This window comes from Kribbella sp. VKM Ac-2568 (assembly GCF_004345365.1).
GTDB classification, from domain to species: domain Bacteria; phylum Actinomycetota; class Actinomycetes; order Propionibacteriales; family Kribbellaceae; genus Kribbella; species Kribbella orskensis.
In genome coordinates this window covers 1-57,671 of sequence record NZ_SLVF01000012.1, presented here as the reverse complement: position 1 = coordinate 57,671, position 57,671 = coordinate 1, and the positions used below count along the sequence as shown (strand labels likewise).

At 69.0% G+C, this 57,671-nt stretch carries 51 protein-coding genes and 2 pseudogenes (1 of these 53 running past the window's edge); 23 read left to right on the top strand and 30 right to left on the bottom strand.

The window, feature by feature from the left end; genetic code table 11:
• Positions 1-24, top strand: the final stretch of a protein-coding gene (locus EV648_RS30880) for an ACT domain-containing protein (RefSeq protein WP_132298660.1). The gene continues 621 nt to the left of window position 1, outside the view; only the last 24 of its 645 coding nucleotides appear in the window; its start codon lies off the left edge, out of view; its stop codon occupies positions 22-24.
• Positions 25-157: 133 nt separating this feature from the next.
• Here the strand turns inward: EV648_RS30880 and EV648_RS30875 are convergent, their stop codons facing one another.
• A complete protein-coding gene (locus EV648_RS30875; protein WP_132298659.1) occupies positions 158-376 on the bottom strand; it encodes a hypothetical protein in 219 nt (72 codons plus the stop codon).
• 38 nt (positions 377-414) lie between these two features.
• Complete coding sequence (locus tag EV648_RS30870) at positions 415-1,440, bottom strand: PT domain-containing protein (protein ID WP_241995748.1); 1,026 nt, start codon at positions 1,438-1,440, stop codon at positions 415-417.
• Positions 1,441-1,512: 72 nt separating this feature from the next.
• On the opposite strand from EV648_RS30870, the gene EV648_RS44380 reads away from it, so the two are divergent.
• Complete coding sequence (locus tag EV648_RS44380) at positions 1,513-1,911, top strand: hypothetical protein (RefSeq protein WP_241995745.1); 399 nt, start codon at positions 1,513-1,515, stop codon at positions 1,909-1,911.
• 56 nt (positions 1,912-1,967) lie between these two features.
• Here the strand turns inward: EV648_RS44380 and ligA are convergent, their stop codons facing one another.
• The 5 genes from ligA to EV648_RS30845 form a co-directional block, all read right to left on the bottom strand.
• Positions 1,968-4,097, bottom strand: coding sequence for an NAD-dependent DNA ligase LigA (gene ligA, locus EV648_RS30865; RefSeq protein WP_132298657.1), 2,130 nt, complete (start codon positions 4,095-4,097; stop codon positions 1,968-1,970).
• Positions 4,098-4,302: 205 nt separating this feature from the next.
• Positions 4,303-5,310, bottom strand: coding sequence for a methionine synthase vitamin-B12 independent (locus tag EV648_RS30860; protein WP_132298656.1), 1,008 nt, complete (start codon positions 5,308-5,310; stop codon positions 4,303-4,305).
• Positions 5,311-5,411: 101 nt separating this feature from the next.
• Complete coding sequence (gene mnmA, locus EV648_RS30855; RefSeq protein ID WP_132298655.1) at positions 5,412-6,500, bottom strand: tRNA 2-thiouridine(34) synthase MnmA; 1,089 nt, start codon at positions 6,498-6,500, stop codon at positions 5,412-5,414.
• Complete coding sequence (locus EV648_RS30850; protein ID WP_132298654.1) at positions 6,500-7,702, bottom strand: cysteine desulfurase family protein; 1,203 nt, start codon at positions 7,700-7,702, stop codon at positions 6,500-6,502. The genes mnmA and EV648_RS30850 overlap by 1 nt, the downstream gene beginning before the upstream one ends.
• A gap of 148 nt (positions 7,703-7,850) precedes the next feature.
• The gene (locus EV648_RS30845; protein ID WP_132298653.1) at positions 7,851-8,507 is read right to left on the bottom strand and encodes a hypothetical protein; all 657 of its coding nucleotides are present in this window, start codon (positions 8,505-8,507) and stop codon (positions 7,851-7,853) included.
• Positions 8,508-8,654: 147 nt separating this feature from the next.
• Between EV648_RS30845 and EV648_RS30840 the strand changes: the two genes are divergently transcribed.
• The 12 genes and pseudogenes from EV648_RS30840 to EV648_RS44375 form a co-directional block, all read left to right on the top strand.
• Positions 8,655-10,046: a serine hydrolase gene (locus EV648_RS30840; protein WP_132298652.1), complete on the top strand. Its 1,392-nt coding sequence runs from the start codon at positions 8,655-8,657 to the stop codon at positions 10,044-10,046.
• 29 nt (positions 10,047-10,075) lie between these two features.
• Positions 10,076-11,680, top strand: a complete 1,605-nt coding sequence (locus tag EV648_RS30835; protein WP_132298651.1) for an ABC transporter substrate-binding protein — start codon at positions 10,076-10,078, stop codon at positions 11,678-11,680.
• A 41-nt stretch (positions 11,681-11,721) separates the two neighbouring features.
• Positions 11,722-12,723, top strand: a complete 1,002-nt coding sequence (locus tag EV648_RS30830; protein WP_199234911.1) for an ABC transporter permease — start codon at positions 11,722-11,724, stop codon at positions 12,721-12,723.
• 4 nt (positions 12,724-12,727) lie between these two features.
• Positions 12,728-14,653 carry a dipeptide/oligopeptide/nickel ABC transporter permease/ATP-binding protein gene (locus tag EV648_RS30825; protein ID WP_132298650.1) on the top strand — a complete coding sequence of 642 codons (1,926 nt, stop codon included), beginning with the start codon at positions 12,728-12,730 and terminating at the stop codon, positions 14,651-14,653.
• On the top strand, positions 14,650-15,636 hold the full coding sequence (locus EV648_RS30820) for an ABC transporter ATP-binding protein (protein ID WP_132298649.1): 987 nt from the start codon (positions 14,650-14,652) through the stop codon (positions 15,634-15,636). The genes EV648_RS30825 and EV648_RS30820 overlap by 4 nt, the downstream gene beginning before the upstream one ends.
• A gap of 28 nt (positions 15,637-15,664) precedes the next feature.
• Positions 15,665-19,012, top strand: a complete 3,348-nt coding sequence (locus EV648_RS30815) for a serine hydrolase (RefSeq protein ID WP_132298648.1) — start codon at positions 15,665-15,667, stop codon at positions 19,010-19,012.
• A 1-nt stretch (position 19,013) separates the two neighbouring features.
• On the top strand, positions 19,014-20,213 hold the full coding sequence (locus EV648_RS30810) for a M20 family metallopeptidase (protein WP_132298647.1): 1,200 nt from the start codon (positions 19,014-19,016) through the stop codon (positions 20,211-20,213).
• Positions 20,210-21,241, top strand: a complete 1,032-nt coding sequence (locus EV648_RS30805; protein WP_132298646.1) for a GNAT family N-acetyltransferase — start codon at positions 20,210-20,212, stop codon at positions 21,239-21,241. Before EV648_RS30810 ends, EV648_RS30805 begins: the two co-directional genes overlap by 4 nt.
• Positions 21,238-22,344: an o-succinylbenzoate synthase gene (gene menC / locus EV648_RS30800; protein WP_132298645.1), complete on the top strand. Its 1,107-nt coding sequence runs from the start codon at positions 21,238-21,240 to the stop codon at positions 22,342-22,344. Before EV648_RS30805 ends, menC begins: the two co-directional genes overlap by 4 nt.
• 96 nt (positions 22,345-22,440) lie before the next feature.
• Positions 22,441-24,099 (top strand): CdaR family transcriptional regulator, encoded by a 1,659-nt coding sequence (locus EV648_RS30795; protein WP_132298644.1) that lies wholly within the window; start codon positions 22,441-22,443, stop codon positions 24,097-24,099.
• A gap of 183 nt (positions 24,100-24,282) precedes the next feature.
• Positions 24,283-24,705 (top strand): VOC family protein, encoded by a 423-nt coding sequence (locus EV648_RS30790; protein WP_241995743.1) that lies wholly within the window; start codon positions 24,283-24,285, stop codon positions 24,703-24,705.
• Positions 24,706-24,763: 58 nt separating this feature from the next.
• Positions 24,764-24,883: pseudogene (locus EV648_RS44375) on the top strand (IS5/IS1182 family transposase); the annotation flags it as partial.
• 472 nt (positions 24,884-25,355) lie between these two features.
• Here EV648_RS44375 and EV648_RS30785 read toward each other — a convergent pair.
• Together EV648_RS30785 and EV648_RS30780 are read right to left on the bottom strand one after the other, a co-directional pair.
• Positions 25,356-26,303, bottom strand: coding sequence for an electron transfer flavoprotein subunit alpha/FixB family protein (locus EV648_RS30785; RefSeq protein WP_132298643.1), 948 nt, complete (start codon positions 26,301-26,303; stop codon positions 25,356-25,358).
• Positions 26,304-26,317: 14 nt separating this feature from the next.
• Entirely contained in the window at positions 26,318-27,100 is a 783-nt protein-coding gene (locus EV648_RS30780) for an electron transfer flavoprotein subunit beta/FixA family protein (protein WP_132298642.1), read from the bottom strand.
• 144 nt (positions 27,101-27,244) lie between these two features.
• Here EV648_RS30780 and EV648_RS30775 point away from each other — a divergent pair, with 144 nt between their 5' ends.
• Complete coding sequence (locus EV648_RS30775; protein ID WP_132298641.1) at positions 27,245-27,979, top strand: bifunctional 2-polyprenyl-6-hydroxyphenol methylase/3-demethylubiquinol 3-O-methyltransferase UbiG; 735 nt, start codon at positions 27,245-27,247, stop codon at positions 27,977-27,979.
• A gap of 46 nt (positions 27,980-28,025) precedes the next feature.
• On the opposite strand, the gene EV648_RS44370 is transcribed toward EV648_RS30775, so the two are convergent.
• The 10 genes and pseudogenes from EV648_RS44370 to EV648_RS44965 form a co-directional block, all read right to left on the bottom strand.
• Complete coding sequence (locus EV648_RS44370) at positions 28,026-28,739, bottom strand: hypothetical protein (protein WP_241995741.1); 714 nt, start codon at positions 28,737-28,739, stop codon at positions 28,026-28,028.
• Positions 28,740-28,769: 30 nt separating this feature from the next.
• Positions 28,770-29,150, bottom strand: coding sequence for a hypothetical protein (locus EV648_RS44365; protein WP_241995739.1), 381 nt, complete (start codon positions 29,148-29,150; stop codon positions 28,770-28,772).
• A complete protein-coding gene (locus EV648_RS30765) occupies positions 29,143-30,108 on the bottom strand; it encodes an acyltransferase (protein ID WP_241995738.1) in 966 nt (321 codons plus the stop codon). Before EV648_RS30765 ends, EV648_RS44365 begins: the two co-directional genes overlap by 8 nt.
• A gap of 184 nt (positions 30,109-30,292) precedes the next feature.
• Positions 30,293-31,240 (bottom strand): class I SAM-dependent methyltransferase, encoded by a 948-nt coding sequence (locus EV648_RS30760; protein ID WP_132298640.1) that lies wholly within the window; start codon positions 31,238-31,240, stop codon positions 30,293-30,295.
• A gap of 9 nt (positions 31,241-31,249) precedes the next feature.
• Complete coding sequence (locus EV648_RS30755; protein ID WP_132298639.1) at positions 31,250-32,029, bottom strand: enoyl-CoA hydratase/isomerase family protein; 780 nt, start codon at positions 32,027-32,029, stop codon at positions 31,250-31,252.
• Between the two features lie 106 nt (positions 32,030-32,135).
• Positions 32,136-32,810, bottom strand: coding sequence for a 4-carboxy-4-hydroxy-2-oxoadipate aldolase/oxaloacetate decarboxylase (locus tag EV648_RS30750; protein WP_132298638.1), 675 nt, complete (start codon positions 32,808-32,810; stop codon positions 32,136-32,138).
• Positions 32,807-33,310, bottom strand: coding sequence for an amidohydrolase family protein (locus tag EV648_RS30745; protein ID WP_132298637.1), 504 nt, complete (start codon positions 33,308-33,310; stop codon positions 32,807-32,809). The genes EV648_RS30750 and EV648_RS30745 overlap by 4 nt, the downstream gene beginning before the upstream one ends.
• A 37-nt stretch (positions 33,311-33,347) precedes the next feature.
• Positions 33,348-34,391 carry a Gfo/Idh/MocA family protein gene (locus EV648_RS30740; protein ID WP_132298636.1) on the bottom strand — a complete coding sequence of 348 codons (1,044 nt, stop codon included), beginning with the start codon at positions 34,389-34,391 and terminating at the stop codon, positions 33,348-33,350.
• Complete coding sequence (locus EV648_RS30735) at positions 34,388-35,413, bottom strand: Gfo/Idh/MocA family protein (protein WP_132298635.1); 1,026 nt, start codon at positions 35,411-35,413, stop codon at positions 34,388-34,390. Before EV648_RS30735 ends, EV648_RS30740 begins: the two co-directional genes overlap by 4 nt.
• A 52-nt stretch (positions 35,414-35,465) precedes the next feature.
• Positions 35,466-35,627, bottom strand: a pseudogene (locus tag EV648_RS44965) (carbohydrate ABC transporter permease); the annotation flags it as partial.
• A gap of 401 nt (positions 35,628-36,028) precedes the next feature.
• Here EV648_RS44965 and glgX point away from each other — a divergent pair.
• The 3 genes from glgX (at position 36,029) to EV648_RS30715 (ending at position 39,647) form a co-directional block, all read left to right on the top strand.
• Positions 36,029-38,071, top strand: a complete 2,043-nt coding sequence (glgX, locus tag EV648_RS30725; protein WP_370452755.1) for a glycogen debranching protein GlgX — start codon at positions 36,029-36,031, stop codon at positions 38,069-38,071.
• A 204-nt stretch (positions 38,072-38,275) separates the two neighbouring features.
• Positions 38,276-38,677, top strand: coding sequence for a PPOX class F420-dependent oxidoreductase (locus tag EV648_RS30720; protein WP_132298633.1), 402 nt, complete (start codon positions 38,276-38,278; stop codon positions 38,675-38,677).
• 178 nt (positions 38,678-38,855) lie between these two features.
• Positions 38,856-39,647, top strand: coding sequence for an SGNH/GDSL hydrolase family protein (locus EV648_RS30715; RefSeq protein ID WP_132298632.1), 792 nt, complete (start codon positions 38,856-38,858; stop codon positions 39,645-39,647).
• A gap of 35 nt (positions 39,648-39,682) precedes the next feature.
• On the opposite strand, the gene EV648_RS30710 is transcribed toward EV648_RS30715, so the two are convergent.
• From EV648_RS30710 to EV648_RS30695, 4 genes are all read right to left on the bottom strand, one after another.
• Positions 39,683-40,141 (bottom strand): hypothetical protein, encoded by a 459-nt coding sequence (locus tag EV648_RS30710; protein ID WP_199234909.1) that lies wholly within the window; start codon positions 40,139-40,141, stop codon positions 39,683-39,685.
• Positions 40,138-40,635, bottom strand: a complete 498-nt coding sequence (locus EV648_RS30705; protein ID WP_241995732.1) for an RNA polymerase sigma factor — start codon at positions 40,633-40,635, stop codon at positions 40,138-40,140. The genes EV648_RS30710 and EV648_RS30705 overlap by 4 nt, the downstream gene beginning before the upstream one ends.
• Positions 40,632-41,054 carry a DUF3995 domain-containing protein gene (locus EV648_RS30700; RefSeq protein WP_132298630.1) on the bottom strand — a complete coding sequence of 141 codons (423 nt, stop codon included), beginning with the start codon at positions 41,052-41,054 and terminating at the stop codon, positions 40,632-40,634. The genes EV648_RS30705 and EV648_RS30700 overlap by 4 nt, the downstream gene beginning before the upstream one ends.
• A gap of 97 nt (positions 41,055-41,151) precedes the next feature.
• Positions 41,152-41,634 carry a PadR family transcriptional regulator gene (locus EV648_RS30695; RefSeq protein ID WP_199234908.1) on the bottom strand — a complete coding sequence of 161 codons (483 nt, stop codon included), beginning with the start codon at positions 41,632-41,634 and terminating at the stop codon, positions 41,152-41,154.
• A gap of 205 nt (positions 41,635-41,839) precedes the next feature.
• On the opposite strand from EV648_RS30695, the gene EV648_RS30690 reads away from it, so the two are divergent.
• A complete protein-coding gene (locus EV648_RS30690; protein WP_132298628.1) occupies positions 41,840-42,679 on the top strand; it encodes a MerR family transcriptional regulator in 840 nt (279 codons plus the stop codon).
• Entirely contained in the window at positions 42,676-43,578 is a 903-nt protein-coding gene (locus tag EV648_RS30685) for a transglutaminase-like domain-containing protein (RefSeq protein ID WP_132298627.1), read from the top strand. Before EV648_RS30690 ends, EV648_RS30685 begins: the two co-directional genes overlap by 4 nt.
• 164 nt (positions 43,579-43,742) lie before the next feature.
• Here the strand turns inward: EV648_RS30685 and EV648_RS30680 are convergent, their stop codons facing one another.
• The 3 genes from EV648_RS30680 to glgP form a co-directional block, all read right to left on the bottom strand.
• Positions 43,743-44,030: a hypothetical protein gene (locus EV648_RS30680; protein WP_132298626.1), complete on the bottom strand. Its 288-nt coding sequence runs from the start codon at positions 44,028-44,030 to the stop codon at positions 43,743-43,745.
• Positions 44,023-44,559, bottom strand: coding sequence for an RNA polymerase sigma factor (locus tag EV648_RS30675; protein WP_132298625.1), 537 nt, complete (start codon positions 44,557-44,559; stop codon positions 44,023-44,025). Before EV648_RS30675 ends, EV648_RS30680 begins: the two co-directional genes overlap by 8 nt.
• 216 nt (positions 44,560-44,775) lie before the next feature.
• Positions 44,776-47,373 (bottom strand): alpha-glucan family phosphorylase, encoded by a 2,598-nt coding sequence (glgP, locus tag EV648_RS30670; protein ID WP_132298624.1) that lies wholly within the window; start codon positions 47,371-47,373, stop codon positions 44,776-44,778.
• Positions 47,374-47,629: 256 nt separating this feature from the next.
• Here glgP and EV648_RS30665 point away from each other — a divergent pair, with 256 nt between their 5' ends.
• Both EV648_RS30665 and EV648_RS30660 read left to right on the top strand, forming a co-directional pair.
• Positions 47,630-49,618, top strand: coding sequence for an alpha-1,4-glucan--maltose-1-phosphate maltosyltransferase (locus EV648_RS30665; RefSeq protein WP_132298623.1), 1,989 nt, complete (start codon positions 47,630-47,632; stop codon positions 49,616-49,618).
• A gap of 84 nt (positions 49,619-49,702) precedes the next feature.
• Positions 49,703-50,041: a hypothetical protein gene (locus EV648_RS30660; RefSeq protein WP_132298622.1), complete on the top strand. Its 339-nt coding sequence runs from the start codon at positions 49,703-49,705 to the stop codon at positions 50,039-50,041.
• On the opposite strand, the gene EV648_RS30655 is transcribed toward EV648_RS30660, so the two are convergent.
• The 3 genes from EV648_RS30655 to EV648_RS30645 form a co-directional block, all read right to left on the bottom strand.
• Positions 50,038-51,198 carry a threonine synthase gene (locus EV648_RS30655; protein WP_199234907.1) on the bottom strand — a complete coding sequence of 387 codons (1,161 nt, stop codon included), beginning with the start codon at positions 51,196-51,198 and terminating at the stop codon, positions 50,038-50,040. The genes EV648_RS30660 and EV648_RS30655 overlap by 4 nt on opposite strands.
• A 64-nt stretch (positions 51,199-51,262) precedes the next feature.
• Entirely contained in the window at positions 51,263-51,691 is a 429-nt protein-coding gene (locus tag EV648_RS30650; protein ID WP_241995731.1) for a MarR family winged helix-turn-helix transcriptional regulator, read from the bottom strand.
• Positions 51,692-51,717: 26 nt separating this feature from the next.
• A complete protein-coding gene (locus EV648_RS30645) occupies positions 51,718-52,374 on the bottom strand; it encodes a winged helix-turn-helix domain-containing protein (RefSeq protein WP_132298620.1) in 657 nt (218 codons plus the stop codon).
• A 331-nt stretch (positions 52,375-52,705) separates the two neighbouring features.
• On the opposite strand from EV648_RS30645, the gene EV648_RS30640 reads away from it, so the two are divergent.
• A complete protein-coding gene (locus tag EV648_RS30640) occupies positions 52,706-57,079 on the top strand; it encodes a S8 family serine peptidase (RefSeq protein WP_241995730.1) in 4,374 nt (1,457 codons plus the stop codon).
• A gap of 146 nt (positions 57,080-57,225) precedes the next feature.
• On the opposite strand, the gene EV648_RS30635 is transcribed toward EV648_RS30640, so the two are convergent.
• Entirely contained in the window at positions 57,226-57,438 is a 213-nt protein-coding gene (locus tag EV648_RS30635) for a hypothetical protein (RefSeq protein WP_132298618.1), read from the bottom strand.
• Between the last annotated feature and the right edge of the window lie 233 nt (positions 57,439-57,671).

Sequence of the window (57,671 nt, the reverse complement as noted above, 5' to 3'; positions counted from 1 at the left end):
GTCACCATCCGCGCCACCGCGTAGAGCTAGCGCACCCAGACAGCAAAAGTGGGGCCTCCTGCACCAGGAGGCCCCACTTTCACGTATCACGTCGCTAGGGCGTGTCTCCCAATTCCCTGCAGTGCCGCACAGCACGCAGGGAATTGGGAGACACGCCCTAGTTCAGCTGGAAGTAGGCGAGGGTCCAGAGCCCGGCGATGATCAGCAGGATGACGAAACCGACCAGGGCGACCATCACGACCGCCTGGACGTTGCTGCCGTCGCGTTCCGGCAGGTCGAACTGGGTCGGCCCCCAAGGGCCGCCCCCGTCCACCCGCTGGAGCGACTCGGGCGGCGGTTTGACCACCGCCCGGCGCTCCCGCCGATCGCGCTTCATCTCACCTCAGGCTTCGTCGCGATCCTTCAGACCGCGGCTCACACGTAGAACGACTCGTAACGGATGGAGATCGTCTGCGACCGGTAGCTGTCGTCGTTGTTGCCGGTGATCTCCACCCGCCACCCGGACACATAAGAAGCGTACGACTTGCCGTCGTTGTGTGCCTCGACGTACGCCTTCAGCGCCGCCACGTCCGGTCCCTGGACCGCCGCGAACCCGTCGGCGATGACCGCCGGGATGGCCGCCTGCACATCGGCCGGCTCACCCGAGGCGCGCATCTCGAAGGACCGGATGCCGCCGCTGGTGCCGCCGTACCCGTAGATGCTCTGCGAGCCGTACTTGCCGACCGTCTTGCGGCAGGACGAGGTGCAGGTGTACTGCTTCGGCTTCAGCGCCGCGTACATCTGGGCCTCGGTGGTGGTGAACTGCTTGCGGGGCAGGTCGTACGAGTCGGAGCCGGACTTGCCGCCGGAAAGCTGCAGGTCGTCACCGTTGTTGCGGAGCTGGAACTCGCCCCAGGTGCTGCCGATCTTGCCGGTCTTCTGGCCGGTCTTCACGGCGTCCTGGATCTTGACCACCTCGCTGCCGCCGAAGGTGTCGTTGCCGATCGCCTGCAGCGCCGCGTCGAAGGTGACCTTGGCGTTGTTGATGTTGTCCGAGTCCTCGGACCGCAGCAGCACGCCGATGATGGCGCCGTCCGGCTGGAACTGGAAGATCGCCTCGGCCGACGTCGCGTCCTTGTACTTGAAGCAGCCGCGGTGCGCACCCTGCGCGCCGTTGAACAGGTCGCTGCACTGGTACCCGTCGGCCTGCAACTTGTCGGTCGCGGACTTCGCCTGACCGGTCGCGTTGCCGAGCTCGCCACCGGCCGGAGTGGACGGTTCACCGCTCGGCTCACCTGATGGCTCGCCGGACGGCTCCGTGGAGGGGTCGCCCGTCGGCTGCGTCGTGGTGGTCGGGTTGGAGATGGGCTCGTCGTCTCCGCCGAGCGCCTTGACGCCCAGGAAGATCAGCAGACCGACCAGAACCAGCGCGATCAGACCACCGCCGACGAACAGCGGCATCTTGTCCTTGGGCAGACCACCCTTGTTCGGTCCACCGGGCTGCCAGGGCTGCTGAGGGCCGCCCTGCTGCTGGTGCTGCCAGCCCTGCTGCTGTCCCTGTCCCCAGGGCTGCTGCTGGTACCCACCAGGCTGCTGACCACCTTGCTGGCCACCGGGGCGCTGGCCCCAACCGCCTTGGCCGGGCTGCTGCCCCTGCCCTGGCTGCTGGCCCTGGCCCGGGTGCTGAGGCTGCTGGCCCCAGCCACCACCTTGCTGCGGAGGTTGGCCCTGGCCCGGCTGGACAGGTGGTTGACCGGGCTGCTGGTCACCGGGGCGCTGGCCCCAGCCACCGCCACCCTGGCCCGGCTGCTGTCCCCAGCCACCTTGACCTGGCTGTCCCCCTTGCCCGCCCGGCTGGCCCCCCGGCTGCCCAGGACCCCACGGCCCTTGTGGCGGCGTCGTCATATGCGCTCCTTAGAAACCCACGTGTAGAAGGTGCAAACTAACAGTCCGACGGCTCAGTACCCGCGCCGGATCCCACCTGTCAGCTATGCATCTTCAGGCGCGGGGTTCGTCGCCAGCGCGGCGGCCGCGTCGGGCCCTTCTTCCAACAGGGCTTGGAATCCGGTCGAGTCCAGAATCGGTACGCCGAGCTGGACGGCCTTGTCGTACTTGGAGCCCGGCGAGTCGCCGACCACCACGAACGACGTCTTCTTCGACACCGAGCCGGCCACCTTGCCACCGCGCGACACGATCGCCTCGGTCGCCTCGTCGCGGCTGAATCCCTCGACCGTGCCGGTGACCACGATCGACAGCCCGGTCAGCGTCTGCTCGACGCTCGGGCCGATCCGCTCCTGGCGCAACTGCACGCCGGCGGCCTTCCACTTGTCCACGATCGCCTGGTGCCAGTCGATCTCGAACCACTCGATCACCGCGTGCGCGATGGTCGGGCCGACCCCCTCGATCTGGGACAGCTCCTCCTCCGAGGCGGACCGGATCGCGTCGATGTCGTCGTACGCCGCGGCGAGTGCGGCCGCCGCGGTCGGCCCGACGTGCCGAATCGACAGCGCGACGAGCCCGCGGGACAGCGGCTGGGTCTTCGCCTGCTCGAGGTTCGCGACCAGCTTCTGCGAGTTGGCCGACAGCGTCCCGGCCTTGGTGGTGAAGAAGGAACTGCTGGCCAGGTCTTCGTCGGTCAGCGCGAACAGGTCGCCCTCGTCGGCGATCAGCCCGCTGCTGATCAACGCGTCCGCGGCCTTGAAGCCGAGCACCTCGATGTCGAACGCGGACCGGCCGGCCAGGTGGAAGAGCCGCTCGCGCAACTGCGCCGGGCAGGACCGAGAGTTGGGGCAGCGGATGTCGATGTCCCCCTCCTTCATCGGCCGCAGCACGGTCCCGCAGGAGGGACACTCGGTCGGCATCACCCAGGGCGCCGCGTCGTCCGGGCGCAGCTCGATCACCGGGCCGAGGATCTCCGGGATCACGTCGCCCGCCTTGCGCAGCACGACGGTGTCGCCCGGGTAGACGCCCTTGCGCTCGACCTCCTTGGCGTTGTGGAGGGTGGCGAACTCCACCGTCGAGCCGGCCACCCGGACCGGTTCCATCACGCCGTACGGGGTGACGCGGCCGGTGCGGCCGACGTTGACCTCGATGGCGAGGAGCTTGGTGGTGACCTCCTCCGGCGGGTATTTGTACGCGATCGCCCAGCGCGGTGCGCTCGAGGTGGAGCCGAGCGCGCGCTGCAGGTCGACCTCGTCCACCTTGACCACGACGCCGTCGATCTCGTGGTCCACCGAGTGCCGGTTCTCGCCGTAGTACGCGATGAACTCGTTCACCTCGTCGAGCGTGCCGACCCGGCGGGCGCGGTCGCTGACCGGCAGCCCCCATGCCTTCAGCTGCTCGTACGCCGAGGACAACCGGCTGACGTGATATCCCTCCACCCGACCGAGACCGTGGACCACGAAGCGGAGCGGGCGGGTCGCGGAGACCCGGGGGTCCTTCTGCCGCAGGGATCCGGCGGCGCCGTTGCGCGGGTTGGAGAAGGGGTCCTTGCCGGCCTCGACGAGTTGCGCGTTCAGGTCGGCGAAGTCCTCGACCCGGAAGAACACCTCGCCGCGGACCTCGAGGAAGGTCGGCAGGTCGTCGCCTTCCAGCTGGTTCGGGATGCTCTTGATGGTCCGGACGTTCAGCGTGACGTCCTCACCGGTCCGGCCGTCGCCGCGGGTGGCGCCGGTGACCAGCCGGCCGTTCTCGTAGACCAGGTCGAGCGCGAGCCCGTCGACCTTGAGCTCGCAGAGGAAGCCGCTGTCGTGGATCTGCTTGACCGTGACTTCGCGCTCCAACCTCTTCGCCCAGGCATCCATCTGCTCGGCGGAGAACGCGTTCGCCAGGCTCTCCATCCGGGTCGGGTGGTCGACCGCGGTGAACAGCGTCGAGATCGGGATGCCGACCTTCTGCGTCGGGGAGTCCGGGGTTCGGAGCTCGGGGTACTCCTCCTCGATCCGTTGCAGCTCGTGCATCAGCTCGTCGAAGTCGGCGTCGGAGATGGTCGAGGCCGCCATGTAGTAGCGGAACCGGTGCTCCTCGATCTCCCGGCTCAGCTCGGCATGCCGCTCGCGCACCTTCGGCGGCGGGGCGGGCTGGTCAGCGGCGGTGGTGTCGGGGATCTCCGTACTCATGAGCAAAACCTACCGCCGCCCACCGACGATCTTCGGTACCTCGCTTGCGTCCGAAGAACCGACGGTCCTGACCCTCAGTTGTTCGGACGCGAGGATTCAGCGCTGGAAGAACTCGGTGAGCACCGGAGCGAGCGCAGTGGGTGACACGTTGTGGGACTTTGCGATCATGCCTAGGCGTCGAACAGCCGGCGCGTTCTTTCGACAGTCAGGCCTGGGCGGTTTCGGCGATGAACTCGGCGGTGCGGCGGAGCACTTCCAGACGGGACCGGGCGTCGGCGGGTGACGGGGCTCCGGCGAGGCCGCAGGCTGGGGTGATCACCACATCGGCCAGGCTCGATTGCGACAGACCGATCTCGTGCCAGCGGCGGGTCAGTGGCTCGGCTGCCTTCTCCGGGTGCGGGATCGGCCCGGTGGTCGGCACCACGCCTGCGTAGAGAGTGACACCGTCCTCTACCGCCAGGGCGATCTGCTCCCAGGCCTGCTCTGTGAGGAGCCCCAGGTCTACAGCCACTCCCTGAGCTCCGGCCTTCCGGAACACCTCTATAGGAGGCCTGGCCGCGCAGCAGTGCACCAGAGTGATCGCCGGCGCTACAGACTCGACTGCTCGGCTGAGGAGGTCCACAGCACCCGGTCCGTCGACGGAGCGGTGCTTGCCCCACCCGCTGGCCGTCGGGACAGCCCCAGCCAGGACTGCGGGCAACCCCGGCTCATCCAGTTGTACGACGAGCTCAGCCCCGGGGATACGTCGCCGTACTTCTGCGGCGTGTTCCTGGAGCGCATGGGCCAAGGCCTCCGCCAAGTCGCGCCGGGCTCCGTAGTCAGCGAGCACCTTGTCGCCGCGAGGTAGTTCGACTGTGGCAGCGAGTGTCCAGGGCCCGGTGACCTGCAGCTTCAGCGGGCCGGTGTATCCGTCGGCAAGCTCTTCCAGGACGTCCAGGTCCTGCAGGAGACGCGACCGCGCCCGGCGCTGGTCCAGGCTCGCCCGCGGGTCGCTGCCGCCGGTCAACCGCCAACCTGCGGGCTGCAGGTCCATCGCCAGCTGTGTCACCAGACCCGCTGCCCGGCTCACCATGTCGCCGTATGGGCGGGCCGGTAGCTCTGGGAGGAACGGAATGCTGACGGTGTCCAGAACCGCCCGCACCCACTCGTGCATGTCCTCGCCGGGCAGCGATCCCATTCCGGTGGTCGCCGCTGGGCCGAAAGGACTGCTCACGGGTGGTTCCTGTTCCGCTGGAGGTACCGGGTCACCCGGCCGGGCGTCCTGGTGGCGATCGCGGTGCAGCGCTCGCAGGTGTGCTTTGGGCGGAGCACGGGTCAGACCTTCTGGGTTGCGCGCTCGACCGTGTCGATGGTGGCTGAGCCGATCACGCGCGTGCCGTCGTACAGGACGACCGCCTGGCCGGGGGCGACCGCGTCCGCCGGCTCGTCGAACTCGACGAAGACCTTGCCTTCCTCGAGCCGCGCAGTGACCGCGATCTCCTCGCCGTGCGCGCGGAGCTGGGCCTTGGCCTGGATGGTCTCGGTCGGGGCCGCGCCGCACCAGCGTGGGTTGGACGCCGTCAGCCGCTCGACCGCGAGCTCCGCGCGGGACCCGACCGTGACGGTCCGCTCCACCGGGGAGATGTCGAGGACGAAGCGGGGCTTGCCGTCGGCGGCCGGAGTACCGATCTTCAGGCCCTTGCGCTGGCCGACGGTGAAGCCGTGGGTGCCCATGTGCTCGCCGAGCTTGTTGCCCTGGGCGTCGACGATGTCCCCCGGCGCCTCGCCCAGCTGCTTGCCGAGGAAGCCCGCGGTGTTGCCGTCGGCAATGAAGCAGATGTCGTGGCTGTCCGGCTTGGCCGCCACCGCCAGGCCGCGACGCTCGGCCTCGGCCCGGATCTCGGTCTTGGGGGTGTCGCCGAGCGGGAAGAACGCGTGCTTCAGCTGCGCTTGCGTGAGCACGCCGAGCACGTACGACTGGTCCTTGGCCGGGTCCACCGCGCGGTGCAGCTCGCGACCGGACGGGGTCTCCACGATCTGCGCGTAGTGCCCGGTCGCGACCGCGTCGAAGTCCAGTGCCAGAGCGCGCTCGAGCACCGCGCTGAACTTGACCTTCTCGTTGCACCGCAGGCACGGGTTCGGCGTACGGCCGGCCGCATACTCCGCGACGAAGTCCTCGACCACGTCCGCGTGGAAGCGCTCGGCCAGGTCCCAGATGTAGAAGGGGATGCCGATCACGTCGGCGGCGCGGCGCGCGTCCCGGGAGTCCTCGATCGTGCAGCAGCCGCGGGCGCCACTGCGGTACGACTGCGGGTTCCGGCTCAGGGCGAGGTGGACGCCGACCACGTCGTGTCCGGCCTCGGCCATCCGCGCCGCCGCGACGGCGGAGTCGACCCCGCCGGACATGGCTGCGAGTACCCGCATCAGTTGTTCCTTCCCACGTTCTGCAATCCCGCGGACATCGCCCGCTCGACGACCGGCCCGATCGCGTCCAGTACGGCGTCCACGTCGGCCCGGGTGGACGTGTGCCCCAGGGTGAACCGGAGCGACCCGCGCGCCCGCTGGTCGTCGTACCCCATCGCCAGCAGCACGTGGCTCGGCTCGGCCACGCCGGCGTTGCACGCGGACCCGGTGGAGACCTCGATGCCGCGCGCGTCCAGCAGGAGCAGCAGCGAGTCGCCCTCGCAGTCCTTGAACGACAAGTGTGCGTTGGCGGGCAAACGGCCGACCGGGTCGCCGGACAGCTTCGCGCCCGGCACGGTGGTGGTGATCCCGTCGATCAAGTGGTCGCGCAGCTCGATCAGCCGCCGCGCCTCGTCGGCCTGGTGCTTGACCGCGTGCTCGATCGCGACGGCGAACCCGGCGGTCGCCGGGGTGTCGAGGGTGCCGGACCGTACGTCGCGCTCCTGTCCGCCGCCGTGCACGATCGGCACCAGCTTGGTCTCCTTGCGGACCACCAGCGCGCCGATCCCGTACGGACCGCCGACCTTGTGGGCGGAGATCGTCATCGCGTCGACGCCGAGGTCGGCGAAGTCCACCGGCACCTGCCCGACCGCCTGAACGGCGTCGGTGTGCACGGGGATCTCGTACGCCTTGGCGACCGCGGCGATCTCCTTGATCGGCTGGAGGGTGCCGACCTCGTTGTTGGCCATCATCAGCGTGACGAACGACACAGAGTCCGGGTCCTGCTCGATCGCCCGCCGGACGTCCTCGGGGTGCACCCGGCCGAGGTCGTCGACCGGCAACCACTCGATCTCGGCGCCCTCGTGCTGCGCGAGCCAGACGGCGGGATCCAGTACGGCGTGGTGCTCGATGCCGCTCAGCAGGATCCGGCGGCGGCGCGGGTCCTCCTTCAGCCGGGCCCACCACAGGCCCTTCAGCGCCAGGTTGTCCGCCTCGGTGCCGCCGGAGGTGAACACCACCTCGCTGGGCTGGGCGTTCAGCGCCTCGGCGATGGTCTCCCGCGACTCCTCGACCGTACGCCGCGCCGCCCGGCCGGAACCGTGCAGGGAAGAGGCGTTGCCGGTGCGCCCGAGGTGGGAGGCCATCGCCTCGATGGCCGCGGGCAGCATCGGAGTCGTCGCGGCGTGGTCGAGGTAGACCGTGCGACGAGCGGGAGGAGTCATAACACCCTCAAGGGTAAGTCCGCCCCCCATGTTCCCGCCCCGCCGCCCCGGTCCGCGGACCTCCAGCCCATCAATGGCAGCCACCTCCGCACTCGCCGAGCGCGCCCCCAACCGCGGACCAGGCCGTTTGATGGCCTGGGGGTTCGGTCTAGCGGATCTGGTCGAGCCAGGGATGGTCCGGGTGCAGGTGGTGGACCATGTCGGCCAGCCAGGTGCGCCGGGCCGCCGAGAGCAGCGGCAGGGTGTTGGCGAGGTCCTGGCGGTCCTTGGGCCGGTCTGCCTTGGCCTTGTAGCAGATGGCCATCTCCGGGTTGAGGTACCGGATGCCGTCGTCGGCGATCCAGGTGACCTCGTCCAGGTCGAAGTCGAGGCTCGGGTCGCGCCGGAACACCCAGCGCCCGTCGCGATCGGGGTTCAGTACGACGTCGTACCGCCAGGGCGCGAGGGCGTGCTCCCGGATCCAGACCTGGTCGGCGGTGTCCGGGACGTCCGGCTTCTCCACCGACAGCGGGTGGATCCCGGCGCTTCCGGCCGACCAGACGTGGTACCGGCCCTTCGAGTGCTCCACCAGTCGCGGCACGTTCTTCCGCCAGAAGGACACGTCCAGGTCGTCGTGCGGCCGGGATACCCCGGTGAACGCCTCGATCGACCAGCCGCCGGCGATCCACCAGGGCAGGCCGAGTCCGCCGAAGAACTCCTTCGCCTCCGCCCGGGTGGCCGGCAGGACCGGACCGTAGAGCCGCTGGAACTCCAACTCCTCCGGTTCCAGCCCGTCCTCGTACCAGTACCGCCGCTCGCTGCCCATCCTCGGATCCTCACATCGCCGGCCGAGGGTGGCCAGCCGATTAGCCGCCGGGCGGGGCGATCGGCTTCGTCCGACCGGACGGATTCACGCCCAGTCCTCGTCCGCGGGGACGAATACTGTCTCCCGCGCCGGTCCTACGGTTCGGGAATGGCGACCCTGAGCGAGATCCAGAAGTGGCTGGACGACCGGCTGGCGACGTTGCTGGCGGAGTACGAGGTGCCCGGCGCCGCGGTCGCGGTGTCATGGCGCGGTGAGGTGATCGACGCGGCGGCCGGCGTGCTCAGCAAGGCGACCGGTGTCGAGGCCACGGCCGACTCCCTGTTCCAGGTCGGCTCGATCACGAAGGTGTGGACGACCACGCTGGTGATGCAGCTGGTCGACGAGGGCCTGGTCGACCTGGACGCACCGGTCCGCGACTACGTGCCGGGCTTCGTGATTGACGACGAGGCTGCCGCCGCGGCGATCACCGTGCGGCAGCTGCTGTGCCACACATCCGGTTTCGAGGGCGACATCTTCACCGACACGGGCAACGGCGACGACTGCGTCGAGAAGTACGTCGCGCAGCTCGCGGGGGTGACCCAGCTCTACCCGCCGGGCGAGATGTTCTCCTACAACAACGCCGCCTTCTCCGTGCTGGGACGGCTGGTCGAGCTGGTGCGGGGCAAGCCGTACGCCACCTGCCTGCGGGAGTTCGTCTTCACCCCGCTCGGCCTGACCCATGTGGCCAACGACGCGAACGAGGCGATCCTGCACCGCGCCGCCGTCGGTCACATCCGCCCGGAGCCGGACGCAGACCCGGTCCCGGCGCCGGTGTGGTCGCTGATGCGGTCGATGGCTCCGGCCGGCGCGATGCTCGCGATGCGTCCCCGGGACCTGCTCGCGTTCGCCCAGCTGCACCTCGACGGCGGCAAGGCCCCGGACGGTACTGCGGTGGTCGGATCCGACAGCGTCAAGGCGATGCAGGACCGCCAGGTCGAGCTGCCGCCGCTGGGGATGATGGGCAACGCCTGGGGGCTCGGCTGGGAGATCTTCGACTGGCAGGGCAGCACAGTGATCGGCCATGACGGCGGCACCATCGGCCAGGGCGCCTTCCTCCGGGTGGTGCCCGAGTACGGGCTCGCGGTCACCCTGCTGACCAACGGCGGCACCATGATCGGCCTCTACCAGCAGGTCGTCGGACATGTGCTGCGCGAGCTGATCGGGCTGGAACTGCCGCCGCTGCCCACCCCGCCGGCCGACCGCGCGCCGCTGGACGACGTCACCCGGTACGTCGGAACGTACAGCTGCGACGTAGCCGACATCACCGTCAGCCAGGACGACGACGGCCGGGTCTGGCTCGACCACACTCCCAAGGGCGAGATCGCCGAGCTCGGCGGCAAGCCGGATCCGGTCGAGCTGGTCCGGCTCGACGGCGACACGCTGATCACGCTCGAGCCGCAGCAGGGATTCCACCAGCCGCAGGCCTTCATCGGCGACGACGGCAGCGGCCGGGCCCTCTACCTCCACAGCGGCCGCGCGATGCGCCGCGCGCAGTCCTGACGGCACCGAATCCCCTCGGAGGCACCACCATGCGATCTCCACAGACCCTTGTCCTGGCCGGGGCCCTCGCGCTCGGACTCGTCCTGACCGCGTGCGACTCGGGCTCGGGCTCGAGCGCCGCGGTCGGCGACTCCGGCAAGTTCGCCGAGGGCCAGACCTTCACGATGGCGATCAGCGCCGACCCCGGCAATCTCGATCCGCACTTCACCTCGTTGTCGGTCACCCAGCAGGTCGATGCGTTCATGTACGACTCCCTGATCAGCCTCGACCCGGCCGGGAAGATGGTGCCCGGCCTGGCGGAGAAGTGGGAGAGCACGACCACCAAGGCGACGTACACGCTGCGCAAAGGGGTGACGTGCGCCGACGGTACGCCGCTGACCGCGACCACCGTCGCGGCGAACATCAGCTTCGTCGGCGACCCGGCGAACAAGTCGAGCCGGATCGGCGTCTTCGTCCCGCCCGGCGCCAAGGCGACTGCCGACGACGCGGCCGGCACGGTGACTGTGACGGTGCCCGCGCCGGACGCCTTCCTGGACCGCAACGTCGGCGGTCTGCACATCGTCTGCGACAAGGGCATGAAGGACCGCAACCTGCTCAAGCAGGCGGGTGACGGGACGGGCATGTTCACCATGACCGAGGCCGTCCCCGGCGACCACTACACGATGGAGCGCCGCAAGGACTACGCCTGGGGTCCGGGCGACTGGAAGACCGACCAGCAAGGACTGCCGGACAAGGTGGTGCTCAAGGTGGTCAGCAACGAGACGACCGCGGCGAACCTGCTGCTGTCCGGGCAGATCAACCTGACCGCGATCGCCGGGCCCGACAAGCAGCGCCTGGCGGCCCAGAAACTCTTCCAGCGTGAGGCTTCCACTCCCCTGGGCGAACTCTGGTTCAACCAGAAGGCCGGCCTGCCGACCGCGGACCCCGCGCTGCGAAAGGCACTCACGCAGGCACTGGACCTGACCCAGCTCGGCAAGGTGATCACCGGTGGAACGGGCAAGCCCGCGACCGGACTGGTCGCCCCCGGGATGGGGCCCTGTACGGAGGACACGGTGACCGGCAATCTGCCTCCGCACGACCTCGCGGCGGCCAAGTCGGCCCTGGACGCGGCGGGCTGGAAGGCCGGTACCGGTGGCGTCCGGGCCAAGGACGGCGCGAAGCTGTCGCTGATCTTCTACTACCCGACCAGCCTCGGTCCGACCCTGCAGAGCGGAGCGGAACTGGTGCAGAAGGCCTGGAGCGACCTGGGCGTCGAGGTGAGTTTGAAGGCGGTCTCCACCGCTGAGATCGGCACCGTGATCCTGGCCGGCCAGGGCACCTGGCACGCCGTGCTGATCCCGCTGACCGTAACCCTGCCGAGCCAACTGGTGCCCTTCCTGTCCGGAGCGACGCCGCCGAACGGCAACAACTTCGCAGCGATCAAGAACCCGGCGTACACCGCGGCCGTCCAGAAGGCCTCGTCCGTCGTCGGTACGGACGGGTGCCCGGACTGGGCCGCGGCGGAGAAGGCGGTGGTGACCGCGCAGGACATCGTGCCCTTCGTCGACTCGACCGTCCCCGCCTTCGCCAAGGGGGCGACCTTCGAGCTCAGCTCGGGCAGCGTCGCTCCGGGGTCCCTGCGGATGCTCGGCTAGGCGCCCGTGCTACCAGCGACGAAGGACGGAGGAGTCGGCCGGTGACGATCTCGAGCTCGCAACTGAGGACGACCGGCGGCATGGCGACCTGGAGCACCCACCCGTGGGTCCGGTTCGGCAGCCGCCGGCTGGCGCGGCTGGTGATCTCGCTGCTGGCCCTGGTGACGGCGTCGTTCCTGATGATCCACCTGATCCCGGGCGACCCGGTCAGGAGCGCCCTGGGGCCGGCCGCCAGCCAGAGCCTCGTCGAGGCGCGACGCGAGTCGCTCGGGCTTAACGATCCGCTGTGGGTGCAGTACTGGCACTTCCTCCGCAGCCTGGTCACCGGCGACCTCGGTACGTCGATCACGACGGGGCTCCCGGTCTCCGACGTGATCGGCGACCGGCTCCCAGCGACCGTGCAGCTCGCGGTGGCCGCCTTCGTCCTCGCCGTGCTGGTGTCGGTCCCGACCGGCCTGGTGATGGGCGTCCTGACTCGCGGCGGTCGCCGGCCTCGGGCGGAGCTGAGCTTCACCTCGGTCAGCGTGGTGCTGGCCGCGATCCCGGAGTTCCTGCTCGCCGTCGGGCTGGTGTACCTGTTCGCGGTGAAGCTCGCCTGGCTTCCGGTCGCGGGCCGCAGTACGCCGGCGTCGTACGTCCTGCCGGTTCTCGCCCTGGCCATCGGCCCGGCCGCCGTGCTGGCCAGGATCTGCCGGGTCGAGCTGCTGTCCGTGCTGCAGACCGACTACCTGCGCACGGCCCGGGCCAAACGGTTGCCAGCGGCCACCATCTATCTGCGGCACGCGCTTCCGAACGCGGTGACCGCGACGATCACCCTGGGCGGTCTGCTGCTGGGTGGGATGGTCGCCGGCACGGTCCTGGTGGAGAACGTCTTCGGCTGGCCGGGGCTGGGCAGCACGATCGTCTCCTCGATCCTTTCCAAGGACTACCCGCTCGTCCAAGGTGTCGTGCTCGTCTACGGGATCGGGGTGCTGTTGGTGAACCTGGTCGTCGACGTCGCGCTGGCGCTGCTCGATCCGCGCTCGACGATCCGGGAGAGCTGATCGAATGGCGACCAGAACAAAGAGTGGCCGGCATGGCTGGGCCGCCGTGATCCGAACACCGCTCGGCCTCAGTGCGGGACTGCTGTTGCTCCTGGTCCTCCTGCTGGCGGTCTTCGCGCCGGTGCTGTGGTCCCACCAGGCGAGCGCTATCGACACCGACCACCTGCTGGAGGGACCCTCGGCGAGCCACTGGCTGGGCACCGACAACCTCGGCCGCGACATCTTCTACCGCGTCCTGGTGGCCACCCGCCAGTCGATCGCGCTGGCCTTGCTGGCGACCGCGATCGCCGTCGTGACCGGCCTGCTCCTCGGTACTGCGCCCGCCGTGCTCGGGCGACGTGCGGGACGGCTGGTGACGGCGGTCGTCAATGTGGCGGTGGCCTTCCCCGGTCTCCTGCTGGCGCTGTTCTTCGCCGTGATCTTCGGCGTCGGCGCGAAGGGCGCCGTACTGGCGATCGGCTTCGCCGGTGCGCCGGCCTTCGCGCGGCTCACCCAGACCCTGGTCGCCGGAGTGGCGGCCCGCGACTTCGTGGCCGCGGCACGGATCGCCGGCGCCGGCCGGATCCGGCTGCTGGTCCGGCACATCCTGCCGAACATCTCCGAGCCGCTGGTGGTGAACGCGACCATCGGCGCGGGTGGTGCCCTGCTGGCCTTCGCGGGCTTGTCCTTCCTGGGGCTCGGTGTCCAGCCTCCGGCGTACGACTGGGGCCGGCTGATGGGTGAGAGCCTCAACAGCATCTACGTGCACCCGGCGGCCGCACTCGCACCAGGAGTCGCCGTGGTGATCTCCGGGTTGGCGTTCAACCTCTTCGGTGAGGCCGTGGCGAAGGGGCTGGGGGTGGAGTCCATCGGCGTGACCCGCTACCGCCGCTGCTCGGAGGACTCCGCGCAGCCCGAGGCGCCGACCTCGCAGTACGTCGTCGAGGACGTGGTGCTGTCGGTGCGGGACCTGCGGGTCACCTTCCTAGGACCGGACGGCCCGATCACTCCGGTTCGCGGTGTGAGCTTCACGATCGGCCATGGCGAGGCCGTCGGGGTCGTCGGCGAGTCCGGCTCGGGCAAGAGCCTGACCGCGCTCGCGGTGGCGCAACTGATCGAACCTCCCGGCCAGGTCAGCGCGGAACGACTCGACTACCTCCGGGAACCGCTGCTCGACACCCCCGACGCCGACCGCCGCCAACTGCTCGGTACGTCGTTCGCGATGGTCTTCCAGGATCCGACGACCTCGTTCAACCCGACCAAGCGGATCGGCGCCCAACTGGCAGAGGGGGCTCGCGAACACCAGGGGCTGACCCGCCAGCAGGCGACGACCCGGGCGATCGACCGGCTGCGGGCAGTCCGGGTGCCGGCCGCGGAACGCCGGGCCGGGCAGTACCCGCACGAGTTCTCCGGCGGGATGCGGCAGCGAGCGATGATCGGGATGGGCCTGATGGGAGAACCCGCGCTGATCGTCGCCGACGAACCGACCACCGCGCTCGACGTCACCGTGCAGCGCCAGGTGCTGCGGTTGCTGGAGTCGATCCGGACCGAGGACGGGGTCGCGTTGCTGCTGATCAGTCACGACATCACCGTGATCGGACAGGTCTGCGACAGAGTGCTGGTGATGTACGCCGGACGCATCGTTGAGGACCTCCCGGCGACCGCCCTGGCCACTGGGGCCCGGCATCCGTACACGCGCGCGCTGCTGGCCGCAGTACCGGATCTCGACACCGACCTCGAGCAACCGCTCGCGGTGATCCCGGGGCGTCCGGTGGATCCAGGGCGGCTGCCGTCCGGCTGCGCGTTCGCGGCGCGATGCGAGTTCGCCGACGACCGGTGCCGCACGGAGGACCCTGAGTTGGAGACTCAACTGGACGAAGGCCACCGGGTCGCCTGCTGGCACCCCCAGGTGGTCGAGCTCGGATGGCCGATACGAATGGGACAGCGATGAGTGAACTCACATTCGAGCAGGTGACTGTGCGGTTCGGCACGGGCAGCCGCGCGCTGACAGCGGTCGACTCGGTGGATCTCACCGTCCCTTCGGGGCAAGTGGTCGGGCTGGTCGGCGAGTCGGGCTCCGGCAAGTCCACGCTGGCCCGGGCTGCGGTAGGGCTGACCGAGCTCGCCGGCGGGCAGATCCTGCTGGACGGCGTACCGCTGCAGCACCGCAGCCGGGGACCTCGCCCGCTGCAGCTCGTGTTCCAGGATCCCTACTCGTCGCTCGATCCCCGGATGACGATCGGCAACTCGATCGCCGAGGCGGTGCCGAGGTCGGCGGACTACTCGCGGGCCGGCGAGGTGGCTCGGCTGCTCGAGCTCGTCGACCTCGACCCGGAGCGCGCCTCGGCATACCCCGCGGCGCTGTCTGGTGGCCAACGGCAACGAGTCGCGCTGGCCCGGGCGCTGGCCGGGCGGCCCGAGGTGATCCTGGCCGACGAGATCACCTCGGCCCTGGACGTGTCCGTCCAGGGCACCGTGCTGAACCTGGTGCGCGACCTGCAGCGGCAGCTTCACCTGTCGATGCTGTTCATCTCGCACAACCTCGCGGTGGTTCGCTACGTCAGTGACTACATCGCCGTCATGTATCTGGGCCGGATCGTGGAGTTCGGTCCCGCCGCCGAGCTGCTCGGCGACCCGCAACATCCCTACACCCGCGAGCTGCTCGCCGCCGCACCCCGGCGCGGCGCCCTGGCCCTGGACGTCGAGGAACTCGATCCGGCGCTGCGAGCCGTCGCGGACGCCGAACCGGCCGACCCGCACCACCCACCGCCCGGTTGCCGTTTCCATCCGCGGTGCCCGATCGGCCCGCTGGTCCGGCCCGATCGCGAACTGTGCCAGACCGTGGACCCCACCCCCGACGCCGGAAGACACCGGCACCACACCGCCTGCCACTACGCGGCGGCCGCGCTCCAAGCGGTTGATCTCGTCCAGTGAGCCCGCTCTTTCCCGAGGAGGAGTCGTCGTGACCCGACGCCCGCGCATCGAAGACCTGACCGAGTTCGCAGTACCGCAGCAGCCCGCCCTGTCGCCCGACGGCAGCCAGCTGGTCTACGTACTGCGAACCAGCGACCTGGAGGCCGATCGGGCCGAGCACGCCCTGTGGCGCGTCGCGTCGACCGGTGGCGAGGCCCGGCAACTCACCCGTGGCAACGCCGACCTGTCGCCTGCCTGGTCGCCCGACGGATCGCGGATCGCCTTCCTCCGCGCCCAGGACGGGCCGGCGCAGGTATGGGTGCTTCCGGTCGACGGAGGCGAGCCCGAGCAGCTGACCACGCTGCCTCTCGGGGCCGGCGCTCCGACCTGGAGTCCGGACGGCGACCGGATCACCTTCAGCTCGGCGGTCGACATCGTCGCCGCAGCGGAGGAGGACGACGAGGCCCGCACCAAGCGGGCGAGTGCGCCGATCGTGACCGAGCGCCTCGACTACCAGGCCGACGGCGCGGGGCTGTTGCGCACCATCCGCAAGCACGTCCACGTTCTCGAGGTCTCGTCGAAGAAGGTCCTGCAGGTGACCGACGGCGACTGGCACGCGGGCGATCCGGCCTGGTCCCCCGACAGCAAGAAGCTCGCCTTCGGCGCGGGCACGGCTCCCGACGCCGACCTGCGGCCCACCGCTCCGGCGTACGTGCTGGACGTCTCGAACGAGAAGGCAACCCCGCAGCTCGTCGGTCTAGCCGAAGGTCTGGCCGGGCCGATGCTCTGGACCGCGGACGGCGAAGCCCTGCTCGTCGTCGGCAACCTTGACGGCCCGGTCGGCCATGCCCGGCTCTTGCGGCTTCCACTGGATGGCGGCGAACTCGTCGACCTGGCGGCTTCACTCGACCGCAACGTGATGCCCGGCGGCCCGGGGTACCCGGGTGCTCTTCCGCTGCTCGTCGACGACGGCGCGACCGTCTTGTTCTGCGTCCGCGACCGCGGCTGCTCCCACCTGTACTCCGTACCGACCGCCGGCGGCGCGCCTCAGCACGTGCTCGGCGAGCCTGGCCAGAACGTCTCCGGGCTCTCGGTCGCCAACGGCAACGCGGCCGTGGTGCTGAACACCGCCACGTCGTACGGGGAGATCGTGGCCGTCGACCTGAGCTCGGGCGCGACGCAAACTCTGACCACGCACGGCGCCGATGTCGCCGAGGTCTTCCCGCGGGTGGAGCGCGAGTTCACCATTTCGGACGGCACCAAGGTGTCCGGCTGGCTGGTCCGCGATCCCGAGGCCGCCCAGCCGCAGCCGCTGCTCCTCGACGTGCACGGCGGTCCGCACAACGCGTGGAACGGCGCCGCCGACGAGGCCCACCTCTACCACCAGGAACTCGTTGCCCGCGGCTGGGCGGTGCTGCTGATGAACCCGCGCGGCAGCGACGGGTACGGCGAGGAGTTCTTCAACGCCGCGCTGGGCAACTGGGGTACGGCCGATGCCAAGGACTTCCTCGAGCCGCTGGACGAACTCGTGGCCGAGGGCCTCGCGGATCCGAAGCGCCTCGCGGTCGCCGGCTACAGCTACGGCGGCTTCATGACGTGTTACCTGACCAGCCGGGACAACAGGTTCGCGGCGGCTGTGACCGGCGGCGTCGTCAGCGATCTGACCAGCATGTCGGGCACCTCCGACAGCGGCCATTTCCTCAGCGCCTACGAGCTCGGCGATCAGCGCGACCGGTTCGACGAGATGTCACCGCTGAGCAAGGTCGATCAGGTGAAGACGCCGACGCTGATCCTGCAGGGCGCCGCGGACGTCCGCTGCCCGATCGGCCAGGCGGAGCAGTGGCACACCGCGCTGCGCGAACAGGGCGTCGCCGCGCAGCTCGTGCTCTACCCCGAGGCTGACCACCTGTTCATCATCCAGGGCCGTCCGTCGCACCGGCTCGACTTCAACCGCCGGATCCTCGGCTGGGTCGAGCAGTACGCCGGCGACGCGGCCGGTCCGCGGCGGCCGCGGATCGACGCGGAGCACTGGCAACGCCGCCTCACCGCGCTCGCCGCGCGGCACCGGGTTCCGGGTGCGACCCTCGGGATCCTGCGAGTGCGGCCGGGCTTGGCGGACGAACTCGTCGAGGCAGCGACCGGCGTACTGAACAAGGACACCGGGGTCGAGGTCACCACGGACTCGCTGTTCCAGATCGGGTCGATGACAAAGGTGTGGACGGCGACTCTCGCCCTGCAACTCGTGGACGAGGGACTGCTGGACCTCGACGCCCCGATCTCCGTCGTACTGCCTGAGCTGACGCTGCGCGAGCCCGATGTCGCCAAGCAGGTGACCATGCGGCACCTGCTCACCCACACGAGTGGGATCGACGGCGACGTCTTCACCGACACCGGGCGGGGTGACGACTGCCTGGAGAAGTACGTCGACCTGCTGGCCGAGGTGGCGCAGAACCACCCGCTCGGCGCGACCTGGTCGTACTGCAACTCCGGCTTCTCACTGGCCGGCCGGGTGATCGAGAAGCTGACCGGAAAGACCTGGGACCAGGCGCTGCGGGAGCGCCTCTACAAGCCACTCGGACTCGAGCACACCGTGACTTTGCCCGAGGAGGCCCTGCTGTACCGCGCGGCCGTGGGTCACGTGAGCGAGGGCGGGGCCGAGCCGAAACCGGCGCCGGTATGGGGACTCCCCCGCGCCCTCGGGCCGGCCGGGCTGGTCACGTCGACGGTGGCTGACGCCCTCGCCTTCGCCCGGATGCACCTGGCCGGTGGCCTGGCCGCGGACGGCACTCGCGTGCTCAGCGAGGAGTCGGTGGCCTCGATGGCCGACAAGCACGCGGACCTGCCAGACAAGTACTCACTGGGTGACTCGTGGGGCCTCGGCTGGATCCGCTTCGGCTGGGACGGCCACCGGCTGATCGGCCACGACGGCAACACCATCGGCCAGGCCGCGTTCCTTCGGGTGCTGCCGGACCAGGGTCTTGCCGTCACGCTGCTCACCAACGGCGGCAACGCCAGGGATCTGTACCAGGACCTGTACCGCGAGATCTTCGCGGAACTGGCCGACGTGGCAATGCCCGCGCCGCTGGCGGCGCCGGCCGAGCCGCCGACTGTCGACGTACAGCGTCATGTCGGCCGATACGACCGGGCCAGCGTCATGGGCGAGGTCCTGGTGCGAGACGGGCAGGCAGTCCTGCGGCAGACGGTGACCGGCCCGCTGGCCGAGTTGATGCCCGACCCGACGCACGAGTTCGTGATGGTGCCGGTGGACGAGACCGGCGACCTGTTCGTCGTCCGTGAGCCGGAAGCGCTGACCTGGAGCCCGGTGACCTTCTACTCGCTGCCGACCGGTGAGAAGTACCTGCACTTCGGTGTCCGGGCCACTCCGAAAGTTGGTTGAGATGGGTAACGAAACGTCGGCGCCGCGGGACGCGCCGCCCGCGTCGCCGGGTGAGTCGGTGGCTGCTTTGTTGGCTGGGTTGTTGGCTGATCTGGAGGCGCTGGTGACTTGTGAGTCACCGTCGGCGGATCTGGCAGCGGTGGCTCGTAGCGCCGATGTGGTGGCGGCGGTCGGGACGCGTCGGCTCGGGTTCGCCCCGGAGCGGGTGGTCCTCGATGGGCGGTCCCACCTCCGCTGGCGGTTCGGCAGCGGCGCGAACCGCGTGCTGCTGCTCGGCCACCACGACACCGTCTGGCCGACCGGCTCACTGGCGACACATCCGTTCGGTGTCGACGACGGTGTCCTTCGTGGACCGGGCTGCTTCGACATGAAGGCCGGTGTAGTGATCGCCTTCCACGCGGTGGCGGCCCTGGCCGACCCATCCGGTGTCGCGATCCTCGTCACGGGCGACGAGGAACTTGGCTCGCCGTCCTCCCGCGGACTCATCGAGGCGGAGGCGGTGGGCTGTGCGGCCGCCCTCGTCCTCGAGGCGTCGGCCGACGGGGGCGCGCTGAAGACCGAACGCAAGGGGATCTCGCTCTACCAGGTCACCGTGCGAGGTCGTGCGTCGCACGCGGGCCTGGAACCGGACCTCGGCGTGAACGCGTCCATCGAGGCCGCTCACCAGGTGCTCGCGGTCAGCCAACTGGGCGACGCGGGTCGCGGGACCACTGTGACACCGACCGTTCTCGAGTCCGGTACTACGACGAACACGGTCCCCGCCGCGGCTACCTTCGCGGTCGAAGTCCGGGTCCGGGATACCGAGGAACAGGATCGCGTCCATGCCGCGATGCTCGCGCTGCGACCGGTACTGGCCGGGGCCGAGCTCGAGATCACCGGCGGACCCAACCGGCCGCCGTTGGAGCGGAGCTCGTCTGCGGACCTGTACCAGCGTGCGGCTGAGCTCGCAGTCGAGCTTGGTTTCGAGCCGCTGGACGAGGCTGCCGTCGGAGGAGCGTCGGACGGCAACTTCACCGCCGGGATCGGTACGCCGACGCTGGACGGACTGGGCGCCGTCGGTGGCGGCGCCCATGCCGACAACGAACACGTCCTGGTGGCAGAACTCCCTCGCCGCACGGCGCTGCTCACCGCCCTCATCACCGACCTCCTCGCGGACGACCAGGTGAGCGAGCGGGCGACAGTTGATGCGGACAGATCATGACTGCCTCCGACAAGCTGACCAAGGTCGGCCCGCTGACCGATCTGACCAATCTGGCCATCTCTCCCGACCTGACCGACGCCCCCGACCTGACCGGGCTGACCGGGTTGGCCGATGCGGTGGCCGATGGGGTGACGCCGGCGTCCGACGGGTTGCAGTCGGCGCTGGATCTCGCCGTGCGTTCCGCGGAGGCTGCTGCGGCGGCGGCCGGAGTACAGGTTCGTGAACTGAAGGCCCTCGATGAGCTGGATGCCGTTTATCGGTTGTATGACGGCATCTGGCGACCGGACCCGAAGAATCCGCCGGTGACGACCGAGTTGCTCCGGGCCCTCACCAAGGCCGGCAACTATGTCGCCGGCGCGTATGACGGAGACGAGCTCGTCGGCGCCTGTGTCGGCTTCTTCGCGCCACCCTCGGAGGGTGCCTTGCACAGTCACGTCGCGGGGGTATCCGGCCAGGCGCGCGGCCGGAGCGTGGGCTTCGCGCTCAAGATCCACCAACGGGCGTGGGCGATGCTGCGGGGCGTCGCCGTCGTGGCGTGGACCTTCGACCCGCTGGTCCGGCGCAACGCGTACTTCAACATCGTCAAGCTCGCCGCCCGGCCCACGGAGTACCTGACGAACTTCTACGGCGATATGCGCGACGGCATCAACAGCGGCGGCGACACCGACCGCCTGCTGGTCCGCTGGGAACTCGGCACCCCTGCGGTCGCCGCGGCCTCGGTCGGCGAACCCGTCGCAGTGGATGCGGAACTGGAGTTGGCGCGCGGCGCGGTCATCGCCCTCTCGTCCTCGCCCGATGGACGGCCCGTGCCCGGCAGCCTGGCCGGGGAGACCTTGCTGGTCGCGATTCCGCCGGACATCGAGGGCCTGCGCGGTACCGATCCCGAAGGTGCGCAGGCCTGGCGTACTGCGGTCCGCGAGGTGCTCGGCACGCTGATCGCCGAAGGAGCGCGGGTGACGGGCTTCGACCGGGCCGGCTGGTACTTGCTGACCAGGAACCACGACACAGCGAAGGGAACGACGCGATGAAGCTGACCGGGGTCGAACTGCGGCGGATCGAGATGCCACTGGTATCGCCCTTCCGGACCTCCTTCGGGACGGAGACCAGCAAGGACGCGTTGCTCGTCCGAGTGGTCACCAGCGACGCCGAGGGCTGGGGCGAATGCGTCGCGATGACGGACCCGCTCTACTCGTCCGAGTACGTCGACGCCGCCGCCGCCGTACTGCGTCGCTTCCTGGTGCCGACGGTCGCCTCGATCGAGCGGCTCGACGCCGCGGCGGTCGCGCCGGCGCTGGCGAAGTTCCACGGCCACCGGATGGCGAAGGCGGCGCTCGAGATGGGCGTGCTGGACGCCGAGTTGAGGGCCGAGGGGCGACCCCTGGCTCGGGAACTCGGGGCCGTGCGTGACCGGGTGCCGTGTGGCGTGTCGGTCGGGATCATGGACTCGGTCGACCGGCTGCTCGACGCCGTGGGCGGATATCTCGACGAGAGCTACGTCCGGATCAAGCTGAAGATCCAGCCCGGTTGGGATCTGGAGCCGGTTGCCGCGGTGCGCGAGCGGTTCGGCGACGAGGTGCTGCTGCAGGTGGACGCGAATACGGCGTACACGGTCGCCGATGCTCGGCACCTGGCTCGGCTGGACCCGTTCGACCTGCTGCTGATCGAGCAACCACTGGACGAGGAGGACCTACTCGGCCACGCGGAACTGGCTCGTCAGTTGAAGACGCCGGTCTGCCTGGACGAGTCGATCACGTCGGCTCGGGCTGCGGCTGCTGCGATCAGCCTGGGCGCGTGCTCGATCGTGAACGTGAAGCCCGGCCGGGTCGGCGGCTACCTGGAGGCGCGACGCATCCACGACGTCTGCGTGGCTCACGGCGTACCGGTGTGGTGTGGCGGGATGCTGGAGACCGGGCTAGGTCGCGCGGCCAACGTCGCACTGGCCGCGCTTCCCGGCTTCACGCTTCCCGGGGACACCTCGGGGTCCAACCGCTACTACCAGACCGACATCACGCCGCCGTTCACCCTCGTCGACGGCCACCTCCCCGTCCCCACCGCCCCTGGCATCGGCGTCGACCCCCTGCCCGACCAACTGGCCGCCGTCACCAAGTCGGTCGAGTGGCTGGCTCTCTGAGCCCTGTCCAGTTCAACCAACCGAAGGCCTGAGTTGGTCGGCGCGGACGAAGTACTCTTGGCTTCCGACTCTTAGCTTCGGAAGGTGCTGCCTTCTGTGAACGGACGTCCGCGGGCCAGTCTCGGCCGGGTGCTCGACGACCTGGGCGCGACGCTGCTCGAACTGGTGCGGGGCGACCCGGACCAGCCCGAGGAGCTGGGCGGCATCGTCATCTACGACTCGGTGGACGAGCCGGTGCTGACGCCGCACGCGCTCGTCCTGGGTGTGGGGTTGCAGGGTGGTGCGGAGATCGCCGACCTGCTCAGTGCCCTCGGCAAGCAGCAGGCTGCGGGGTTGGTGGTCCGCGCACCCATCCACCCGGACGAGACCATCGATGCCGCAGTGAAGGAGTCCGGCGTCGCGCTGATCGCCCTGACCCGGGGTGCGTCCTGGGCGCAGCTTGCCGCCCTGCTCCGTTCTCTGCTCGCCGAAGGCGACGTCGGGATCGACGGGCCGGAGTCCCTGGGCGGTATGCCGTCCGGCGACTTGTTCGCTTTGGCCAACGCCGTCGCCGCGTTGCTCGACGCACCCATCACGATCGAGGACCGCAGCTCCCGCATCCTCGCCTTCTCGGGCCGCCAGGACGAGGCCGACAGCGCCCGGGTGGAGACGATCCTCGGCCGCCGCGTCCCCGAGCGGTACTACCGCGCCCTCGCCGACCACGGCATCTTCCGCAAGCTCTACCGCACGGACGAGCCGGTGTTCGTCCGTCCCCTGATGGCCACCGAGAACGAGTTCACCATGCCGCGGGTGGCGGTGGCGGTCCGAGCCGGCGACGAGATCCTCGGCTCGATCTGGGCCGCGGTCCCCCAGCCGCTGAGCGACGAACGTGCCCAGGCCCTCCGCGATGCCGCCAAGCTCGTGGCCCTGCACCTGCTGCGCGTCCGGGCCGGTGCCGACGTCGAACGCCGGCTGCGCGCCGACCTCGTCAGTACTGCGCTCGAAGGTGGCGTCGGCGCCCGCGAAGCCCTCAACAGGCTCGGCCTCAGCGGCCAACCGGTCGTAGTACTGGCGCTGGCAGTCGTCGACGCCGCGCCTGACGATGCGACCTTCGGCGATCCGGGCCTGGCCACCGAACGCCAGCGGCTCGCCGACGCCTTCGCCATGCACCTGAGCGCCGTCCATCCCCGTACTGCGGCCGCCTTGGTCGGGGATGTCGCGTACGGCCTCATCCCGGTGCAACGCAACCGCACCGATGGCGAGGAACGTGCCGTCCGGATCGCGGCGGACTTCCTCGAACGCATCGGCGACCGCGTGACCGCCTCCATCGGCGTCGGCCCGGTCGCCCACGACGCCGGCGACCTCGCCCAAGCCCGCACCAGCGCCGACCGAGCCCTCCGAGTACTCCGAGCCGGCCGCAGCTCAGCCCGAGTCGCCCGCCTGGCTGACGTTCACGTCGAAGCTCTGGTCCTGGAACTCCGAGACCTGGTAGCAGCCCGAGGCGACGAGCCGACAGGTCCGGTAGCCCGCCTCTTCGAGTACGACGCCCGCCACAAGACCAACCTCATCGAGACCCTCCGAGCCTGGCTGGACGCCTTCGGCGACGTCATAGCCGCAGCCGCCGCCGTATACGTCCACCCCAACACCTTCCGCTACCGCCTCCGCCGCCTGGCCGAAGTAGGCGCCCTGGACCTGGACGACCCCGAAGCCCGCTTCGCCGCCATGCTCCAACTCCGAGTAGTAGCCCCACCACCCCCACGTCACCCCCACCCCTGATTCGCCAGCTGAGCAGGTAGTACACGAAGGACCGTGGACGGGTCAGCTTCCCTACTGCGGGGCCAACGGCCTTGCCCGGCTGTCCGGACAGGGGCGGCCCAAGAAATCATGTTCGCCCGTGATCGCCTCGTCCGGTACGGTCGCTGGATTGTTTTCACTGCTGGGAGCCTATGAGGTTCACGGGTGGCCTCCCCGGCAGTTCCCAGGCTGAGAGCAGGTTTCGTTATGGCATGTCGTATCAGTGAGCTCGTGCTCGGTTGCCGCGACCCTGAGGTGCTGGGGCGGTTCTGGTGCGAGGTTCTGGACTTTGTCGTGCTCGATCGTATGCACGACGGCTCGTTGGAGATCGGGCCGCGCGAAGGGTTCGGCGGTCCGCAGCCGACGATCATCCTCAGTCGCAGGGATGAGCCGGAGAAGGGGAAATCCCGGCTGCACATCGACGTCAACGCCACCGACCGCGATCAGGACGCCGAGCTCGAACGCCTTCTGGCGCTTGGTGCGCGTCCGGCCGACATCGGCCAGACAGGAGAGGAGCAGTGGCATGTCCTGGCCGACCCCGAAGGTAATGAGTTCTGCCTGCTCAAGGCCCGCCTGAACCCACTCTGATGCTCATCGGTCACGACACCCCGGCCAGCAGCAAGAGCCCCCCGGTGGTCTCTCGGCAGAACCAGACACCCACGCGCTGGGACGCTCCCGCGGCGGGTTGACCACGAAGATCCACCTGGCTTGTCAACAGAGCCAGAAGGTGCTGTCCCTGGTCCTGACCGCCGGGCAGCGCAGCGACGCGCCAAAATACGGAATCAACCGACTCCAACGCCACCGGGCCGTCGCCACCAGATACGACAGACTCGCCGTCCGATACGAAGCCGTCCTCCACATCGCCGTCATCAACGACTGGCTCCCGATCTCACTTTGCGACAGGCCCTAGGTGGCCGCGGGCGCCGGAAATCGCTCTGAACGGGCGAGCGGCGTACGGAACAACAGGAGGTACTGCGTTCTCTCCCCGCCTCAACCGCCTCGGTGAGCATGGAGATTGACGTTGCGAGCGACCTCTTCCTGCCGTTCGGTACAGCCGGGCCGGAGCAGACAACCGGGGGTGGACTTCTGTCAGGTGAGCCGGGCGCCTGACCTCCTCATGTCAGGCAGGCGGACCGTGCGTGGGGGATGACAAAGTGCAGCCCGGCTCGTGGGGGGTGCGAGCCGGGCTGCGGGGAAGCGAGTCAGGGTGGGGGGTGCCTGGCTCGCGGGTCGAGGGGTCAGGACTTGCGCTTGGTTACCTCTTCGGTGGCTGCGGGGAGGACCTTGTGGAGGTCGCCTACTACGCCGAAGTCGACCAGTTCGAAGATGGGGGCTTCCTCGTCCTTGTTGACGGCGACGATGGTCTTCGAGGTCTGCATGCCGGCCCGGTGCTGGATCGCGCCGGAGATGCCGGCGGCGACGTACAGCTGGGGGGAGACGGTCTTGCCGGTCTGGCCGACCTGGTAGGCGTGCGGGTACCAGCCGGAGTCGACGGCGGCGCGGGAGGCGCCGACGGCTGCGCCGAGGGAGTCGGCGAAGGCTTCGACCGGGCCGAAATCGCCGCCGGTACCGCGGCCGCCGGAGACGATGATCGCGGCTTCGGTGAGCTCCGGGCGACCGGTGGCCTCACGCGGCTTGGAGTCGGTGATCCGGGCGGTCTTGGCGGCGTCGGAGATCGTGACGTCGAACTCTTCCACCTCTGGCGAGGTCTCGGCCGCCTCGGGGGTGGCCGAGTTCGGCTTGACCGTGATGATCGGGGTGCCGTGGGTGATCTTCGCCTGGACGGTGTAGTTGCCGGCGAACACCGACTGGGTGGTCACCGGGCCCTCCTGGACGTCGACGGCGTCGGTGATCAGGCCCGAGTCCAGCTTGACGGCGAGACGGGCGGCGATCTCCTTGCCCTCGGCGCTCGAGGAGATCAGGATCGCGGCCGGCTCGATCTTGGCCGCGACCTGCTGCAGCGCCTCGGCCTTGGGCGCCACCAGGAACTGGGTCAGCTCGGGGTTGGTCAGGGCGATCACCTTGGTCGCGCCGTACTGGCCGAGCGCGGGCAGCGCGTCCTGCACGCCGTCGCCGATGTAGACGGCGATCGGCTCGCCGAGGCGGCGGGCGATGGTGAGGAGCTCCGCGGTCGTCTTGCGGACCTTGCCACCGGTGTGGTCAACGAGAACGAGAACGTTCGACATGCTCTGGTCGCCCCTCAGAGGAACTTGTTGGTGGACAGGAACTCGACGAGCTGGGTAGCGCCGCTACCGTCCTCGTCGGTGACGATCGTGCCGGCCGAACGCGGCGGACGGGCGGTCACCTCGGTGACCTCGGTCCACGCGGCGGACGCACCGACCTGGTCGGCGGAGATCTCCAGGTCGGCCAGCGACCAGGTCTCGACCGGCTTCTTCTTCGCGGCCATGATGCCCTTGAACGACGGGTACCGCGGCTCGCCGGACTGGTCGCTGACGCTCAGCACCAGCGGCAGCGTGCCCTCGATCGTGTCGCTGGCGGTGTCACCGTCGCGGCGGATCGTCACGGTGGTGCCGTCGACGGTCACCGACGAGCCGAGCGTGACGCCCGGCAGGCCGAGCCGCTCCGACACCATCGCCGGGACGACGCCCATGCTGCCGTCGGTCGAGGCCATTCCGAACACGACCAGGTCGGCCTCGAGTCTGCCCAGCGCCTTGGCCAGGATCAGCGAGGTCGCCACCGCGTCGGAGCCGTGGATCCCTTCGTCGTTCACGTGGACGCCCGCGTCGGCACCCATCTGGAGGCCCTTCTTGATGGCGTCGGCGGCCTGCTCCGGACCGACGGTCAGGATGGTCACCTCACCGTCCCCCGCCTCCTTCACGGTGAGCGCGGTCTCGACGGCATACTCGTCCAGTTCGGACAGCAGCCCGTCGACACCGGCGCGGTCCACCGTGTTGTCCTCGGAGCGGAAGCGGCGGTCCGCCGTGGCATCCGGCACGAACTTCGCGCAGACGACGATCTTCATAGCTTGTGGGACCCCTTCTGGTTAACGGTCTCTCCCAGCCTGCCATGGATGTTACTCGCGAGAAACATATGAAGCATGCGAGTCCCATCACAGTCCGGTGGTCAGAACACCACGTACCCACCGGAACACCCCTAGTCTGACCAGGTGACCGAGACGTTACCGCTCACCGGCGAGAGAACTGCCCCCGGGATCTGGCACGAGAACTACTGGTTCGCGCGCCACGAGGCCGCCTACCGCTGGATCACGGCGAACTGGCTCGACTCCGAGACCCACCGGGTCCTCGACGCCGGCTGCGGCGAGGGGTACGGCGCGGAACTGCTCCACCAGGCCGGAGCGGCACAGGTGATCGGTCTCGACTATGAAGGTACGACGCTCCGCCACCTCGCGAAGGCTTATCCACAGATCAATCCGGTGCAGGGCAATCTCGTCCAGACCGGGTTCGCCGCGAACTCGTTCGACCTGGTCGTGTCGCTGCAGACGATCGAGCACCTCTGGGAGCAACCGCGCTTCATCACCGAGTGCGCCCGGATCCTCAAGCCGGACAGCGTTCTCGTCCTGTCCACCCCGAACCGGCTGACCTTCCCGAGCGGCAACTGGTACCACACCAAGGAACTCACCGCGGCCGAGTTCATCGGCCTGGTCGATGCGGAACTCGAGGTCACCGAGGCCCTCGGACTCTGGCATGGCGACAGGCTGACCGACTGGGAAGAGCAGCACGGCTCCTGCGTGGACGCGCAACTGGCCGCCGACCACGCCCACTGGCCGCACAACCTCGCCGACCTGGTGAGAAGCACCACGCACGCAGACTTCGAGATCAGGCCGGGCGACCTGGACGAGAGTCTCGACCTCATCGTCATCGCCCGGCCGAGAACCACCTGACCGAGATCCACCTGACCGAGATCCACCTGACCCGCAGTACAAGTAACTACGGGCGGATGAAGCGCTCCAGGAGCTTACCTGCGATCAGGTAGACCAGCGCCGCGATCCCCCAGTTGACCAGCAGGGTGTTCTTCGCGGTCTCGAGCCGGAACAGGTCCTTGAACGGGCCGACCAGGTCATGGCCGCGCTCCAGCACCCACTTCACGATCTCGTTGCTCTGGTTCGCCTGGTCGAGCGCCGTGAACAGTGCGCCGAGCGCGAGCACAGCCGCAGCCAGCACGGCGATCAGCCAGATCAGCGAGGCCACGAGATTGCGGAACCGGTTGACGCCGGAACCAACCGCGGACATCGCCGCCTTGCTCTTGCCGGAGCCCTCCCGCGCGGCCTTGGCCGAGGCCAGCGGGTTACCGGCCGGAGCTTTGTTGCCTGAGGCACCAGACTTGCCCGCGGCAGGAGTCGACGCCGCCGGCTGCCGAGTCACCGGCTTCGTCACCGCGGTGTCCTGCTTCGCGTCGCCGGCATCCGTCGTCGAGGCCTTCGAAGCACTGGAGGCCTCCGCGGCCGCCCTCTCCCGGGCCCGTTGCTCCGCGACGATCTCTGCCGCGGTCTTCGGCCTCGCCGGTTTGGTCACCGTCGCGGTCGCACCGCGACCACCGGTCCCCTGCTCGGCCGCGGGAGTCTCCTCAGCCTCCACGTCCGACGGGGTCACCGCCTTCTCGGCATCGGCGGTGCTGGCCGCCTTGTCGTCGTGAGTGCCCACGTCGCCCATCTCCTCAGCCGGGGTCTGTTCCTAGTCCGTCGCCGGTGCCGGCACCGGCGGTTTCCTGCGTCGATTACCCGGGACCGGGCGCGGCGACAGTTTGCGCCGCACCCTCCAGATCGATCCGGACGCCTCCACGGGTTGCAGGCCGTCCACAGACTCCAACGTAGCGATCTCCGCACCGTCCGTCACATTCCGCGCCGGAACACCGCTCAGCGGATCACTGCCGGGCGTCGCGATCGGCACCGGATCGACCGCCCGGTGCCGCGTGTCCGTGATCGAACCGTCGGCCGCAGCCTGGTCGAGGATCGATCGCAGACCAGGCTCGGCGGCCCGCGTGAGGGACCGCACCGCGTCCGCAGGAGCGGATGGATCCGCCCCCAGCCGCGCCGCGCCGGTCTGATCAGCCACGCTGCGTCTCCTCTTCGACGACTTCCGGGACATAGTGCCCGACTGGTGAGTAACTTGAGAACCCCCTGCTCACATCTCCTTTATCACCAGTCGTAGACAATCCGTTACCCGCCGCGCTGTCCGGTACGCGCACCTCCCCCGCACCGTCCGGTACTACGCGCGCCTCCCCCGCCGCATCATCCGCCTCATCGCGCTCCTCCACTGCCGGTACTGCGCCCGCCCCCGCCGCGGGATCATCCGCAGCCTCGCGCTCCTCCACCGCAGGTGGATCCACCGGCGGTCGTCCCGCGCGCAGCCGAGCGGCTGTCTCCTCGTTGCCCCGGGCCAGTTCGGCCAGATAGGCCCGCCGCTCCGCCTCGGCCTCGTACCGGCTGACCCGGTCCCGCACCACCACAGCGGGAATGCCCACCGCCACGGAGTACTCGGGAATGTTGCCACGGGCAACACTATTCGCCCCGATCACGACGCCGCGGCCGATGTCGGCTCCACGCGTCACAGTGACCTTGGTCGCGAGCCAGCAGTCCGGCCCGATCCGCACCGGCGACTTCACCAGGCCCTGGTCCTTGATCGGCAACCCGAGGTCCTCGGTCTTGTGGTCGAAGTCGCAGATGTAGGTCCAATCCGCGATCAACGTCGACGCGCCGATCTCGATGTCCAGGTAGCAGTTCACCGTGACGTCGCGGGCGAACACGACCTTGTCGCCGATCCGCAGCGTGCCCTCGTGCGCGCGCAGCCGCGTCTCGTCGCCCAGATGCACCCACTTGCCGATGATCAGCCGACCATGCCCGGGCCGCGCCACGATCTCCAGCTTCTTGCCGAGGAAGACGAATCCCTCGGTGATCACCTGCGGATGCCGCAGCTTGAACCAGGCGAACCGCCAGTACCGCTTCAGGTAGTACGGCGTCCACGCCCGGTGGCGCACCACCCAGCGCAGATTCGCCGCCGTCAGCAACCGCATCCGTCCAGTATGTACATGGCCAGGGTGGTGGTTGGGGTAATGGTGCATAGCTCCGGTGTCCAGGCAGGTGCATCGCAAGGCGGAGTGGTTGCCTCGATGCGGGGTTCATCGTGGCAGCCACTCCAACGCCGCGAGGTGCCTGCCTGGGCGCCGGAGATATGTGCCATTACCCCAACTACCACCCTTACTCAGCGACTCCGGTGATGGACACGTTGTAGTAGAGCTCGTCGGGCACGACCTGGGAGAGCACCTTGTCGACCTTGGAGAGCTGCAGCCAGGACTTGTAGGCGAACATCCGCCAGCCGAAACCGAGCTTCTCCTCAGGCACGGCCGCCTCGAACGTCCGGATCGGCCACCCGACCCAAGCCGCCAAGAGCTCCTCGGTCACAGTCCGTACGTCGGTCGCGCCCGCGCGCTCCGCCGTACGGGCCAAGGTGTCCGGGTCGAAGGTGTGCAGGTCGACCACGGCTTCGAGTGCCGCGGCCCGCGACGACTCGTCCAGCTCGGACTGAGGACGGCGCCAGTGCGACAGCGCCGGCAGCTTCGTGACGTTGGTGGTTGCCCACCAGGTGAAGCGCGAGAGCCGCCGGGCCACGTAGTCGCCGTACCGGGTGGGTTCGCCGCAGATGACGAACCGGCCGCCCGGCTTGAGCACGCGGAGCATCTCGCGGAAGGCAAGCTCGACGTCCGGGATGTGGTGGATCACCGCATGCCCGATGACCAGATCGAAGGTGTCGTCCTCGTACGGCAACTTCTCCGCGTCGGCGACCTTGCCCTCGATCGCGAAGCCCAGCGTGTCGGCGTTCCGCTTGGCCGCCTCGACCATGCCGGGCGACAGGTCGGTCACGTGGGCCTCGGCGAGCACGCCCGCCAGCTTCAGGTTCAGCGTGAAGAAGCCGGTGCCGGCGCCGATCTCCAGGGACTTGCCGTGCGGCCAGCCGTCGGTGCCGGCCACAGCCTTGAACCGGTCGCGCGCGTAGTCGACACAGCGTTCGTCGTACGAGATCGACCACTTCTCGTCATAGGTCGACGCTTCCCAGTCGTGGTAGAGCACCTGGGCCAGCTTGTTGTCGTTCCACGCGGCCTCGACCTCTTCGGCAGAGGCGGCGGGCTTCGGTCCAGCAGTAGTCATCTGTATCTCCTAGAGGCCCTTGAACGCTGCTTTACCGGGGCCGTTCTCGACGAAGGACTTCATCCCGATCGACCGGTCCTCGGTGGCAAACAGCCCCGCGAACTGCTGCCGCTCGATCTCCAGCCCGGTGTGCAGGTCGACGCCAAGACCCGCGTCGATCGCTTCCTTGGCGGCCCGCAGCGCGAGCGCGGCACCGCGGGAGAACTGGGACGCCCAGGCGACGGCCGCGGAGTACACCTCGGCGGCGGGAACGACCTTGTCGACCAGGCCGATCTGCAGCGACTCGGCCGCGTCGACGAAGCGGCCGGTGTAGATCAGGTCCTTCGCCTTCGACGGGCCGACCAGGCGGCTCAGCCGCTGGGTGCCCCCGGCGCCGGGGATGATGCCGAGCAGGATCTCCGGCTGGCCGAGCTTGGCGTCGTCGGCGGCGATCCGGTAGTCGGCACACAGGGCGAGCTCGCACCCGCCGCCGAGGGCGTAGCCGGTGATCGCGGCGACGGTGGGCTTCGGGATCGCGGCGACCGCGGAGAGGGAGGCCTGCAGCGGGCCGGAGCGGCGGACCATGTCGGCGTACGACATGTCGGCCATCTCCTTGATGTCCGCACCGGCCGCGAACACCTTCTCGCCGCCGTAGACGACGACGGCCCGTACTGCGTCGTCGGCACCGGCCTGCTCGGCCGCGGCGCGGATCTCGTCCTGGACCTGGACGTTCAGCGCGTTCATCTTCGGCCGGTCCAGCCGGATCGTGCCGACCCCGTCGGCCACCGTCAGGTTGACGAACTCGCCCATCTCCAGCTCCTCACACGTCATCGGGTACCGGCCGAGCCTACGGCTACCGGCCGGTCACATCCCCGGCACGGTACCGGACCGGTACCACGATGACGTCAAGAGGACATCAGGATTCGTACGTCACACCCAGCCGCTCGAGCAGCGGACGGAGGTTGTTCACGTCCAGGCTGAGCTCGCCGGCCTCCAGCCGGACCCGGTTCCGGGCCTCCTTCTCCTCGCGGAGCTTGGCCGCCTCGACCACGGCGGCGACCTCGGCCCGCGGGATCACCGTGACGCCGTCGTCATCGGCGACGACGAGGTCACCCAGGGTGACCGTGGCGCCGCCGCAGACGACCGGCACATTCACCCAGCCGGGCGTAGCCTTCACGGTCCCGGCCGCGCTGATCGCGCGCGACCAGACCGGGTACTTCATCGCGATCAGGTCCCGGCGGTCCCGGGCGCCGGCGTCCAGGATCACGCCGGCGATCCCCTGCGCCCGGCACTGCGTGGCCAGCAGTTCGCCGAACATCCCGTCGGTCGACCGGCTCATCGTGGCGACGACGAGCACGTCACCCGGTTCGCACACCTCGACGGCCGCGTGCAGCATCAGGTTGTCGCCAGGGTGGTTGAGCGAAGTCACCGCCGGACCGCAGGCGTGCAACCCCGGTACGACCGGGTGGATGTCCACCATCAGGCCGCGGCGCTGTGCCGCCTCGTGCAACGTGGCGACGCCGTACGACGCAGCCGCCTTGACCAACTCCGGCGCGGGACGCTCGATCCGGCGGATCACGCGTGCGCTCATGACTGCACTCCTACCAGCGACAGGTGCTTGGCAGCACGGGGAAAGGCCTTCAGCGCGTTGCCGGTCAGGAGCTTGGCCCGGTCCTCGGTCGACAGCCCCAGCGCTTCGACATCACCAAGGATGTCGTCGAAGAACCGGCCGGTCTCCGCGTCGCGCGTCTTCGCGGTACCGAACATCTCGGAGCCGAAGAGCACGTTGTCCACACCGATCTTGCGGATCAGCATCTCGAGCGAGTCCGCGTCGTACACGGCGGTGTCGAAGTACAGGTTCCGGACGACTTCCTCGAACGGGGGCAGGGATTCCGCGACGTGCAGCGCCCGGTTCCGGTTGAAGTGGAACGGGATGCCACCGCCGCCGTGCGGCACGATCAGCCGCAACGTCGGCAAGTCCTCGAAGACGTTCGACGAGCACAACTCGACCACGGCGGCGTAGTGCTGCGCGATGTAGTGCGAGCCGTTCAGGTGCAGCGCCGGGTTGCGGGTCGAGCTCGCATGGATCATGCGCCGGGCCGAGGGGCGGCGGGAGAGGTCGACCGGGTCAGAGGTCGACCGGCTGGCCCGAGGCGACCGAGCGACGCGCGGCGTCGACGATCCTCAGGGTGCGGAGGCCGACCGCGCCGTCCGGCTGCGGGACCGAGGCCGGCGGTTGACCCGGCGTGGCCGGACCGGAGGCGCGCACCGCGGTGAGGAACTCGGCCAGCATCATCGCGTCGAGGTTGCCGCCGACCGGGAGGAACACCTCGCCGGACGCGTCTGTGCCGCCGACGTGCGGCTGGAACGGCGCGATCTCCACCGAGCCGTTGGTCCCGGTCACCTGCAGCGTCACCCCACCCCAGGTCGGCCCGTTGTCCGGGACGCTCCAGGAGCAGTCGATCGTTGCCAACAGCCCGCTCTGGTAGGTGATCGTGACGAGACCGCCGGTCTCCACCGAGACGTTCTTGTCCTGGTGCAGCACGTGGTTGGCGACGGCATGGACCCGCGAAGCCTCGACCCCGCCGGTGAGCCCGTCGATCAGGTCCGCGCAGTGCACCGTGTGATCCACCATCGCTCCCCCGCCGGCGAGCTTGGCGTCGGTGAACCACTGCCGCTGGTCGTACGGGATCTTCCCGTTGTTCGTCCCGAGCACCGCGAACACGTCGCCGAGCCGCCCGGCCTCGACGAACGCCTTCAACCGCCCGTACGACGGAGCGAAGCGGACCGGGTACGCCGTCATCAGGATCACCCCGGCCGCCTCGCAGGCAGCGAGCATGGCTTCTCCGTCCGCGACCTCGGTGGCAAGCGGCTTCTCGCAGAGCACGTGCGCCCTGACCGCCGCGGCGCGTTCCACCAGCCCACGGTGGAGGGCGTTCTCGCTCGTCACCACGACGGCGTCCGGGCCCCAGGCGAACAGCTCGTCGTACGAGTCGACGTACGGCACTCCCATCGCGGACGCGAACTCCGCGCCGCGGGGTCCCGCGTCCGGCGCCGCGGCACCGTCGGGGTCGGACGAGAGCACCTCGACGTCGGGCATCGCGCCGAGCAGACTCGCGTACGACGCCGCGTGGGTGTGCGCGAACGAGGCGAGCGCAACCTTCAAGCTCATGCGACAACTCCTGACGGGTCGAACGTGCTCATGTCGATCGTGCGCCCGGTCGCCATCGACTCACGCGCGGCCTCGGCCAGATAGACCGCGGCCGCTCCGTCGGCCGCGACGACCCGCGGTTCGGGACCACCGCGCAGCGCGGCGGCGAGATCCCGGAGTTGGGTCAGGTACGGGCTCTCGTACAGCGTCGACGCCGGGATCAGCAGATCGCCCTGGGGAGCCAGGCCTTGCAACTCCTCCTGGAATCCGGTGTCGGTGTCCGACGAGTACTGCAACGTGCCGGTGGACCCGGCGATCGAGAAGCCGGACTTGAACTCGGTCCCGGTCGCTCCCCAGGTCGCCCGGAGATGGCTGATCGCCCCGGTGACGTGGGTGAGGGTGACATGCGCCGCCACGTTGACCGGACTGATCCCGTCCACGGTCGGCGGACTCTGTACGGCGTACAGAGTTGCGACCTCGCCGCAGAGCCAGCGGGCCTGGTCGAGGTCGTGCACCATCAGGTCCATGATGACGCCGCCCGAGCGCGCGACATCGCGGTACCAGCCGGCGCCGGCGGGTGAGCTCGCCTGCCGGTAGAACCGGGCCACGGCCACCTCGCCGATCCGTCCGGCCCGCACCGCGTTGTACGCCGCGGCGTACGCGGGGAAGTAGCGGACGACGTGCGCCGGGTAGATCCGGACGCCGGTGGCCTCCGCCGCAGCAGACAACTCCTGCGAGTCCACCGCCGTGAGGGTCAGCGGCTTCTCGCAGATCACGTCGCGGCCGGCCTTGATCGCCGCGAGGGCGATCTCCTTGTGGGTCGCCGACGGGGTGACGATGTCGACGAACTCGACCTCCTCGAGCAGGCCGTCCAGAGTGGCAGCGACCTCCAGCCCGTACTGCTCGGCGAGTTCGGGCGCGCCGGCCGCCGAGTGCACCAGCACCCGGGCGCCGAGCGCCTTCCAGGCCGCGACGTGCACGTGCGCGATGTTGCCCGCGCCGATCAGTCCGACGGTCAGCTCGGACAGTGGGGGTTCCGACATGAGCTCCCTTTCAGGGGATCTGTTCGAGAGTTACTTGAGTCCGGAACGGACCTTATTTGAGTCCGGAGAAGGCAATGCCTTCCACGACCCGGCGCTGCAGGATGACGAAGAGGATCAGGATCGGCGCCATCGCCATCAGTGCCGCCGCCATCATCACACCGGCCGAGATCTGGCCCTGGTAGCCGGCCAGCGTGGCCAGCCCGACCGCGAGCGGCTGCCGAGGATCAGCACGGCGTGAGCCAGCCGGTTGGTGCCCAGCCGGGTGCTGTCCGCCCGCCTGCGAGCGACCTTGCCGGTTGCGCATCATTGTCTCCTCGGCTCACGGCTCGAGAGTCTCGACGGGGCTGCGTGTCTCTGAAAGGACACCGGAGGTAGTTTCACCGGCAAGAGATCACCTGAAACGGGTGGATCAGGTAATTTAGTAACGTTCCTGCGTTTGTATCATTGCGCGTGGGTGTTCGCAACTACCGATTCTGAACACTAGCAACTCCGTTGTGGACATCTCCTGCCTCCCCCGAGGCGGGTTTGACCTGTCATGGGCACAATGTGCCGGTGACCGAAGCCACCGCCGCCGCCCCGAACGAGCTCGGCCCTCCTGAGTCCCCCGATCCGGATCTGCGGCTCGGGGCGGAAGTGCACTCCGACGGCACCACGTTCACGGTGTGGGCGCCGGCCGCCGAACGGGTCGAGCTGGCGCTGATCGGCGATGACGGCAGCCAGCGCAATCTGGACCTCGCCCACACCGGTGAGTACTGGACCGGTTTCGTCCCCGGCGTCGGCCACGGCCAGCGGTACGGGTACCGCGTGCACGGTCCCTTCGACCCGTCGCACGGGCTGCGGTTCAACCCGTCGAAGTTGCTGCTCGATCCCTATGCGCGAGCCGTCGACGGATCACTCGACTTCGCCAGCCCGCTGATCTACGACTCCTCCGACGGCGACTCGGTCGGCCATGTGCCGGTCGGGGTGGTCGTCGCGGCCTCCGAACCACCGCCGCCGATCAGCCGGCCGGTCCCCTGGGGCGAGACCGTGATCTACGAGTTGCACACCAAGGGCTTCACCAAGCTCCACCCCGAGGTGCCCGAGCACCAGCGCGGTACGTACGCCGGTCTGGCCCATCCGTCGGTGATCAACTATCTGGTCGAGCTCGGGGTGACCTCGGTCGAGTTGTTGCCGATCCACCACTTCCTGACCGAGCCCTCGATCGCCGCCCGGGGCCTGCCGAACTACTGGGGCTACAACTCGCTGAACTACTTCGCCCCGCATGCGCCGTACTCGTCGTCGGGGTCCTTGGGCGAGCAGGTCGCGGAGTTCAAGGCGATGGTGGCCGCGTTCCATGCCGCGGGCATCGAGGTGATCCTCGACGTCGTCTACAACCATACGGCCGAAGGCGGTTTCGACGGACCCACGCTGAGCTTCCGCGGCCTCGACAACCGCGCGTACTATCGGCTGACCCAGACGGGCACCATGTACGACGTCACCGGTACCGGGAACTCCGTCGACACCTCGCACCCGCAGGTCCGCCGGCTGGTGATGGACTCGCTGCGGTACTGGGTCGAGGAGATGGGCGTCGACGGGTTCCGCTTCGACCTGGCGGTGACGCTGATCCGCAACGAGCGGCACGAGGTCGACACGGTCGGGCATCCCTTCCTGGCGGAGGTCGCCGCGGATCCCGTGCTCGGCCGCGTCAAGCTGATCTCCGAACCGTGGGACGTCGGCCACTTCGGCTACCAGGTCGGGAACTTCGGCACTCCCTGGTCGGAGTGGAACGGCAAGTTCCGCGACAGCGTGCGGGACGTCTGGCGTACGTCGTCGCACGGCGTCCAGGACCTCGCCTACCGGCTGTCCGGCTCGAGCGACCTGTACGGCGACGACGGGCGCTACCCGTACGCGTCGATCAACTTCGTCACCGCGCACGACGGGTTCACCCTGCGCGATCTGGTCAGCTACGACCACAAGCACAACGAGGCCAACCACGAGGACAACCGGGACGGCACCGACGACAACCGCTCATGGAACTGCGGGGTCGAGGGCGAGACGGACGACCGGCGCGTGATCGCACTCCGGAAACGCCAGATGGCCAACCTGATGGCGACCCTGGTGCTGTCGACCGGAGTACCGATGATCACGGCGGGCGACGAGTGCGGGCGGACGCAGCACGGCAACAACAACGCCTACTGCCAGGACAACGAGACCTCGTGGTTCGACTGGTCCCTGCCTTCTGAGTGGTCGGATCACCTGGCGCTGACGAAGAAGCTGCTCGCGCTCCGGGCCGCCCACCCGACCCTGCGCCAGTGGCACTGGTTCTCGGGCCAGCCCGTCGTACCGGGTGGTCGCAAGGACCTCTCCTGGATCGCTCCGCACGGGGGCGAGATGACCGAGGCCGACTGGCACGACGGCAACCTCCGCACCATCGGCATGTTCCTGGCCGGCGACGCCCTCCGCGGTTTCGATGTCGAAGGCAACCGCCAGACCGACAACTCCTTCCTCCTGGCCCTCAACGCCACCGCCGAAACCCGCGAGGTCACCGTCCCCGACCCCTCCTGGGCCCCCGCCTACGAAGTAGTCCTCGACACCAGCAACTCCGGCGCCACCGAAGTAGAAGCCGGCGCAGTAGTCCCCCTCTTCCCCCGCTGCCTAGTCCTCCTCCGCGCCCTCTAATTCGTACTGCGCCCCATGCGTGAGGGTCATGTCGACAACTGTGGCTGCACTGGCGCGTGCGGCGGCGGCTGAATTGGCGCGTCCGGTGGCCGCTGCATTCACGGCGGCGGTTTGTGGCCGGGGCGCTCGGACTTGCTGGACCGGTGGTGTGCGTAGTCTCGGCTGTGGGCTGGTCGTGGGTGGCTGGTGGGCGATGGGGAGGGCATGGAGATTCCGGCGGCGTTTCATGGGTTGCTTGGGTCGACGGCGGTGGCGTTCGTGTCGACGATCGGGAAGCGCGGCGAGCCGCAGGTGACGCCGTTGTGGTTCTTGTGGGACGGGGAGGTGGTTCGGATCAGTCTGGTTGAGGGGCGGCAGAAGTTGCGGAATCTGCGGCGGGATCCGCGGATCGCTCTCGTCGTCGTGGATCCGGCCCGGCCGACGCATTACATCGAGCTGCGGGGGATGGTCAGCGAGCTCGTGGTGGATCCGGACTGTGCGCTGGAACGGGCGATCGCGGAGAAGTACGCCGGTGCGTGGGCGGACGTGGAGCCGCCGGGCACGCCGCGGTACGCGACCAGCATCGTTGTCGAGAAGACGACGATGCAGCAGGGGGCACCTGAGTAGTCCCAGGGAGAGGCCCCGCCGACCGTCGGCGGCCTCTCTCTTTTGTGCCCTCCAGCGGAACGGTGGGTTGTTCACCTTCGTGTCGTACCGTCGCTGTTCTCCATTCGTTCACCGCAGCGCCTCGCCCGCGACACCCGTGCACGGCTGCTGTTCGCTCAGACATCAGAGGGGGCTCTGGATGTTGTTGCTGCGCCAACGCGAGCGCGTCAATCGCGAGCATCAGACGCCGATCGGCGTTCTTCACCATCTCGTCGTCCGGTGGGGCGACGCCGAGACCGCGACGGCCCGACGTGCACTCAAGCGGTGGTTCAACGGCGTCGCTTTCGTCGACGTGCAGGCGCAGACCTTCGCCGACTTCTGGCGGGCGAACAACAAAACCGCCATCGCCGGCGATGGTCCGCTCTGGGTCGTTCTCGGCGACTCGACCGCCCAGGGTGTCGGTGCCTCGTCACCACTCAACGGCTACGTCGGTCAGGTGATGTCGGCGTTGGCGGCCAAGAGCAGCCGTCCCTGGCGCGTCCTCAACCTGTCCCGATCCGGTGCGCAGACCTGGCAAGTGATCGACCAACAGCTGCCGGTCCTCGAGGAACTCGGCCTGAAACCGGACCTGGTCACCTGCGGCATCGGCAGCAACGACATCTTCGCCACTCCCCCGAAGCGCCTGCGCTCCACCCTGCGCCAGTTGATCGACCGGCTGCCACGCTCCTCCGTGATGCTGGATCTCCCGCTGCCCGACGGCCTCTGGACCGTCGGCAGCCTCTGCAGCCCGTACGTCGCCAGTATCAACAGAACCATCCACAGCGCCGCCGCGAGCCGAGGCTTCCCGGTAGCCGAACTCTCCCGCCATTTCTCCCGCCCCTGGCGCGGCCAGTTCGCTCCCGACCTCTTTCACCCCAACGACCTCGGCTACCACCATCAGGCCCGAGCCGTCCTCACGGCGCTGCCCCCGGCCATACTCCAACCCCAGTAGCCAGCGGCCCGGCCAGCCGGTGGTGACGCAGGGCACTAGGTCTCCAGCTTGCTCGCCAGCCGATCGAGCGACTTCCTGCTCTCCCGGCGAACGCCGAGCGGGATCAGCGCTGCTCGGCCGGGGACGCGGACGCCGCCGGTGAGGGCTACTCGGGTGCCGCCGGTGGGGTCCTCGGTGGCGGCCATGCCGATCAGGAGGAAGCGGCTTTGCAACCAGCACCAGCCGGGGCGGACTACTCCCTGCAGGCGAGCCCTCATGCCGAAGGTGCTGCGGACGAGCATCGTGATCCGGTCGCCCTCGCGCTGCACGCTCTCCACCGAGCGCATGTCGGGCTGGAACTCGATGAAGCGCCGGCCGTCGCTCCACATGAGGTCCCAGACAGCCGGAAGCGGCTCGTTGAAGACCCGCTCGGTGACCTCGGCTCCGGGGATGCCGGCTGCCAGAGCGTGCAGCCGGCGAACGTCGTCCAGTTCTGCTTGCGGCCAGTTCGTCATGATCCCCATGCCTTTCGGAAGCTCGCGCGGGCTCGGTGGAGCCGGGACTTGGCTGTGCCGGCTGGTAGCTCGAGCAGTACGGCGGCCGCCTGCTCGTCGAGGCCCTCGATATCGCGCAGGACCAGGAGCGCGCGGTGCTCCGGAGTCAGCCTTGCCAGCGTGTCCCGTACGTCGACCAGCAACTGCGGGTCGTTCGGCGCCGGCAACTCGTCGAGATCCGCGGGGACCTGCCGCTGGTCCTGCCGTGCCACCCGGATCGCTTCGCGGACGGCGATGGCGCGAACCCAGCCGAACAACGCACCCGGCTCCTTGAGAGTCCGTAGCGACCTGAACACCGCGACCAGCGCCTCCTGGGTGGCGTCCGGTCCGTTGCTCAAGGCAATCGGCCCGCAGATCCGGCCGACGTACGGCGTGAGTTGGTCGAGCAGGTCGTTCATCGCGAGGGTGTCACCACCCTGCGCCCTGCGGACCAACTGCTCTGGTTCTTCGATCACGCGGGCAACTCTCTCAGTTGCCTGGTCCGGAGCAGCCGCAGATCCGCAGCCAGCAAGGTGATGCAGGCAGGGGTGTAGAAGAAGAGGTTCAGCCAGTAGAACGCAGTACCGGAGTCAGTGCCGAGGCCGAAGTCCCACACCAGACCGGCCGCGGCTCTAAGGGCCAGGCCGGCTGCGAGACCTGCCACAACCAGCTGAGCCAGTCGAAGGCGGTCGACCTTCAGCACAGCCACGGCGAGTACCACGTGCAGAGCTGCAAGAGGTAGCACGACCTGTGGTGCGAAGGAGACCTCTTGGCCGAGCACAGCTTGCGACAGCGATCTCTGATCGATCGCGGGCCACGTCACTCCGGTCGCCCAGTAGACGTGCACCGCCGCCAGTAACACATGGACACCGGCCACGACCTGTCGAGCCTTCATGGGTCATCTCCTCCTCAGAACTGTCGAGACGCCTGGAAGAGGAGGCGGGAACGCGAAACGTTCCACCGCGTGACGCAGGTCTCACTGCACCACGCGATCAGTCGTTCGGGTCCTGGGGACCGTCGGCCAGCAGCAGGTAGAGGGAGCGGCGTGCGTCAGTCAGTATCTTGGCTGCCGCGGCGCGCTGTTCCTCTGTGCCGGAGCGGCCAACCTGCCGAGTGGCGGCGTGCAGTTGCTCCAGCAGGCCGCGCAGGTCGGTGGCAGGCTCGGACCTCTCGTACTCGGCGAAGGGGTCGTAGCCGGTCTCGCGACGGGCGTCCGCCTGCTCGCGACCGGAGTCGGTCAACGTGACGAGCCTGCGACCAGCATCGGCGACGACGCTGACCAGGCCTTCGTCTTCCAGTTGGCTGATGGTCGGGTAGATCGCGCCGGGACTGGGTGTCCAGCGACCGTCGCTGCGGTCGGCGATCGCCTGCATCAACTGATAGCCGTGCATCGGCTCCTCGGCGAGCAGCATCAGGACCGCCGCACGGACATCGCCGCGCGGGGCCCGACCGCGGCCGCCACGGCGCCGATGCATGGGCATTCCTTCACCCGATCGCGGTCCGCCGCGCCGGGGATGGTGGTGGTGACCGCGTCTGCGGCCTTCTCGTTCGGTATTCATGGATTCCTCCTCGATATATCTCATGACACTAACGATATATCGCTAGTGTCACGAATGCAAGCCCCCTATCCCGCTGCGGCGGGCTTCACTTTGCCCCTGGGGCAGGGTGTTGACTGGCGGCATGGAGGGGACCAAGGACGAGTTGACGATCAGCGAGTTCGGTCGGCGGGCCGGACTGTCGCACAAGGCCTTGCGGCTGTACGACGTGTCGGGGTTGTTGCCGCCGGCCCGAGTGGATCCGGTGAACGGCTACCGCCTGTACTCCGCGGACCAGTTGGAGCGGGCTCGCCGGATCAGCGTGATGCGGCAGCTCGACATGCCGCTGAGCACGATCGCCGAAGTACTCACCGGGACCGACGAGGAAGCGCTGATCCGGCTGGACCGGTGGTGGGCTGCCGAAGAGGCGACCAACGAGGCGCGCAAGGCGACCTTGGCGTACCTGCGGGACCGATTACTGCGCTCCGCTACTCCGGGTCTGCCGCGGCGGCCCGTGCTTACGCGCGAAGTACCGGAGACCAAGGTGGCGTCGATCCGGGCCGAGGCGGACCAGCAGTCGCTGATCGGCGTGATCGTGTCTTCGACTATCGAGATCCGCGCGCATCTGACCCAGGCAGGCGCAGGCCTGCCGGGAGGCTCGTGGGTGATCTACCACGGCGCGGTGACTCCGGAGAGCGAGGCGACGGTCGAGGTCTGCGTTCCGTTCGAGGGACTCGTCGATCCGGCCGGACCGATCGCGATCCGGGTGGAGCCGCCGCACACCGAGGCCTACTGCACGATCAGCAAGGACGAGTGCGCGTATCCGCGCATCATGCTCGCCTACGACCTCCTCGAGGACTGGCTCCGGCGTTCCCGACTCCCGACGGCCGGCGCGGTCCGCGAGATCTACCACCGCGACTTCCAGTACATCGCCGGACCGGACCCGGCCGTCGACATCGCCCAACCGATCGAAGGAAGAAGATGAACCACGCCGACCCGATCACGTACGCCGTCCAGTCGCGCTACAGCGACCCCGGTGTCCATGCCGCACTGTTCGACGACCTTCCGTCGGAGATTCCGCAGCTGACCGAGGTGGTCCGGAACCTGCTGATCCACTACCGAGGCGGAGGCATTGAGTTCACCGGTGACCGGCTGGAGGAGATCAACCACCGCTGGATCGACGCGATGCTCGCGACGGACCAGCGGCGCAACGGGACCCCGTTGGCAACTCTCCGGGAACCGGCCGACCGGGTCGCGGGGTGCTGCCGCGACTACGCCCTGCTGACCGTCTCCGCCCTGCGCCACAAGGGGATCCCCGCTCGCAGCCGGATCGGCTTCGCGTCGTACTTCGTGCCCGGCTTCAACCACGACCATGTGGTCGTGGAGTACTGGAACGGCGAGCGGTGGGTGATGGTGGATCCGCAGGTCGAGCCGGCTGAGCACTGGGGCTTCGACGTCCAGGACATGCCGGCCGGGCGGTTCCGGTCGGCCGCGGAGGTTTGGCTGGGGTTCCGGTCGGGCGCGCTGGATGGCGACCTGTACGGCGTGGATCCGTCGCTGCCGTTGCGCGGTGGGTGGTTCATCCGCGACTACGTGTTCCTCCAGTTGGCTCACCTGCAGCGCGACGAGTTGTTGCTGTGGGACGGGTTCGGCGGGATGGCCGACGACCTGGAGATGGACCTCGGACCAACTGATGAGATCGCCGCGCTGCTGGTTGCCTCAGACAACGGTGACGAGGCCGCGACCACGAAGCTTGCCGAGCTCTACCGCGACGACCCCGAACTGCACCCGGGCGACCGGATCCTGGTCCACTCCCCCTCCGGGACCGCGCCGTACCGGATCGACCTCACTACCCGTCAGAAGGTCAACGCCCAGGGCGAGTAGATGGCCAGTCGAGGATCAGCCGTGGGCGGCGTACCGAAGGACAGGTAGTGCATGTCCGTACGCCGTACGCGGGCGCGCAGGTTGCGCTCGGGTGCACTCGGTGGTTGCCCCGTACTACTTGTTCTTCGGTACGCCGGCGTCCGTTGAGGCCGTCGACCTGTGGTTCAACCCTGTTGCTGAGCGCGCTGGTGGCTCTGCGACCCAGCGTCGAGCGTCAACCTGCAGTGGCCGTCTTCGCAGGTGCGCTTCAGGCGACCTCTCGAGATGGTCTGGAGGAGGCCGATCATCCAGCAGGTCGGGCAACCCCGCAGCGCGAGTAGACCGATCGGTGCCAGTACCAAGGAGACCAAGCCGACAGTCGGGATGAGCGCGACCGACCCGGCCAGGGCTCCGAAGCCGACGGCGCCTCGCAGGAGGTGACGAGGCAACGTCGTACTGGCGAAGTCAGCCATGAGATTCCTCCAGGAGGGAGTGGACCGCAGTACGGGCGCGGTGAAGGCGCGACTTCATTGCGGCCGTACTGAGGCCGAGTGCGTCGGCCACCATGCGGCCGGAATAGCCCTGGACGTCCCGCAGCACCAGGACGCGTCGCTGGTCGGCCGGCAGGGCCGCGATGGCCTCTGCCACCCGCTCGACCTCCAAACGGTGCAGCACGTCCTCCTCGGCGGACCGTGTGGCCGGCTCGGCGATCGGCTCGTGCCGCCGCAGCATCAGCCGGGATCGGCGGATGCACTCGTTGCGGACGATCCGGAACATCCACGAAGCCAGCGCCCCGGACGCGCGCAGCGTCCCGATCTTGCGGTAGAGGATGATCACCGCCTCCTGGGCCGCATCCTCGGCGTCCTCGGGGGTGGCGCACAGCGAGCGAGCGAAGCGCCGGACGTGGGGATGAGAGCTGGACACCAGCGCGCTGATCGAGCCGACGTCGCCACCCTGGGCGGCAACCACGAGATCCTCGTCCGGCCAGCGTGCCTCAGCCACGCGAGCTCCCCCGCTTCCGTAGCACGGTGACGGTGCACGCGCAGATGAGCAAGGCCGCACCGATGGCGATGGCGGCAAGAGTCATGATCGGACCTCCGGTTCCTGTCCCGGCGGATTGCCGGCTCCTGGATAAGAGGCACGCAGGCAGCCAAAGGATTCAGAGAAAGGTCGGGCCCCGCCTGGTGAGGTAGGCGGGGCCCGGCGTTGTTCAGTGACTTAGAACTCGGAGCCTGCTGGCAGGTCCGGGGTTTCCGGGTCTTCGGGGTCGGACGGGCCGGCCGCCAGGCCGAGTTCGGCCGGGCTGGCGAGCATGTCGTGCTTCGGGAGCACTCGCACGGTGTAGCCGAACGGACCGGTGCGGTCGAGCTTGAGTTCGCCCTCATACCGGTGACGGTTGCCCTCGTACGTCTCGGCGAGGGACAGCGACACCCGGACGGGATCGGTGATCTCGTCCTCGGAGTTCACCCGGCCGTGCAGTGCCTCCACGTCGATGTCGGCGGCGGTCAGCTCGCCCAGCGAGACGAACGCGCGGATGCCGACCGTCGTGCCGAGTTGCGGTACGTCGCCGAGGCCCTGCAGTTCCACGTGGTCGACGCGGATCTGCGGCCAGGCGGCGCGGACGCGCTTCTTCCACGCGGCCAGCTCGCGCGCACCCTCGTACGTCGAGTTGAGCCGGCGGGAGGAGTGCGCGGCCGGTACGTACAGCTGCTGCACGTAGTCGCGGACCATCCGGGTGGCGAGCACCTTCGGGCCGAGCTCCTTGATGGTGTGCCGGAGCATCTCGATCCAGCGGCCCGGGACCTCGCCGTCGTAGAAGCGCGGCGCGACCTGCTTCTCGATCAGGTCGTACAGCGCGTGCGCCTCGAGGTCGTCGCGGCGGTCGGTGTCCTCGATCCCCTCGGCCGACGGGATCGCCCAGCCGAACTCGTCGTCGTACCACTCGTCCCACCAGCCGTCGCGGATGGACAGGTTGAGCGCGCCGTTCAGCGCCGCCTTCATGCCGGACGTGCCGCAGGCCTCGTACGGGCGGAGCGGGTTGTTCAGCCAGACGTCGCAGCCCGGGTACATCGGCTGCGCCAGCGCGATGTCGTAGTCGGGCACGAAGACGATGCGGTGCCGGACCTCCGGGTCGTCGGCGAACCGGACCATCTCCTGGATCAGCTTCTTGCCGCCCTCGTCGGCCGGGTGCGCCTTGCCGGCGATGACGATCTGGACCGGCCGGGTCGGGTGCAGCAGCAGCGCCTTCAGCCGGGCCGGGTCACGCAGCATCAGGGTCAGCCGCTTGTACGACGGGACGCGGCGGGCGAATCCCATCGTCAGCACGTCCGGGTCGAGGATCGAGTCGACCCAGCCGAGCTCCGCCTCGCTCGCGCCGCGGTTCACCCAGGAGGCGCGGACGCGAGCGCGGGTGTCGTCGATGAAGCGCTGCCGCAGCATCCGCTTCGTCTCCCACAGGGCCGCGTCGGTGGTCTTGTCCAGACCCTCGAACATGCCCTCGGAGTCGCCTTCGTCGGCGGCCGCGTAGGTCAGGTTCGAGATCTCGCGCGCCACCCAGGTGGGGGCGTGCACGCCGTTGGTGATCGAGGTGATCGGCACGTCGGACGGGTCGAAGCTCGGCCACAGTCCGGCGAACATGCCGCGGCTGACGACGCCGTGCAGCTTGGAAACGCCATTCGCCCTCTGAGCCAGGCGGAGGCCCATGATCGCCATGTTGAAGACGCCGGGGTCGCCGCCTTCGAAGTCCTCGGCGCCGAGCGCGAGGATCCGGTCGATCGGTACACCGTCGCCGAACGCGTCGGCGGAGAAGTGCTGCTGGATCAGCTCGACCGGGAAGCGGTCGATACCGGCCGGGACCGGCGTGTGGGTGGTGAAGACGGTGCCGCCGCGGGCCACCTCGAGCGCGGTGTCGAAGTCGAGGCCCTGGTCGTGGGCGAGCTCGCGGATCCGCTCGATGCCGAGGAAGCCGGCGTGGCCCTCGTTGGTGTGGAACACCTCGGGCGCCGCGTGGCCGGTGACCCGGCAGTACTCGCGGACCGCCCGGACGCCGCCGACACCCAGCAGCAGTTCCTGGAGCATCCGGTGCTCGGTCGTCCCGCCGTACAGGCGGTCGGTGACCTCGCGCTCGGCGGGCTCGTTGTCCTCCATGTCGGCGTCGAGCATCAGCAGCGGCACCCGGCCGACCTGCGCGACCCAGATCTGGGCGCACAGCTTGCGGCCGCCCGGCAGCGTCACGTTGATGCTGGCCGGGGTGTCACCGTCGCGGAGCAGGCTGATCGGCAGCCCGTCGGGATCCACCAGCGGGTAGCGCTCCTGCTGCCAGCCCTCGCGGTTCAGCGACTGGCCGAAGTAGCCGTGCCGGTAGAGGAGGCCGACGCCGATCAGCGGGACACCCAGGTCACTCGCTGCCTTCAGGTGGTCACCCGCCAGGATGCCGAGACCACCGGAGTACTGCGGCAGTACGTGGGTGATGCCGAACTCCGGGGAGAAGTAGGCCACCGAGCTGACCGGCGAACCAGCCTCGGCTTGGAACCACCGGTCGTCGGTGACATAGCCGGTCAGGTCGGCTACAGCCAGCTCCAGACGGCGGAGGAAGGCGTGGTCGTTTGCCAGCTCGTCGAGCCGGGCCGCCGGGACCTCGCCGAGAAGCCTGACCGGGTCACCGCCGGTGCTGCGCCAGAGCTGGGGGTCTACAGCCTCGAAGACGTCTTGTGTCTCGGGGTGCCAGACCCAGCGCAGGTTGTTCACCAGGGTGCCGAGACCGGTCAGCGGCTCGGGCAGGACAGGGCGGACGGAGAATCGTCGTATCGCTCGCACCGGGACACCGTACCGGCCGATGGACCCGAACTCACCCTCGGGCTGCATCGATTTTGCAACGCGAGCAAGAACTTGCAGCCCCTGTTCCGCAGTGTGGACCGGAGAGCCCGGCCCACAAGACCCGGTACGCCGGAACGAGGACCCGAGCAAGCAAGGGTGTGCATGGCCCCGCGAACCGTTGGGAACCGATAACGTCAGTGCTGTACAACTCCCGTGTCAACCACCGCGAGTCGGAAAGCGAAGGTTCGTTTACTCCATGACTGGGCGCATCCCGATCACCGACGTCACCCCGACCGTCGACGCCGGCGCGTATCCGGCCAAGTCGTCGGTGGGCGAGACGTTCACCATCGCGGCCACGGTGTTCCGCGAAGGCCATGACGCGGTGAACGCGAACGTCGTACTGACGTCGCCGACGGGCCAGACCAGACGGATGCTGATGACCCCGGTGGGCCAGGGCTCCGACCGCTGGACGGTCGACGTCACCCTGCAGGAGCAGGGCGCGTGGACCTTCGCGATCGAGGGCTGGAGCGACCCGTACGGGACGTGGCGGCACAACGCGGAGATCAAGATCCCGGCCGGGATCGACGTGGACCTGATGTTCGCCGAGGGCGCCGCCTTCTTCGACCGTGCCGCGGCCGGCGTACCACCCGCGGTCCGCGTCGACCGCAGTACGTTGAGCGACGCCGCGCAGGCGCTCGCCAACCCGGCGCTGCCGCCCGAGGCCCGGCTGGCCGCGGGGATCTCGCCGCAGGTCCGCTCCGCGCTCGGGCGTTACCCGGTGCGCGAGTTGATCACCTCGTCCGAGACGTACCCCGTCTGGGTGGACCGGCGGCTCGCGCTGTACGGCAGTTGGTACGAGTTCTTCCCGCGCTCCGAGGGCGCGACGTACGACGAAGAGAAGCAGGAGTGGAACTCCGGCACCTTCCGTACTGCGGCCCAGCGGCTCGACGCGGTCGCCGCGATGGGGTTCGACGTGCTCTACGTGCCGCCGGTCCACCCGATCGGCCAGTCGTACCGCAAGGGCCCGAACAACACCCTCGACCCGAAGCCGGGTGACCCCGGATCGCCGTGGGCGATCGGTTCCTCGGAAGGTGGGCACGACGCGATCCACCCGGAGCTCGGCACCTTCGAGGACTTCGACTACTTCGTCAACCGGGCCCGCGAGCTCGGGCTCGAGGTCGCGATCGACCTGGCCCTGCAGGCCTCGCCGGACCACCCGTGGGTGACCGAGCACCCGAAGTGGTTCTCGGTCCGCGCCGACGGGTCGATCGCCTACGCGGAGAACCCGCCGAAGAAGTACCAGGACATCTACCCGATCAACTTCGACAACGATCCCGAAGGCATCTACGCCGAGGTACTGCGGATCGTGAAGCTGTGGATCTCGCACGGCGTCACCGTGTTCCGGGTCGACAACCCGCACACCAAGCCGGTGAACTTCTGGGAGTGGCTGCTCGGCGAGGTCCGCAAGACCGACCCGGACGTGGTCTTCCTGTCCGAGGCGTTCACCCGGCGGCCGATGATGCGCGAGCTCGCGAAGGTCGGGTTCCACCAGTCGTACACGTACTTCACCTGGCGCAACGAGAAGTGGGAACTGGAGGAGTACCTGCAGGAGTTGACCAAGGAGACCGGCCACTTCCTGCGGCCGAACTTCTTCGTGAACACGCCGGACATCCTCACGGCCTACCTGCAGTACGGCGGTCCGGGCGCGTTCAAGATCCGCGCCGCGATCGCCGCGACGGCGTCCCCGGCGTGGGGTGTGTACGCGGGCTTCGAGCTGTTCGAGCACGTCGCGCTGCGGCCGGGCTCCGAGGAGTACCTGGACACCGAGAAGTTCCAGCTCCGCCCGCGCGACTGGGACGCCGCGGCGGCCGAGAACCGCACCCTCGCGCCGTACCTGACGCTGCTGAACAGCATCCGCCGCCGGCACCCCGCGCTCCAGCAACTGCGCAATCTCAGTCTGCACAGCGTGGACGACGAGGCGATCATGTGCTTCTCGAAGCGGGTCACCGGTCCCGACGGGCACAGCGACACCGTCATCGTGGTGGTCAACACCGACCCGCACTCGGTCCGCGAGTCGCTGGTCCACCTCGACATGGCGGCGCTCGGCATGCGCCCCGAAGACACCTTCACCGTGTACGACGAGATCACCGGCGCGACTTGGCGCTGGGGCCAGCAGAACTACGTCAAGCTCGACCCCAACGGCGATCCCGCCCACATCCTCGCCGTACGCCGCGGCCAGGCCTGATCACCCTGACATCATCGCCTTCACACGAAAGAACTGGGGGCGATGATGTCGGTACTAGAACGCGTATCTCCGGAGGTCCGCCGCATGACGGGGTGGATGCTGCCGGCGGCCATCGGTTTCGTGCTGTCGGGGATCGTCCCGGGCACGGAGACGCAGATCAGCCAGTCGGAGCGGCTCGGCTCGGGCCTCCTCGCCTTGGCAGGGACCCTGGCTGGTGTGCTCTGGCAGTGGTACAGCCCCCGCGATCTCGCCGAGCGGCTCGCCTATCCGGCCGGGGTGACGATCCTGCTGGCAGTGGTCTTCATGGTGCCCGGCGGCGAGTTGACGCAGCACGGCCCGGCCTACGCGTACTGGTTCCCGGTCGGGTCGATAGCCGGTCTCGTGCTGACGACCCGCTGGCAACAACTGCGCGCCGAGGACTAGAGCGGCACGGTCTCCGGGTACTTCAAGCCGGTTCCGGTGTTGAGGGCAACGACCTGGTCGTCGGCCTTGATCCAGCCGGACTCGCGCAACTGCTGGACGGCGGCGAAGTTGGCGGCGCCTTCCGGGCAGATGAACGAGCCTTCGAGCTCGGCCACTCGCCGTTGGGCGGCGAGGATGTCGTCGTCCTCGATCGCGATCGCGCAGCCGTCGGTCTCCTTGATCGCCTGCAGGACGAGGAAGTCGCCGAGGGCCTTCGGCACGGTGATGCCGAAGGCAACGGTCTTCGCGTCCGGCCAGGCTTCGCTCTCCGGCAGGCCCTTCTCCCAAGCCTGCACGATCGGCGCGCACCCGGTCGCCTGTACTGCGACCAGCCGCGGCATCGGCCCCTCGACCCAGCCGAGCTCGGCGAGCTCCGCCAGGGCCTTCCAGATCCCGATCAGCCCGACACCACCGCCGGTCGGGTAGAGGATCACGTCCGGCAGCTTCCAGCCGAGCTGCTCCGCGATCTCCAGCCCCATCGTCTTCTTGCCCTCGATCCGGTAGGGCTCCTTCAGCGTCGACACGTCCTGATAGCCCTCGCGGGTGGCGAGCTGCTCGCGCACCCACGCCCCGGCATCACCGATCAGCCCGTCGATCAGCTTCAGCTCGGCGCCGACCACCTTCACCTCGCGCCGGCAGATCTCCGGCGCCGCGATCGGCATCGCGATCAGCGCCTCCATCCCGGCCCGCGCCGCGTACGTCGCCCACGCGGACCCGGCGTTCCCGTTGGTCGGCATCGCGATCTTCCGTACGCCGACCTCCCGCGCCCGGGACACCCCGACGGCAGCCCCGCGCGCCTTGAACGTGCCGGTCGGGATCAACCCCTCGTCCTTCATCAGCAGCCCGTCCACGCCGAGCTCCCGCCCGTACTGCGGTACTGCGAGCAGCGGGGTCATCCCCTCCCCCAGGCTGATCACGTTCTCCGGCGAGCGCACCGGGAGCAGTTCGTGGTACCGCCAGAGGTCGGGTGGTCGCGCGGCCACGTCGTCCTTGCTCAGCCCGTCCCGCACCTCGTCGAGGTCGTACCGGACGAGCAGCGGCGATCCGCACGAGCACAGGCCGATCACCTGATCCGCGGAATGGGTGAGGCCGCACTTGGGACATTCGAGGTGACTCATAGCCGAGAAGCGCACAAGCCCAGAGGCTACTCCGCCGCTCGCGACTCAGCAGGTCGATCTCATGTCAGAGCACGGACAGCAGCTTGCGCAGGGTCTCCCGCGCGGCATCGAGCTCGGCGACCGTGACCCCTGCCCGGGCGAGCCGCTGGGAACGGTCGACATCCGAGGCAATCACGATCTTCCGCAGCGTCTCGCGCCCTTCCGTGGTCAACGCGAGCAGCGGCGATCGCTGATGGTCAGGATTGCCCGAACGCTTGACTACCCCCTCGTCGACCAACTCATCGGCCACCCGCTGCACGCTCTGCCGGGTCAGCCCGAGCCGCCGCGCGATCGCGGGCACGGTGAACGCCTGGTCCGACAGCACGCTCATCACATGCCAGCGGGCCACCGTCTGACCCTGTTCGGACGCGATCTGCTCACTGCTCCCCCGCGACACGCCCGCCAGCTCGTACACATCGGCCACCAGCAGGCGGTAACTCTCAGCCCTTGTCACCTTGACAGCCTACTGTCAAGGCGACTTCACCCCGCGCGGAGGCCGCTGATCGAGGTGCGCTGGTGGGACGTGGTGGACGGACGCTGATGGTCGGTGAGGCGGAAGCCCGTACCGCGGACCGCGTCGATCGTGACGGTGGTGCCCAGCTCGTCGAGCTTGCGACGTACTCGCTTCACCAGCGAGTGCACGTCTGCCGTGCCCTGCAGGTGCCGGTTGCGCCAAACGGCCTGGTGCAGCGCCTCGTACGTCCACACCCTCAACGGCTCCGTGATCAACCGGGTGAGCAGATCGTGCTCGAGATCGGTCAACGGCACCTCCCGCTCCCGCCACTGCGCGACCGACCGGGCCGAGTCGATCGTCAGGACGTCGGCATCCCGGTCACCGCGATCCGTACGCCGGTCCGGCACCTTCCTGGCGACAGGTTCGTCGACTGCCTCCGGCTCCGGGGGCTCCGGCTGCTCAGGTGGTGCCGGCGGCGGCTGTTGCGCGGGCGTGAGCAGTCTGCGGAGTTCGTCCAGGCTGGAGACGAGCAGCAGCGGCGCGACATCGTCGACGAGTTCCGCGAGCCGGACCCGCTCCTCCATGGACGCTGCCACCGCGATCAGCAGTGGGAACGGCTCCTGGGCGGATCCGGTCAGATCGAGGGCGCCGGCGGTCTGGGCGGGGACACGGGCGGTGACCATCTGATTACGATGTCAAGCATTGCCTCAAATCGTCAACGCATTGACAAACAATGGCGAAACCTTGCTCACAAGCAAGGGACTGCTAGTGACATCTTGCTCACCAAGTGTGCTTGTTCCGCTCCGCATCTGACACATAAGGTCCACGTCAGGCTCTCGGCGTAACACGTCGCGACCTGGGGGGCACGGAGCGTTCGCAGAACCGGTTCACCATCTCTACCTGCGAAGCCCTGCACCTCTGCACCAATGACTCGGGGGAGTCGACTCGGGGTCGTACAAGTGAGGGGCTGCAGAGATGTCACATCAACGAAGAAGGGGACTCGCCAGATCACTGGTGAGTGCTCTGGCGGCGGTGGCCGTCGTCACCACCGGGCTGGCCGCGGCCGGCCAGGCCCAGGCGGCACCACCCACCAAGCCCGGCGGAACGCCCGCGCCGGCCTCCAAGATCAAGCCGGACGTGCTGTCGAAGCTGGAGGGCAAGGACGCCAAGGAGGCGACGGACTACTGGGTCCGCTTCACCGCCAAGGCCGACCTGTCCAAGGCCAGCACGATCACGGACTGGAACCAGCGCGGTACCGCGGTCGCCGCGGCGCTGCGCAAGACCGCTGCCGAGAGCCAGGCGAAGGTACGCGCCGAGCTCGACGCGTCGAAGGTGAAGTACCAGGCCTTCTGGGGCACCAACGCGATCCGCGTCTCGAGCGGCACGCTGGCCACGGCGCAGAGCCTGGCCACGCACGCCGAGGTCGAGGGCATCTACAACCCGGTGGCCCTGGAGGTCCCGAAGGTCACCGAGGGCAAGACCGAGCGCGAGGTCAACGCGCTCGAGTGGGGCATCGCGAACATCAACGCCGATGACGTCTGGAGCCAGTACGGCGACAGGGGCGCCGGCATCGTCATCGCGAACATCGACACCGGTGTCCAGTACGACCACCCGGCGCTGGTGAACCAGTACCGCGGCAACAACGGTGACGGCACGTTCGACCACAACTACAACTGGTTCGACGCGGCCGGCACCTGTGGTTCGGCACCGTGTGACACCAACGGCCACGGCACCCACACGATGGGCACCATGGCCGGTGACGACGGTGCGAGCAACCAGATCGGCGTCGCGCCGGCGGTCAAGTGGATCGCAGCCAACGGGTGCTGCCCGTCGGACGCCGCGCTGATCAACTCCGGTCAGTGGATGCTCGAGCCGACCGACCTCGCCGGGCAGAACCCGGACGCGAGCAAGCGGCCGAACATCATCAACAACTCGTGGGGTACCACGCTGCCCTCCAACGAGCCGTTCATGGAGGACATCACCAACGCGTGGACCGCGTCCGGCATCTTCGGTGCCTGGTCCAACGGCAACAGCGGTTCGGCCTGCCAGACGAGCGGTTCGCCGGGCAGCCTGGTGAGCAACTACTCCGCCGGTGCCTACGACATCAACAACAACATCGCCTCCTTCTCCGCCCGCGGTGTGGGCCAGAACGGCGAGACCAAGCCGAACATCTCGGCCCCGGGCGTGAACGTGCGCTCGAGCGTTCCGGGTAACGGCTATGCCAGCTTCAACGGCACCTCGATGGCCTCGCCGCACATGGCGGGCACCGTCGCGCTGCTGTGGTCGGCCGCTCCCGGCCTGAAGGGCGACGTCGCGGCCACCCGCGCGCTGCTCGACGGTTCGGCCGTCGACAAGGCGGACACCCAGTGCGGTGGCACCACCGACGACAACAACGTCTACGGTGAAGGCCGGCTCGACGCACTGGCACTGCTGAACGCCGCTCCGATCGGTGACACCGGCACGCTGGCCGGTACCGTCACCGCCACAGGTGGCGCCGCCATTCCGGGTGCGTCCGTGACCGTCACCCAGGCGGGCACGCCGGACCGTACCCTCACCACCGGTGCGAACGGCACCTTCTCGTCGGTCCTCCCGGCCGGCGACTACAACCTCGCGGTGGCCGCCTTCGGCTACGTCGGCCAGACCGGCACCGCGACCATCACCGCCAACGCGACCACGACGAAGAACTTCACCCTGGCGTCCGCGCCGACGGTGAACGTCGGTGGCACCGTCACGGACGGCTCCGGCCACGGCTGGCCGCTGTACGCGAAGGTGAGCGTCGAGGGCCCGGGTGGCGTGTTCGACTACACCACCCCGACCAACGGCCGGTACACCCTGAAGGTGCCGTCCAGCGCGTCGTACTCCCTCAAGATCGAGTCCCAGCTGCCCGGCTACCAGACCGTCAGCCAGCCGATCACGGTGGGCACGGGCAACCTGACCAAGAACGTCGCGGTCGGAGTCCGTACCGACGCGTGCACCACGGCGCCGGGGTACAAGTGGGGTTCCGACGGCGTCTACGAGACGTTCGACACCAAGGCCGCCCCGAGTGGCTGGACCGTCGTGGACAACAAGAACAACGGCCAGGTCTGGAAGTTCGAGGACGTCGCCAACCGCGGCAACCTGACCGGCGGGTCCGGCGGTTTCGCGATCGTCGACAGCGACCGGTACGGTGCCGGCCAGCAGCAGGACACCTCGCTGGTCAGCCCGGTGGTCGACCTGACCGCGGTCACCGCTCCGGTGGTCAAGTTCAACCAGGAGCTCAACTGGCTCGGCGGCGAGAAGGCCGATGTCGACCTGTCGATCGACGGTGGCGCCACCTGGGCCAACCTGACCTCACAGGTCGCTGACCTCCGCGGGGTCAAGGAGATCGCCATCCCGCAGGCGGCCGGTCAGTCGGCCGTGCAGGTCCGCTTCCACTACTACGACGCCTCGTACGAGTGGTGGTGGGAGGTCGACAACGTCCTGATCGGCAGCCAGGTCAACTGTGAGCCGGTCGGCGGCGGTCTGGTCGTCGGCAACGTGAAGGACGCCAACACCGGCGGTTTCGTGAACGGCGCCGTCGTCACCCGTGACGACAAGCCGGCCGAGACCGCGACCACCGTCGCGACGCCCGAGGACACCGGGCTGGCCGACGGCTTCTACTGGCTGTACTCCTCGGACTCCGGCGAGCACGGCTTCACCAGCAAGGCGGGTAACTACGTCTCCTCGACGCAGAACGTCAACGTCGAGGCCGACTGGGTCACCCAAGCCGACTTCAGCCTCGCGGCCGGCCGGCTCTCGGTCACCCCGGGGTCGATCGAGGCCAACCTGAAGCTGCCCGGTGGCAAGGTCACCAAGTCGGTCACCGTCAAGAACACCGGTGGAGCGCCGGTGGACGTGAAGTTCGGTGAGCGCGACGGCGGCTTCGAGATCGAGAACGCCGACGGCAGCACGACCACCAAGTCCGAGGTCTTCAACAGCACCGGCGCACCGCTGCAGCGGCTGCAGGTGCCGACCTCGTTCGCCAACATGCTGTCGGGCAAGACCTCCGTCCCGACGGCGGCGGCCAAGCCGATGGCGGCTCCGTGGACGGACATCGCCGACTACCCGGCGACCGTGATGGACAACCGGGTCGTCAACCTCGACGGCAAGGTCTACTCGATCGCCGGTGGCAACGGCAGCGCTTCCACTGCCAACAGCTACGTCTACGACCCGGCCACCCTGGCCTGGACCGCGATCGCCCCGCTTCCGGGCGCCCGTAACGCCGTCACCGTCGGCGCCGTGGGTGGCAAGATCATCGCCAGCTCCGGCTGGGGAGCCGCTGGTCCGGACGCAGGCACCTGGGCCTACGACCCGGCGACCAACGCCTGGTCCGCGGCAGCCAACAACCCGGCGCCGCGTGCGGCCGCCGGCCAGGCTGTCCTGGACGGCAAGCTGTACGCCGTCGGCGGCTGCACCACCTCCGGCTGCACCCCGATGTCCAACTCCGTGGTCGCTTACGACACGGCGTCGAACACCTGGGCCACGCTGGCGAACTACCCGAAGTCGGTTGCGTTCGCCTCCTGTGGCGCGATCGACGGACTGGTGTACTGCTCCGGTGGTAACGACGGCGCGGCCGCGCAGAAGTCCGGCTACGTCTACGACCCGAGCAGCAACTCCTGGTCCGCCATCGCCGACGCCCCGGCTGACCACTGGGCGGCGTCCTTCGCCGTCGCCAGTGGCAAGCTGCTGGTCGTCGGTGGTGTCCAGGCCGGCGCCGTCACCAACGCCGGCTTCGCCTTCGACCCGGCCGCCGGTACCTGGGCGGCTCTGCCGAACGCCAACATGCCGCGGTACCGCGGTGCGGCGGCGTGTGGCTTCTACAAGGTCGGTGGCTCCTCCGGCGGCTTCACCGCGACCGTGGACAGTGAGGCTCTGCCGGGCCTCGAGGACTGTGCCGAGTCGTCGGCGGACGTCAGCTGGCTGACGATCGACAAGACCGAGGCCACCCTGGCCCCGGGCGAGTCGGTCATCCTGAAGGTGGGCCTGTCGGCCAACGTCGACCAGCCGGGTACCTACACCGGTTCGGTCACCGTCGGCGAGAACACGCCGTACGCGGTCAACCCGGTGGACGTGAAGATGAACGTCACGCCGCCGAACACCTGGAGCAAGCTCATGGGCACGGTCACCGGGGTAGCCACCTCCGGCGCGACCGCTCCGCTCCCGGGCGCCATCGTCCAGGTCGACTCCTGGGCGCAGTCGTACACCTTCATCACCGAATCCGACGGCACCTACGCCTACTGGCTGGACCGTCGCAACAACCCGCTCACCCTGATCGCCGCAAAGGACGGCTACAAGCCGCAAACCCGCGTGACGAGACTCGTCGCAGGTGAGCCGGCCGTGGAGGACTTCGCTCTGAAGTCCATCAAGTAACCACGACCTAGCCGCACCAAGCCGGCCCCGGACAGAACCCTCTGTCCGGGGCCGGCCCGCGTACTACGTCCCCGCGCGCCTGCTCCGCCGCCCGCGCCGCGACCGCAGGTGATCCCCCGCAGCACCCATCCCCGGTGAGTGAATGTCTACCGGGGCTGTAGGTGGGGGTGGTCCAGGATCAGGGCGGCCGTGTCCGCGTCTACGGACAGGCGGGTGGCGATCTGGCGGACCGCCTGCGTCTGGGCGCCGACGGGTTTCAGGAGGTCGATGGGGCCGCGGCAGCGATCGGCGGCGGGCAGCGCTTCAGGAGCCTCAGGCACCACGCTCTGCCAAGGCCTCGGCACCACGGATTCACCCATATACGTCCAACGGCTGTCTACGCCATTCGTCACACACCCCACACCCGCCAGACGCCGCCCGGGTCGCCTGTCTGCAGCCGCCGGGCGATGGCCGGTTTCGGCGGCCACTGGCGCGTTGTTCGCCGGCTAACGGCTTATAGAGCCTGTTGAGAAATGGGCGTGGCGGTGGTGTGGGTAACCGGGTGGGCGTTCGAGTATTGGGTATGGCGAATTCGTATCGGCCGGTTGATCGT

Coding starts and splice junctions, on each gene's coding strand:
- mnmA (WP_132298655.1), bottom strand. CDS start 6,500: ATGCGGGTACTCGCAGCCATGTCCGGCGGGGTCGACTCCGCCGTCGCG.
- EV648_RS30765 (WP_241995738.1), bottom strand. CDS start 30,108: ATGCGGTTGCTGACGGCGGCGAATCTGCGCTGGGTGGTGCGCCACCGG.
- ligA (WP_132298657.1), bottom strand. CDS start 4,097: ATGAGTACGGAGATCCCCGACACCACCGCCGCTGACCAGCCCGCCCCG.
- EV648_RS30690 (WP_132298628.1), top strand. CDS start 41,840: ATGGAGGGGACCAAGGACGAGTTGACGATCAGCGAGTTCGGTCGGCGG.
- EV648_RS30665 (WP_132298623.1), top strand. CDS start 47,630: ATGACTGGGCGCATCCCGATCACCGACGTCACCCCGACCGTCGACGCC.
- EV648_RS30635 (WP_132298618.1), bottom strand. CDS start 57,438: ATGGGTGAATCCGTGGTGCCGAGGCCTTGGCAGAGCGTGGTGCCTGAG.
- EV648_RS30780 (WP_132298642.1), bottom strand. CDS start 27,100: ATGAAGATCGTCGTCTGCGCGAAGTTCGTGCCGGATGCCACGGCGGAC.
- EV648_RS30850 (WP_132298654.1), bottom strand. CDS start 7,702: ATGACTCCTCCCGCTCGTCGCACGGTCTACCTCGACCACGCCGCGACG.
- EV648_RS30645 (WP_132298620.1), bottom strand. CDS start 52,374: ATGGTCACCGCCCGTGTCCCCGCCCAGACCGCCGGCGCCCTCGATCTG.
- EV648_RS30735 (WP_132298635.1), bottom strand. CDS start 35,413: ATGTCGGAACCCCCACTGTCCGAGCTGACCGTCGGACTGATCGGCGCG.
- EV648_RS30715 (WP_132298632.1), top strand. CDS start 38,856: ATGTTGTTGCTGCGCCAACGCGAGCGCGTCAATCGCGAGCATCAGACG.
- EV648_RS30695 (WP_199234908.1), bottom strand. CDS start 41,634: ATGCATCGGCGCCGTGGCGGCCGCGGTCGGGCCCCGCGCGGCGATGTC.
- EV648_RS30750 (WP_132298638.1), bottom strand. CDS start 32,810: ATGAGCGCACGCGTGATCCGCCGGATCGAGCGTCCCGCGCCGGAGTTG.
- EV648_RS30870 (WP_241995748.1), bottom strand. CDS start 1,440: ATGCCGCTGTTCGTCGGCGGTGGTCTGATCGCGCTGGTTCTGGTCGGT.
- EV648_RS30660 (WP_132298622.1), top strand. CDS start 49,703: ATGACGGGGTGGATGCTGCCGGCGGCCATCGGTTTCGTGCTGTCGGGG.
- EV648_RS30655 (WP_199234907.1), bottom strand. CDS start 51,198: ATGAGTCACCTCGAATGTCCCAAGTGCGGCCTCACCCATTCCGCGGAT.
- EV648_RS30755 (WP_132298639.1), bottom strand. CDS start 32,029: ATGGGCGAGTTCGTCAACCTGACGGTGGCCGACGGGGTCGGCACGATC.
- EV648_RS30680 (WP_132298626.1), bottom strand. CDS start 44,030: ATGGCTGACTTCGCCAGTACGACGTTGCCTCGTCACCTCCTGCGAGGC.
- EV648_RS30820 (WP_132298649.1), top strand. CDS start 14,650: ATGAGTGAACTCACATTCGAGCAGGTGACTGTGCGGTTCGGCACGGGC.
- EV648_RS30805 (WP_132298646.1), top strand. CDS start 20,210: ATGACTGCCTCCGACAAGCTGACCAAGGTCGGCCCGCTGACCGATCTG.
- EV648_RS30700 (WP_132298630.1), bottom strand. CDS start 41,054: ATGAAGGCTCGACAGGTCGTGGCCGGTGTCCATGTGTTACTGGCGGCG.
- EV648_RS30685 (WP_132298627.1), top strand. CDS start 42,676: ATGAACCACGCCGACCCGATCACGTACGCCGTCCAGTCGCGCTACAGC.
- EV648_RS30845 (WP_132298653.1), bottom strand. CDS start 8,507: ATGGGCAGCGAGCGGCGGTACTGGTACGAGGACGGGCTGGAACCGGAG.
- EV648_RS30745 (WP_132298637.1), bottom strand. CDS start 33,310: ATGATCCATGCGAGCTCGACCCGCAACCCGGCGCTGCACCTGAACGGC.
- EV648_RS30720 (WP_132298633.1), top strand. CDS start 38,276: ATGGAGATTCCGGCGGCGTTTCATGGGTTGCTTGGGTCGACGGCGGTG.
- EV648_RS30785 (WP_132298643.1), bottom strand. CDS start 26,303: ATGTCGAACGTTCTCGTTCTCGTTGACCACACCGGTGGCAAGGTCCGC.
- EV648_RS30875 (WP_132298659.1), bottom strand. CDS start 376: ATGAAGCGCGATCGGCGGGAGCGCCGGGCGGTGGTCAAACCGCCGCCC.
- EV648_RS30810 (WP_132298647.1), top strand. CDS start 19,014: ATGGGTAACGAAACGTCGGCGCCGCGGGACGCGCCGCCCGCGTCGCCG.
- EV648_RS30760 (WP_132298640.1), bottom strand. CDS start 31,240: ATGACTACTGCTGGACCGAAGCCCGCCGCCTCTGCCGAAGAGGTCGAG.
- EV648_RS30740 (WP_132298636.1), bottom strand. CDS start 34,391: ATGAGCTTGAAGGTTGCGCTCGCCTCGTTCGCGCACACCCACGCGGCG.
- EV648_RS30825 (WP_132298650.1), top strand. CDS start 12,728: ATGGCGACCAGAACAAAGAGTGGCCGGCATGGCTGGGCCGCCGTGATC.
- EV648_RS30835 (WP_132298651.1), top strand. CDS start 10,076: ATGCGATCTCCACAGACCCTTGTCCTGGCCGGGGCCCTCGCGCTCGGA.
- menC (WP_132298645.1), top strand. CDS start 21,238: ATGAAGCTGACCGGGGTCGAACTGCGGCGGATCGAGATGCCACTGGTA.
- EV648_RS30840 (WP_132298652.1), top strand. CDS start 8,655: ATGGCGACCCTGAGCGAGATCCAGAAGTGGCTGGACGACCGGCTGGCG.
- EV648_RS30710 (WP_199234909.1), bottom strand. CDS start 40,141: ATGACGAACTGGCCGCAAGCAGAACTGGACGACGTTCGCCGGCTGCAC.